General features: G+C 38.8%; 47 protein-coding genes, 2 tRNA genes, 2 rRNA genes and 1 riboswitch (1 of these 52 running past the window's edge). Of the genes, 5 read left to right on the top strand and 46 right to left on the bottom strand.

Annotated elements, in window-relative coordinates; all coding sequences use genetic code 11:
• The 3 genes from AEA09_RS00250 to AEA09_RS00240 all read right to left on the bottom strand — a co-directional run.
• Nucleotides 1–1,074 carry the 5' portion of an MFS transporter gene (locus AEA09_RS00250; protein ID WP_053581943.1) on the bottom strand. It extends 207 nt beyond the left edge of the window, so the window shows 1,074 of its 1,281 coding nt (coding positions 1–1,074); its start codon is at nt 1,072–1,074; its stop codon lies beyond the left edge, outside the window.
• A gap of 362 nt (nt 1,075–1,436) precedes the next feature.
• Complete coding sequence (locus tag AEA09_RS00245) at nt 1,437–2,237, bottom strand: SDR family NAD(P)-dependent oxidoreductase (protein ID WP_053581942.1); 801 nt, start codon at nt 2,235–2,237, stop codon at nt 1,437–1,439.
• A 396-nt stretch (nt 2,238–2,633) separates the two neighbouring features.
• Nucleotides 2,634–3,602 carry a tRNA dihydrouridine synthase gene (locus tag AEA09_RS00240; RefSeq protein WP_053582276.1) on the bottom strand — a complete coding sequence of 323 codons (969 nt, stop codon included), beginning with the start codon at nt 3,600–3,602 and terminating at the stop codon, nt 2,634–2,636.
• 379 nt (nt 3,603–3,981) lie between these two features.
• Between AEA09_RS00240 and AEA09_RS19755 the strand changes: the two genes are divergently transcribed.
• Nucleotides 3,982–4,146 carry a hypothetical protein gene (locus tag AEA09_RS19755; protein WP_156312010.1) on the top strand — a complete coding sequence of 55 codons (165 nt, stop codon included), beginning with the start codon at nt 3,982–3,984 and terminating at the stop codon, nt 4,144–4,146.
• 83 nt (nt 4,147–4,229) lie between these two features.
• On the opposite strand, the gene AEA09_RS00235 is transcribed toward AEA09_RS19755, so the two are convergent.
• From AEA09_RS00235 to AEA09_RS00210, 6 genes are all read right to left on the bottom strand, one after another.
• Entirely contained in the window at nt 4,230–6,572 is a 2,343-nt protein-coding gene (locus tag AEA09_RS00235) for an ABC transporter permease (RefSeq protein WP_245622749.1), read from the bottom strand.
• Between the two features lie 10 nt (nt 6,573–6,582).
• Nucleotides 6,583–7,344: an ABC transporter ATP-binding protein gene (locus AEA09_RS00230; RefSeq protein ID WP_053581941.1), complete on the bottom strand. Its 762-nt coding sequence runs from the start codon at nt 7,342–7,344 to the stop codon at nt 6,583–6,585.
• Between the two features lie 127 nt (nt 7,345–7,471).
• Nucleotides 7,472–8,740, bottom strand: a complete 1,269-nt coding sequence (locus tag AEA09_RS00225; RefSeq protein WP_053581940.1) for a HAMP domain-containing sensor histidine kinase — start codon at nt 8,738–8,740, stop codon at nt 7,472–7,474.
• Nucleotides 8,737–9,426, bottom strand: a complete 690-nt coding sequence (locus AEA09_RS00220; protein WP_053581939.1) for a response regulator transcription factor — start codon at nt 9,424–9,426, stop codon at nt 8,737–8,739. The genes AEA09_RS00225 and AEA09_RS00220 overlap by 4 nt, the downstream gene beginning before the upstream one ends.
• A 443-nt stretch (nt 9,427–9,869) precedes the next feature.
• Nucleotides 9,870–10,724 (bottom strand): hypothetical protein, encoded by an 855-nt coding sequence (locus tag AEA09_RS00215; protein WP_053581938.1) that lies wholly within the window; start codon nt 10,722–10,724, stop codon nt 9,870–9,872.
• A 774-nt stretch (nt 10,725–11,498) separates the two neighbouring features.
• Nucleotides 11,499–12,008, bottom strand: a complete 510-nt coding sequence (locus tag AEA09_RS00210) for a YfiT family bacillithiol transferase (protein ID WP_053581937.1) — start codon at nt 12,006–12,008, stop codon at nt 11,499–11,501.
• Between the two features lie 347 nt (nt 12,009–12,355).
• Between AEA09_RS00210 and AEA09_RS00200 the strand changes: the two genes are divergently transcribed.
• Nucleotides 12,356–13,521, top strand: a protein-coding gene (locus tag AEA09_RS00200) for an IS3 family transposase (RefSeq protein ID WP_156312008.1) whose coding sequence is annotated in 2 segments (ribosomal slippage) — nt 12,356–12,632 and nt 12,632–13,521 — 1,167 coding nt in all. Because the reading frame shifts where the segments join, the coding sequence is not laid out codon by codon here.
• A 158-nt stretch (nt 13,522–13,679) separates the two neighbouring features.
• Here the strand turns inward: AEA09_RS00200 and AEA09_RS00195 are convergent.
• From AEA09_RS00195 to AEA09_RS00175, 4 genes are all read right to left on the bottom strand, one after another.
• Nucleotides 13,680–14,123, bottom strand: coding sequence for a DUF5412 family protein (locus tag AEA09_RS00195; protein ID WP_162212714.1), 444 nt, complete (start codon nt 14,121–14,123; stop codon nt 13,680–13,682).
• Nucleotides 14,124–14,650: 527 nt separating this feature from the next.
• The gene (locus AEA09_RS00190; protein WP_053581933.1) at nt 14,651–16,111 is read right to left on the bottom strand and encodes an IS1182 family transposase; all 1,461 of its coding nucleotides are present in this window, start codon (nt 16,109–16,111) and stop codon (nt 14,651–14,653) included.
• A gap of 545 nt (nt 16,112–16,656) precedes the next feature.
• Nucleotides 16,657–16,902 carry a hypothetical protein gene (locus AEA09_RS00180; RefSeq protein WP_053581931.1) on the bottom strand — a complete coding sequence of 82 codons (246 nt, stop codon included), beginning with the start codon at nt 16,900–16,902 and terminating at the stop codon, nt 16,657–16,659.
• Between the two features lie 141 nt (nt 16,903–17,043).
• The gene (locus AEA09_RS00175) at nt 17,044–17,817 is read right to left on the bottom strand and encodes a Cof-type HAD-IIB family hydrolase (RefSeq protein WP_053581930.1); all 774 of its coding nucleotides are present in this window, start codon (nt 17,815–17,817) and stop codon (nt 17,044–17,046) included.
• An 855-nt stretch (nt 17,818–18,672) separates the two neighbouring features.
• On the opposite strand from AEA09_RS00175, the gene AEA09_RS00170 reads away from it, so the two are divergent.
• Nucleotides 18,673–19,968 (top strand): Na+/H+ antiporter NhaC family protein, encoded by a 1,296-nt coding sequence (locus AEA09_RS00170; protein WP_053581929.1) that lies wholly within the window; start codon nt 18,673–18,675, stop codon nt 19,966–19,968.
• Nucleotides 19,969–20,107: 139 nt separating this feature from the next.
• On the opposite strand, the gene rlmD is transcribed toward AEA09_RS00170, so the two are convergent.
• A complete protein-coding gene (rlmD, locus tag AEA09_RS00165; RefSeq protein WP_053581928.1) occupies nt 20,108–21,472 on the bottom strand; it encodes a 23S rRNA (uracil(1939)-C(5))-methyltransferase RlmD in 1,365 nt (454 codons plus the stop codon).
• Between the two features lie 47 nt (nt 21,473–21,519).
• Between rlmD and AEA09_RS19750 the strand changes: the two genes are divergently transcribed.
• Nucleotides 21,520–21,657, top strand: a complete 138-nt coding sequence (locus AEA09_RS19750; RefSeq protein WP_156312006.1) for a hypothetical protein — start codon at nt 21,520–21,522, stop codon at nt 21,655–21,657.
• Nucleotides 21,658–21,668: 11 nt separating this feature from the next.
• Here the strand turns inward: AEA09_RS19750 and cydS are convergent, their stop codons facing one another.
• The 15 genes from cydS to AEA09_RS00095 all read right to left on the bottom strand — a co-directional run bounded on the left by cydS (nt 21,669) and on the right by AEA09_RS00095 (nt 39,277).
• Nucleotides 21,669–21,791, bottom strand: a complete 123-nt coding sequence (cydS, locus tag AEA09_RS20400; RefSeq protein ID WP_281176677.1) for a cytochrome bd oxidase small subunit CydS family protein — start codon at nt 21,789–21,791, stop codon at nt 21,669–21,671.
• Between the two features lie 12 nt (nt 21,792–21,803).
• Nucleotides 21,804–22,829 carry a cytochrome d ubiquinol oxidase subunit II gene (locus tag AEA09_RS00160; protein ID WP_053581927.1) on the bottom strand — a complete coding sequence of 342 codons (1,026 nt, stop codon included), beginning with the start codon at nt 22,827–22,829 and terminating at the stop codon, nt 21,804–21,806.
• Nucleotides 22,826–24,172: a cytochrome ubiquinol oxidase subunit I gene (locus tag AEA09_RS00155; protein ID WP_053581926.1), complete on the bottom strand. Its 1,347-nt coding sequence runs from the start codon at nt 24,170–24,172 to the stop codon at nt 22,826–22,828. Before AEA09_RS00155 ends, AEA09_RS00160 begins: the two co-directional genes overlap by 4 nt.
• A 267-nt stretch (nt 24,173–24,439) precedes the next feature.
• Nucleotides 24,440–25,372: a diacylglycerol kinase gene (locus AEA09_RS00150; RefSeq protein ID WP_053581925.1), complete on the bottom strand. Its 933-nt coding sequence runs from the start codon at nt 25,370–25,372 to the stop codon at nt 24,440–24,442.
• Nucleotides 25,373–25,441: 69 nt separating this feature from the next.
• Nucleotides 25,442–26,002 carry a thioredoxin family protein gene (locus AEA09_RS00145; protein ID WP_053581924.1) on the bottom strand — a complete coding sequence of 187 codons (561 nt, stop codon included), beginning with the start codon at nt 26,000–26,002 and terminating at the stop codon, nt 25,442–25,444.
• Nucleotides 26,003–26,196: 194 nt separating this feature from the next.
• On the bottom strand, nt 26,197–27,624 hold the full coding sequence (gene gatB, locus AEA09_RS00140) for an Asp-tRNA(Asn)/Glu-tRNA(Gln) amidotransferase subunit GatB (protein ID WP_053581923.1): 1,428 nt from the start codon (nt 27,622–27,624) through the stop codon (nt 26,197–26,199).
• Between the two features lies 1 nt (nt 27,625).
• Nucleotides 27,626–29,089, bottom strand: coding sequence for an Asp-tRNA(Asn)/Glu-tRNA(Gln) amidotransferase subunit GatA (gene gatA / locus AEA09_RS00135; protein ID WP_053581922.1), 1,464 nt, complete (start codon nt 29,087–29,089; stop codon nt 27,626–27,628).
• A 24-nt stretch (nt 29,090–29,113) separates the two neighbouring features.
• Nucleotides 29,114–29,401, bottom strand: a complete 288-nt coding sequence (gene gatC, locus AEA09_RS00130) for an Asp-tRNA(Asn)/Glu-tRNA(Gln) amidotransferase subunit GatC (protein ID WP_053581921.1) — start codon at nt 29,399–29,401, stop codon at nt 29,114–29,116.
• A gap of 256 nt (nt 29,402–29,657) precedes the next feature.
• The gene (locus AEA09_RS00125; protein ID WP_053581920.1) at nt 29,658–30,794 is read right to left on the bottom strand and encodes a CamS family sex pheromone protein; all 1,137 of its coding nucleotides are present in this window, start codon (nt 30,792–30,794) and stop codon (nt 29,658–29,660) included.
• Between the two features lie 22 nt (nt 30,795–30,816).
• Entirely contained in the window at nt 30,817–32,817 is a 2,001-nt protein-coding gene (ligA, locus tag AEA09_RS00120; protein WP_053581919.1) for an NAD-dependent DNA ligase LigA, read from the bottom strand.
• Between the two features lie 14 nt (nt 32,818–32,831).
• Nucleotides 32,832–35,081, bottom strand: a complete 2,250-nt coding sequence (gene pcrA / locus AEA09_RS00115; protein WP_053581918.1) for a DNA helicase PcrA — start codon at nt 35,079–35,081, stop codon at nt 32,832–32,834.
• 134 nt (nt 35,082–35,215) lie between these two features.
• On the bottom strand, nt 35,216–35,905 hold the full coding sequence (gene pcrB / locus AEA09_RS00110; RefSeq protein WP_053581917.1) for a heptaprenylglyceryl phosphate synthase: 690 nt from the start codon (nt 35,903–35,905) through the stop codon (nt 35,216–35,218).
• A gap of 133 nt (nt 35,906–36,038) precedes the next feature.
• Complete coding sequence (locus AEA09_RS00105; protein WP_053581916.1) at nt 36,039–36,356, bottom strand: YerC/YecD family TrpR-related protein; 318 nt, start codon at nt 36,354–36,356, stop codon at nt 36,039–36,041.
• A 15-nt stretch (nt 36,357–36,371) separates the two neighbouring features.
• The gene (locus AEA09_RS00100) at nt 36,372–37,415 is read right to left on the bottom strand and encodes a DUF3048 domain-containing protein (RefSeq protein WP_082332512.1); all 1,044 of its coding nucleotides are present in this window, start codon (nt 37,413–37,415) and stop codon (nt 36,372–36,374) included.
• 140 nt (nt 37,416–37,555) lie between these two features.
• Nucleotides 37,556–39,277: an adenine deaminase C-terminal domain-containing protein gene (locus AEA09_RS00095; protein WP_082332511.1), complete on the bottom strand. Its 1,722-nt coding sequence runs from the start codon at nt 39,275–39,277 to the stop codon at nt 37,556–37,558.
• Between the two features lie 191 nt (nt 39,278–39,468).
• Here AEA09_RS00095 and AEA09_RS00090 point away from each other — a divergent pair, with 191 nt between their 5' ends.
• Nucleotides 39,469–39,942 carry a DUF2892 domain-containing protein gene (locus AEA09_RS00090; RefSeq protein WP_053581914.1) on the top strand — a complete coding sequence of 158 codons (474 nt, stop codon included), beginning with the start codon at nt 39,469–39,471 and terminating at the stop codon, nt 39,940–39,942.
• A gap of 112 nt (nt 39,943–40,054) precedes the next feature.
• On the opposite strand, the gene purD is transcribed toward AEA09_RS00090, so the two are convergent.
• The 17 genes from purD to AEA09_RS00005 all read right to left on the bottom strand — a co-directional run bounded on the left by purD (nt 40,055) and on the right by AEA09_RS00005 (nt 57,547).
• Complete coding sequence (purD, locus tag AEA09_RS00085) at nt 40,055–41,311, bottom strand: phosphoribosylamine--glycine ligase (protein ID WP_053581913.1); 1,257 nt, start codon at nt 41,309–41,311, stop codon at nt 40,055–40,057.
• Nucleotides 41,312–41,402: 91 nt separating this feature from the next.
• Nucleotides 41,403–42,929 carry a bifunctional phosphoribosylaminoimidazolecarboxamide formyltransferase/IMP cyclohydrolase gene (purH, locus tag AEA09_RS00080; RefSeq protein ID WP_053581912.1) on the bottom strand — a complete coding sequence of 509 codons (1,527 nt, stop codon included), beginning with the start codon at nt 42,927–42,929 and terminating at the stop codon, nt 41,403–41,405.
• A gap of 87 nt (nt 42,930–43,016) precedes the next feature.
• Entirely contained in the window at nt 43,017–43,586 is a 570-nt protein-coding gene (gene purN, locus AEA09_RS00075; RefSeq protein ID WP_053581911.1) for a phosphoribosylglycinamide formyltransferase, read from the bottom strand.
• Entirely contained in the window at nt 43,586–44,641 is a 1,056-nt protein-coding gene (purM, locus tag AEA09_RS00070) for a phosphoribosylformylglycinamidine cyclo-ligase (protein ID WP_053581910.1), read from the bottom strand. The genes purN and purM overlap by 1 nt, the downstream gene beginning before the upstream one ends.
• A gap of 29 nt (nt 44,642–44,670) precedes the next feature.
• Nucleotides 44,671–46,095 carry an amidophosphoribosyltransferase gene (gene purF, locus AEA09_RS00065; RefSeq protein ID WP_053581909.1) on the bottom strand — a complete coding sequence of 475 codons (1,425 nt, stop codon included), beginning with the start codon at nt 46,093–46,095 and terminating at the stop codon, nt 44,671–44,673.
• Nucleotides 46,071–48,305 carry a phosphoribosylformylglycinamidine synthase subunit PurL gene (gene purL / locus AEA09_RS00060; RefSeq protein WP_053581908.1) on the bottom strand — a complete coding sequence of 745 codons (2,235 nt, stop codon included), beginning with the start codon at nt 48,303–48,305 and terminating at the stop codon, nt 46,071–46,073. Before purL ends, purF begins: the two co-directional genes overlap by 25 nt.
• Complete coding sequence (gene purQ / locus AEA09_RS00055) at nt 48,292–48,975, bottom strand: phosphoribosylformylglycinamidine synthase subunit PurQ (protein WP_053581907.1); 684 nt, start codon at nt 48,973–48,975, stop codon at nt 48,292–48,294. Before purQ ends, purL begins: the two co-directional genes overlap by 14 nt.
• A 2-nt stretch (nt 48,976–48,977) precedes the next feature.
• Nucleotides 48,978–49,226 carry a phosphoribosylformylglycinamidine synthase subunit PurS gene (gene purS / locus AEA09_RS00050; RefSeq protein WP_053581906.1) on the bottom strand — a complete coding sequence of 83 codons (249 nt, stop codon included), beginning with the start codon at nt 49,224–49,226 and terminating at the stop codon, nt 48,978–48,980.
• A gap of 2 nt (nt 49,227–49,228) precedes the next feature.
• Entirely contained in the window at nt 49,229–49,939 is a 711-nt protein-coding gene (gene purC / locus AEA09_RS00045; RefSeq protein ID WP_053581905.1) for a phosphoribosylaminoimidazolesuccinocarboxamide synthase, read from the bottom strand.
• 69 nt (nt 49,940–50,008) lie between these two features.
• Nucleotides 50,009–51,304 carry an adenylosuccinate lyase gene (gene purB, locus AEA09_RS00040; protein ID WP_053581904.1) on the bottom strand — a complete coding sequence of 432 codons (1,296 nt, stop codon included), beginning with the start codon at nt 51,302–51,304 and terminating at the stop codon, nt 50,009–50,011.
• 13 nt (nt 51,305–51,317) lie between these two features.
• Nucleotides 51,318–52,442, bottom strand: coding sequence for a 5-(carboxyamino)imidazole ribonucleotide synthase (gene purK, locus AEA09_RS00035; RefSeq protein WP_053581903.1), 1,125 nt, complete (start codon nt 52,440–52,442; stop codon nt 51,318–51,320).
• Nucleotides 52,439–52,927, bottom strand: a complete 489-nt coding sequence (gene purE, locus AEA09_RS00030) for a 5-(carboxyamino)imidazole ribonucleotide mutase (protein WP_053581902.1) — start codon at nt 52,925–52,927, stop codon at nt 52,439–52,441. The genes purK and purE overlap by 4 nt, the downstream gene beginning before the upstream one ends.
• 211 nt (nt 52,928–53,138) lie before the next feature.
• A riboswitch (purine riboswitch) is annotated at nt 53,139–53,237 on the bottom strand.
• Between the two features lie 93 nt (nt 53,238–53,330).
• Nucleotides 53,331–53,525, bottom strand: coding sequence for an NETI motif-containing protein (locus AEA09_RS00025; RefSeq protein ID WP_053581901.1), 195 nt, complete (start codon nt 53,523–53,525; stop codon nt 53,331–53,333).
• A gap of 352 nt (nt 53,526–53,877) precedes the next feature.
• Nucleotides 53,878–53,993, bottom strand: a 5S ribosomal RNA gene (rrf, locus tag AEA09_RS00020).
• Between the two features lie 71 nt (nt 53,994–54,064).
• Nucleotides 54,065–56,995, bottom strand: a 23S ribosomal RNA gene (locus AEA09_RS00015).
• Nucleotides 56,996–57,382: 387 nt separating this feature from the next.
• Nucleotides 57,383–57,458: transfer RNA gene (locus AEA09_RS00010), tRNA-Ala, on the bottom strand.
• Between the two features lie 12 nt (nt 57,459–57,470).
• A tRNA-Ile gene (locus tag AEA09_RS00005) sits at nt 57,471–57,547 on the bottom strand.
• Nucleotides 57,548–57,671: the final 124 nt, after the last annotated feature.

Raw genomic sequence — 57,671 nt, 5'->3', positions numbered from 1 at the left:
CCCCGTATTCGCAAACCCAGAAACAATGCCAGATTCTTTTATAGGGAAAGATTGACGTACAGCTGCAAAGGTTAATGCACTTGCCCCATATCCAAAGCCAATGATAAAGAAAAGAATAATTAACATGAAAAATGACGGGTGTCCATTAAATAAAAGGAAAGAAAACCAACCGAATAAAACAGTGATATGAACGACAATATATGGTCTTTTTATTGTATCTAATCGGCTTGAAATCCAACTAGCTAGAGGGGCTCCAATAAGTGCCCCGATAAGACCGATCATAATCATTTGACTTGCATCTGAGCGTGTCATCTCGTACATATTCATCCCATATGGTACTGCCCAAGAACTGATAAACCCTACATAACCGCCAACTACGCCAAAATGACAAAAGAATAATGACCATGCTTGCCGACTTGAAAAAATCCTTCGTAGTAAAACTAATACTTTTTCACGTTGTACTTCTTCTGTTCCAGCTACCGGTTCATCCACAAAGATTCGTTTTGCTTTTTTTACTAGTACAAAATAAAGGAATAAGCCACAGAAACATAATAGTAGTCCCGCTGAGAAAAATGCTGACCTCCAACCAAGTAAATGTATCCATGCGGAGAAAGGGACTGTCGCCAATAAGAAACCTAGACTTCCTGTCATGCCCGCCAGGCCAATTAATCGAACAAATTCCTTTTTATGAAACCATTGAGCCAAAATTAACACCATATTCACCCATATGGTTGCATCCCCTATGCCAGTGAGTATTCTAGCAAAAAACAGAATCAATTCATGTGTACTAAGACTATAAATGATTGTACCTAAACCTGTAAGTGTGGCACCGATAATTAGAAAAAAGTTTGGTCCATACCGATCAGCCAATATCCCCATCGGAATTTGCAAACTCGTGTATACAAAGAATTGTATACTGGTTAATAAACCAATCGTTGATGCTGTTACATGAAAATCCCTCATCAATTGGTCTGTAATCAATCCTGGAGCAGTCCGCTGGCTCGCCATTAACAAATAAGTAAACAATACAGAAACAAATACAACCCATCTGTATCTGCTATTTTGTTTTTCCAATGATTTCTACTCCTATTAGCTTTTATCTATATATATGAATTTCAGGTGACTGTGTAAACCTGTTATTAAGAATTGTTTTATGATTTGAATTGGCTAACTCAATTTTTAATCAAGATAGTGCAAGTGTTGCACATTTACCAAAAACTTTAGCATAAAAAGGACTGAGGGAAAATAAAAAGCTAAAGATGCATTTCTTTTAGGTGCACATGCTTATCGATATGAATAGCAACCTAAAGATAGTGAGGCAGTAAGAGGTATTGAAGATACAAACGGCACAGGTACTTTTAACAATTATTTAAATAACACCAGATACAGGACAATTCAGAATTGTTCTGTACCTGGTACTTTTTTAAATAAGCGATTTAGTTTTGACGATCGCGTACATATTTCATGATTGCACCAGCACCTGCACGAACAAGTACCCCACCATCACAGTTAATTTCTTGCCCTGTAATATATTTACCTTCATCGGATACAAGGAATGATACTAAAGCAGCGATATCCTCTGGTCCACCAATAGATGGTAATAAGTTTCCTTCTTCCATTAATTCCATTAATTCTTTAGAGAACTTTCTTTTAGTTGCAGGTGTTAGAATAAGCCCTGGCAAAATAGAGTTACAACGAATGTTATCTTTTCCGTGTTGAGTAGCAACAGAACGTGTTAGAGACATTAAACCAGCTTTAGAAGCAGAATAAGCAGTACGTTCATAGTCTCCTACTTTACCATTTGCTGAAGCTGTATTAATAATGGTACCTCCACCAATTTTTATCATCTCGGGGATTGCATATTTACAACCTAACATCGGACCGCGTAAATTGATGCCCATAACCCGATCCCACATCTCCACATCCATATCAGGAATTTCCTTGTCATTAATTGGTCCCCATGCTGCATTATTATGAAGGATATCCAATCTGCCATAAGTTTTTACAGCTGCTTCAATCATATCTTTTACTTCAGCTTCTACAGAAACATCTACTTTTACAGCAATTGCTTGTCCGCCGTCTTTGGTGATGTCTTCCACAACTTGTTGTGCAGCCTCGTAGTTTACATCAGCTACAACAACGGAAGCGCCATCTTCTACCAAACGCAGTACGGTTCCTAATCCAATACCAGAAGCTCCTCCAGTAATAACTGCCACTTTTCCATCTAACCTCTTCATAAACAAGCTCCTTTTATTTCCCTTATAATAAGGTTTTTCTTGTTGCCAAATTATAGTAACATAATAATTAAAATTATTAAAGTTCTCAAAAAAGAATAATAATTAATACACTTTAATCTAAAAAATAAAATTTTCGTCACGATTGAATTGTATTAAAAAATCTAAAGCAACTTAAGAATCAAAAAAACCCCTTCTTTTTACTGTATCGGGCTCCCTCAAAGTCTTTGGCGTTACAAATTAAAAGTGGATAAAAGATTTAGAGATAGGGATATCCCCTTTTCTCTAATCCTTTATCCACATGGTATGCACAACTTTATTTGATGTAGCAGAGTTACTATTCAATTGCTCATAAAACTAAAGATACTTATTGCAGTTATTTCACTCTATCATCCAGCATCAATCAACATTGTTTGCTTCAAAAGTATCAAGTAATATACGTACTTCATCTGTTGATTTCGTGTTCATCAATTGATTTCTTAATTCACCAGCTCCACGGAATCCTTTAACATAAATTTTGAAAAAGCGATGAAGCCCTGTGATTGAACGTGGTAGTGCTTCCGCATATTGATCTTGAAGATCAAGCTGCAGTCTTAAAAGATCAAGGTACTCTTTACTGCTATGCTCTTTTGGCTCTTTTTCAAAAGCAAAAGGATTTTTAAAAATACCTCGCCCGATCATAACGCCATCAATACCATATTCTTTCGCAAGCTCTAGACCAGTCTGACGATCAGGAATGTCGCCATTGATTGTTAATAGCGTATTTGGGGCTATTTCATCACGTAATTTTTTTATGTCTGGGATCAGCTCCCAATGCGCATCTACTTGGCTCATTTCCTTTCTTGTACGTAAATGAATAGAAAGATTCGCAATATCCTGTTTTAAAATATGTGTTAGCCACTCTTTCCACTCATCGACGTCCTTATAGCCAAGTCGAGTTTTCACACTGACAGGTAGTCCGCCCACTTTAGCTGCTTGAATAAGCTCTGCCGAAACTTCAGGACGTAGGATAAGGCCGCTACCTTTCCCTCTCGTTGCTACATTCGGTACAGGGCAGCCCATATTAATATCGATGCCTTTAAATCCTAGCTCTGCCATGCCAATACTCATTTGACGGAAATATTCGGGATTATCCCCCCAAATATGTGCCACTATTGGCTGTTCATCTTCTGTAAAAATTAAACGGCCACGCACACTTTTCATGCCCTCTGGATGACAATAGCTATCCGAGTTTGTAAACTCTGTGAAAAATACATCCGGTCGACCGGCTTCACTTACTACGTGACGAAAAACAACATCTGTCACATCTTCCATTGGTGCAAGTACAAAAAATGGTCGTGGTAAATCACGCCAAAAATTATCTATCATTTTCAAATTCAAATCCTCTCATTATGGGATACATTGTCAAACTCTCATCCCAAAATTAAAAGCAAAAAAGCTCCTATTTCTTTAACACTTAAGCCATGTTTAATAATTATTAGATTAAGTCCACTAGTACCTAATAGGGTTAGGAATATCTGTGGACATTCCATAAATGTCTGCGAGCTAAATGTATTAAATCATTTTTAAAGTATACCCTAGCTTTATTAATTTATCTTCAAACAATGTCCGCTTCAACGATATTTTCACTCTTGTTAATGACGTTGTTATTGAATGATATTTTTCGCTAAGGAAGGGTAATATAAAAAGTTACGATTTCATTTTATAATTTTGATCAATTTTCTCCAACAATAGTATCTTCATTTATATGGGAAATGTAAAAGCAAAAGCAGATTATTTAGAAGTACATTATCGTACTTCTAAACCATCTGCTTTTTCATTTAACTGTTTAATTATACTAACTCCAACCATGCACCGCTTCACAATGTATGGTGTGTATGTGGCAACACAAGAGTTGTTGGTGGTTTTATAGGAAATTAGAATAGATTCATTCTTTGTTAGACAGAAAATATCCTATTTTTAATACTAAAACTATGCGTGATTTTCTGATTCTCATTATTCTGTAATTAAACCGTAAGCAGATATTTTCTTAATTTTTAAAGATACAAGCATTGAAACAATATAAGATAAAATAAGAATCCCTACACAAACCATTGTAATAATCGGTAAATGAATGGTAAATTCCAAACGTTTAACGCCTGCACTTGAAAGTAAAATAGAAAGCATAGGATTAGTGAAGAATATCCCCAACAAACTACCGATACCAACACCTGTGATGATTATAGGTAGCAAACTGATAGATATTTGATTCATCAGTTGAATTGTTGAATAACCAATTGCTTTCATAACCCCAAACTCTTTCTTACGCTTTGTAATTATTGTTTGAATGACTAGATATAAAATCAATACAACAACTAAGACAGTAATTGTCAAAATGATTACCATAACAGCAAATACTGCATCTGTATACATACTTGTTTGGCTTTCTATCTGTTTATCGAAATCTAATGTATCAGCTATATAATTTCCGTACTGTTTTTGGACATTTTGAATAAAATCCTTATTCGATATTCCATCTAAATAAACAAAAAGTGTAGTACCTTTATAGTTTGGTTGTAATCGCTGAATACCGTCCATTGTTAATGATGCTGTCTGTCCTAAATTACCAACTGTTTGACTAAGACCCGTTATTACATAACTGTCTGTTTCAGCTCCATATTTTACTTTAACCGTATCACCAATTTCTTTATTAATTTGATTAGACACAACCCAAGATATAGAAATTTCATTTTCATATTTAGGCTGACGACCTTCGTAGACAACATTATTTTTTAACCGATTAAAATTTTCCGTAACACTCGTAAATACAGAATGATCATCAATTTTTATTGAAATAAAATCAACTATATTTACATTCCTTACTTGGTCCATTTGTTGAATATGATTTAAAAGCTCACTTGTATTTGTTTCTGTATCTGGCTTAGCATATATCATCACATTCGCCGGTTCTTCGCCAAATAAGTTAACAAATGCGGTCTTGTCAAAAGCAATATTGTAATACAGCACTACAGAAAAAACTGTAGCAAAAGTTAATGACATAATAATTAAAAGTATCATGATATTTTGTTTCACATTTGCCAACATTGACTTAATCGCAAGTGAAAAATGAAGACCACCTTTTGCTTTTTCCAAAGGTAGATAGTTTTTTCTAAAACTGTGTGTCTGAATACCTCCACGAAGTGCTGCAACAGGTAAAATTTTTCGCACTCGAAAGGCTGATAGTAATGTTACGATTACAACACAAATCGTCACAAAGAAAATACTGATTAAATTAATAATCAAATCAAAGCTATTAATCCATACTAATCCAGATAATGTTGAAATAATATTTCCGATTAGAGGCATAAGAGCATATGACAATGCAATTCCTACTACACTAGCACTAAGCGTAATTAAGAAATACTGGAGCATAATTGATGAAAGAATTTGCCTACTTGTATAACCAATGGATTTCAACACTCCCATATTTGCCATATCATCTTCAATATTATTCGAAACACGAAACTTGATGACAATTAATGAGACAATCACAATAATTGCCGAAAAAGCTATTAATATTGTAGCTATAATTTTAATAACTAATGAATCTACATTTTTAAGCAGTTCAATATCTAAACCCCAGATATAAGAAGTCGATTCCACTGTTTGAGGTTTCTTTAAATTTTGAAAAAAATCATTGTTTAACTTCGGAGATTGTTTTTTATCTTCCATTACTACAGATATCATCATACCTTTTGATTGATTGTCTAGTTCGTCTGCTAGTGATTGATAGTCAGTATCTGGTAACATGAATTTCATCACGCCGCCGTTAGTTGTACCCATCATCGTTGTTTCTAAAAAACCAGCAATTCGATAGTCATAATCTCGATCTTGATAGGTGATGGTAAAGTCATCACCTAATTTATAACCCCCATTTGTTTTAAAAATGTAAGGCACATAAATATCATTGATACTCGTGGTTGTCAGCTTTTCAATTAAATTCAACGGTCCAATAGTACGTTTTGTATCCGCATTATAAATAACAAAATTAATCTTCAATTCACCATTACCGAAAGGCACTTTAGCACTGTGCATATTGATAATCTCTTCTGTTTCAGTTTCTTTTATACCAGAATAGTTTGCTAAATATTCATTATGAGCTGGATGATAACTTGCTTGATCCATTTGAAATGTTACATGAGGATCTTTTAATTGTTCAGTTTTCTGGTCAAAAAATGCATTTAGCTGCGTATTGACCATTAACCCCATATTAAGAAGTAGCGCAGCAACCAAAATAAATACAAATAAAGACACGGTAGCAGATTTACTTTTTCTAATATTCGCCATAGCTAGGTTCATGATTTTCACCCTACCACCCCATTTCAGCTAGGAAATGTTGGAGTTTCTCGTGCCGTTCGAGATTGTTTTGTTCACTGTATCCACCTAACTGCAAATCACCACAAATGACACCATCTCGTAAATATAAAATTCGATTCCCACGTAATGCGGTTTTCATATCATGCGTGACCATGACAAGACTTTGTCCGTTTTGATTTACATTTGTTAAAACATCTAATACACTCTCACTAGATGCAGAGTTTAATGCACCGGTTGGTTCATCTGCAAAAACTATTCTCGGATTGTTAATCAATGCACGAACAATCCCAACTCGTTGCGCCTCACCACCCGAAAGTTGTGTCGGAAATTTAGACCATGCGTTATCATTGATTCCTACTTGCATTAATAATTCTTTCGCTTTTTGTACGAGTTCACTCTTTTTCTTATTTACTAAAAGACCACTTGCCAGTACATTATCAAGTACGCTCATATTGTCTAGTAAATATATTTGTTGAAATACAAAACCACAGTTGTTTCTTCTAAATACCGCAAGTTGATCGTTGTTTAATTGAGATAAACTTTTTCCAGCAAAATCGATTTCACCTAATGTTGGTTTATCCATCCCACTCATTGCGTAAAGTAAAGTGGATTTCCCGGATCCTGAACTACCCATTATGATAGTAAAATCGCCTTCGAATAAACTGATATCTAAATTTTTTAAAACATGCTGTTGAATTCCACCGCTCGAAAAAGTTTTACACAACTTCTCCGTTTTAATAATGATCTTTGTCATAATTTAATTTGCACTCTCCCCTAATTGATTTTCAACTCAAAGAAAAAAGACCGTAATGATGATTACAGTCTTAGCATACAAAATGAATTCTTATTAAGTCTTTGTGTAATTCTTAATTATTCCTTAATTAGGAAGCGAGTTTTATTTTCAAGACTACCGTAAAACCATCATCTCGATTGAAACAGTTAATTTGGCCTTGCATATTTTCCATGAAGTACTTCGATATAAAGAGACCTAGTCCTGATCCATTCTTGCCTTCGACATTTTTGCCCCGATAATATTTATTAAACAGTAGTGGCAATTCTTCTTCGCTAATTCCCGGTCCAAAATCTTGAATATATAGCTCTAGATAATCCTGAATAATTTGAGGTTTAATCGAGATTTTTGTTCCTGCATACTTATATGAATTACTTATAATATTATCGATTACCTGCTGCATTCGGACGGGATCGGTTAAAATTATACAAGGTGGAATAGAATCATAAACGATTTGATGATCGTAATTTACATTTTCAATCATTCCAACAAGTACTTCACTCGATTCTTCAGTTACTGTTAATTTTAACTGTTGAAGTTCTTCTAAAGTAGCGTGAAACATATCCGTAACAAGTAAGTTAACTTGCTCTGCTTTCGAATTGATAGTATTTACGTGTTTAATCATCTTTTCATCTTTTATTTGCATAAGCATTAACTCACTTACAGCTTTTATCGATGCAATAGGCGTCTTAATATCATGACTTAATGTAGCCACAAGCTCTTTCTTACTACGGTTGGATTCATACTCTCTTTCACGAGCAGCATAGAGTTCCTCACGTAACAAATCAAAACTTTCCGTGAATGCGCCAAAATAATTGCTCTTACCCATATTTAAAGGGATATCTAGATTACCTCTAGCGACATGTGCTGCGAAATGTTGAAGTTGCTGAAAAGGTTTCAATAACGTTCTATAAATATAGAAAAAATAAATACTACTAACAATCATTAATAAACCAACTATTAAAATGAAGGATGTAACCAGTTCCTTTTTCATTTTTCGCACTATTTCTTGTTCGTTATTATGGATAATAATCTTCCCTACAACTTCATCATTTTGCATCACATCTACAATCGACGCTCTATTTTTGATGGCATCATATGTATTGTTAAATTGAATACCAGGGGATTGATATATTACGTTTTCTACGTTATCTATAATCGTAAGTGGGGGGTTAAAACCGCTGTTGCTAAGTGTTTCTTTATTAATATGTCCCCAATTTCTTTCGACAGTTTTAACTACTTCATTAATGGCTACAATATTCACTTCTGAAATATTTTTATGGTTAATCATGATTATGGGGAAAGTAATTCCTGTAGTAAAGATAACCAAAAAGATGATAATTAACAGTTTTATTCTCATTTCTTGGTATCCTCTAACACATACCCCGTTCCCCAAACCGTTTTTATAAATTGCGGGTCCTTTGGATTCTCTTCAATTTTCTCGCGTAAATGGCGAATATGTACATTTAGGGTTCCATCCCCTACAAAGGTATCTCCCCATACATTTTGAAACAATTCATTTTTTGTGATGATACGATTTTTATTTTTCGCCAAATACGAGAGAAGTTTATATTCCATCGTTTTTAGCTGAATATCAATACCCTTAACTCGAACACGATGAAGTTGTGTATCAATTTGGATTTGACCAAACTCTAAAACCTCTTGTTGGTTGCTAGAACCACTGCCATATCTTTTAAGTACCGCTTTTACTTTTGCTAGTAAAATACTTAGTGTATATGGCTTTTGAATGTAATCGTCTCCACCGATGTTAAGCGCAATTAGAACGTCGTCATCACTAGAGCGAGCACTTATAAATAGAATGGGAATCTGCGTAGTTTTACGCAATCTTTTACATAAATCAAACCCTGATTCACTACCGAGATTGATGTCTAGAAGAATCAATGATGGTTCATGTTCCTTCAAAAAAAGCTCGCACTCCTCTGCACTTGTAACAAATGCTGTTTTGACTTCGAACATATTAAAATATTCACAAGTTGTTTCAGCTAAAGCAATCTCATCATCAACAATTAAACAATCTAATTTCATCGTAACTCTCCTAGAAAAAGACTTTCCTACTTGTTTAACAGGATATCTACAGTATACATTAAGTTCAAAAAGTATATATAAATTTATGGATTTACTTACATATTTAACAAAATAGTATTTATAAAATGTTATAAAAGCGCTATTCAACCCGTTTTAATGGATTTTTTAGTTTTGTAGAATTTCAACAGTAAGAGAGGGCGAAAGCTGTATAACGAAACAAGACAAACTACCCTGGACAAGAAACTTGGGACACGGAGGCGTTAGAAAAATGAAAGTCCCTAATACAAAAAGAACGAATCCTTTTAATAAGAATTCGTTCTTGATAAATGATTATATTAATTCCACACGTTTATTAGCAGACAGAGCCAGGTACTGTCCGCCATTAGTAATAGATAGGAAAATATGTCAGTCTCCTGTCATTCTTATTATCATTGGGCTAACGTCTAAATACGCAATAATGCGCCATTAGGCTTTGGTAAATCTTGAACTGTTATCTGATTCATTTTACAAAAATGTTTAAAAAATTGTTGTGCCAGCTCGCGTTCCTCTGGGTTACTTTTCAACGAAACTATATCAAGTAAAATTTGAGCCATCCATAAATTATCAAAGTAACGGTATTTACCTGTATTCCATGTCATTTTGTCGGGAGATTTTTCATTTACATAATATTCCCACAAAAGTAACTGCTCCGATTCCTGTTCTGTAAGTTGGAGTCTGTATTTTGAATGAGCAGGAATATTTCCATCTTCACAAAGCTTACCGATAAAATCTTCATTCACCATATAGACACCTAAGATACGTCTGTCTTTTTCAGGCATGCCGGAATCTATTGCTGTTAACAGGACAGCGCTATTTTGGTGCAAGCGGGTTGGTTTGTTTGGCTTCCCTTTGTTATTACCACTTTTTATTGCGCCTGAAAAAACCTTCCACTCTGAAAAAGAACTACTCTGTTCTTCTGCGTCACACTTAAAAACCATTTGTGATTCTGGATGAAGTTTATGATGTTTCATAAGTTTTTCGTGTTCTAAGCGAAGTTCCAGGTTTTTTCGTTGTAGTTTTTTTTCCTCTTCCTTCTTCGATTCTTCCTCTTTTCGTTCCATTTCCTTTTTTTGAATTATTTTTTCAAGTGAACTAGCATCACTTTTATCATGTAGTTTTAGGTGCTTTCCAAATACATCAGGGAAAACAAACATTTTATTTTCCGATGCGAAATTTATTTCTATACTAGAATCATTTTGTTTAACTATACTACCCATTCCAAAACGCTTGTGTGTAACTTTCTTATTGATTAGATTCATTATTCTAGTCCTCCTTATGGAATAAATACTCGGTTACAATTAGAAAATAAATTAATAATTTTATTCAACTAACTTCCTTTAAAGCTCACATAACTGTTTTAATTTTTTTCTTCGGCTTTAAAAAGGATATTAAAAAAACGTATCCAAATTCTATCTGCAAAAAAGGACAGCTGAATTCGAAATACGAGTTCAAAAAAACAATTGTAAGACTATTGTAACATTTTTTTAATAAATTCACAAATTTATTATTGACAACATATTTTATCATGAGGTAGAATGAAGAATTATTCTTTAAATAACCTTGAAATAGCTATGAAATAAAGGCCTCCAAAAAGTCGCAAAACTTCTGGAAAGCCCATATAAATAACCACTTGATTACCGGTGATAAGCATAGGATGGCTTCATGATATAAAATCAATACAAGCAATTCCTTTCCTAGAAAAGAAACAGATGGATTAATCCGTGTACTAATCATATATGCTGAACATGAGATATTTTCCAATTAAATTCCATATAAAAAGACCCCAATTTCGCAAAGGTTATTTGCAAGAAAATCAGGGTCGGGATTAAAAATGTCTACTTTTTTATGTTATATAGTATAACTTTTAAATTCTCGGAATCGTTTACCAATTACGTGTGTACCAGGTAAATTATGAAAACTCCAACCACGCGACCGCCTCACAATGTGGTGAGGGTGGTGTATGTGAAATAAAGATGTAATAGAGTCACCTTACATAAAATAAATCGCTGCTAGTTTTATATAATAAAGTTTAATCATTTTGATAATGCAAATTTTATATGAGCTAAATGATGCTCTTCGTGCCAAGCTAATTTTGCAACTTTTGTTGAAACTGTTATTTTGCCGTTTGTTTGGTGAGTAAATGCTCGATCTAATTGCTCTTCAGTTAAATTTTGTCCTAAAGATACGATACGCTCATTTATGCCTTCTAACATTTTAATAGAACTTTCTACAGGAAGCTCTGTATCGGGTTGAACAGCCCACTTTTCTTCATCAAAAGCTGGAACTATTGGATTATCATCTGTTAAAGCCAGCTTCAAACGTTGATACATATTCAACTGAGAATCTGCAATGTGATGTACAAGTTGACGAACTGTCCATGCACCTTCACGGTAAGTTTTGTTTAATTCCTCATCACTTAAAAAATCAACAGTTTCTCTTAGTCGAATTGTGTATGTTTCAATTTGCTTTAACCATTCTTGAACATTTTCAAATGTTACTTTTTCAGGAACTTGTAATTTTCCAATTGGGAATCTTACATCCATTTTCAAACCCCTTTTCCCCATTCTTTATTTACCATTTTCAGGTATTAACACTTAATATAGCAATCGGCTCAGTTGTTGTAAACTTTCAACGTAAAAACTATAAATACAGAATTAGTTTTTACTGATTTTGTAGTATTCCCTCCACATTTATTCACATATAAAGACAAGATTTTTGTTGTGGACTTTTCCTAATAATGAAATTCGACCTTGTAATTCTTTACAAATTTCAACCAAAAAGAGCGAACCTCTTTATTTGAAATTTGGACTAACCTAAATTATTGAGACAATATAAAACACCTTCGGAGTGGTACACTTGTAAAAAGTACTTACATCGGAGGTGTTTTTGCATGGGCAAGAACGTATATTCAAGCGAAGTTAAATGGGCTGTTGTTAAAGATAAACTAAGTGGTGAATTGACAACTAATGAAATTATGGAGAAACACGGAATCAAAAACAAATCACAGGTCGAAACTTGGATGAAATGGTATCGCGCGAATGAAATTTATCTATTTGATCAGCCGATTGGTAAACAATACACTTTCGGTCACGGTCCCGAGTTAGCCAGTGAAGACGATAAACGGGAACGACAATTATCACATTTGAAGATGGAGAACGAAATTCTAAAAAAGTACATGGAAATCGAAAGGGAGTTAAAAAAGAAATAGTTCTACAGATTGTAGAGAAACTTAGAAAGAAGTACACGATTACAGCTATCCTATCCGCGTTAGGAGTACCACGGGCGAACTATTATAGATGGTATCTTCACGGCATAAATAAGTCGCTTTCAGTAGTAGAGGAATCTATTATAGAACTGTGCAAAAGCACTAAGTATCGGAATGGTCATAGAAAAATAAAGGCAATGTTGAAGCAGGAACATAATATAAAATTGAATCGCAATACAGTACAGAACCTCATGCAAAAGCATAACTTACAGTGCCGTATCAAGCCAAAACGGAAGTGGAAATCCCAAGGTGAAAGCATCATAATTGCCCCTAATCTTCTTAAACGAGATTTCACGGCTAGTGAACCGAACAAGAAGTGGGTGACAGACATTACATATATTCAGTATGGCAGTACTACAAAATATCTTTCGACCATTATGGATCTATTCAATAATGAAATTGTCGCTTATAAATTATACGATCATCAACAGACACTACTCGTAATCGACACGTTAAAGGAGGCACTGTCTGTCCGTAACCACCCCGAAGGTGTGATTGTGCATTCAGATCAAGGGAGTGTTTACACGTCATATGCGTATCAGGCCTACATTAAGGAAAACGACCTTGTCAGCAGCATGTCACGTAGAGGAAACTGTTGGGACAATGCGGTGATTGAATCTTTTCATTCGAACTTAAAGTCTGAGGAATTTCAATATGTTAAATTTAATTCATTACGTAATCAAGACGTAATTGAGCGGGTAATTACCTATTTAAATTATTATAATGAAGAACGTATCCAAGAAAAATTAGGCTACCTAACACCCGTAAAATATGGTGTAACGGCAGCCTAAAAAGGTGTTTTATATGTGTCTCATATCGTTAGGTCAGTTTAATTCGCTCTTTTTTATTTCTACACTAACTCCAACCACGCAACCGATTCGAAATGTGTCGAGTGTCTAAGCAGCTCAATGATCTTCAATTAATGCCACTGTTAGTTCAATAAGGGATATTAGTATTGATAGCAAGTCTCATAGTCGTCTTTCATTAACAAACTTTTACAAGCCAAACCATTTTCGTGATAAATCTCTTTACCAATTTCTAATTCGATACTTCTATTTGAATTTGGATAATTAGGTTCGTCATTTAGAATGTACAGGACATCCTCATCCAGCCATTCCATAGAAAAATTACTTTTTGCATCACTATAATAAACAGTTTGGACTTTATTCTTCTCAATATTGTTTGTGATTTCAACCCATACATTAACACCTCCTGCTGCACCACCAAATGGTTCGTAATAAGCATTAGCAACATACTTTTCTGTAGGTGATGTTACAGGTCCAGGTCCATTTTGGATGAATTCTCTATCAATCTCTCTAAATGTAAAAAAGTACATTTCATATATATAGATTGAAGATACTAAAACAACCCCAGATAACGTAGCAATCAGCATTTTTTTAGGAAAAGGATTCTTTTTAATGAAAGAAATTATTATGTTAGCACATAAAATTAAGAATAATATAATGGTAATAAAAGAAATTAAGAAACCAAATAAAATTAAAATAATAATCCCCCTTTCTTAAATTCAATCTCAATCATTTCAAATAATGAAAATATCCGCAATATTCTTCTTCAAGTAAACTGCACTGTTAGTTTACTAATCCGTTAACATTCTAACTTGATGACGCTGAAGTTAAAAACCACACAGCTAATAAAATCAACATAATTAAACGTTTCTTAATTTACATCCCCCTATCATATCCTTCTTTTGCTATGCTGTAATGTTAGTTTAATACTACCCAAATTAATTTCATTTGGATAATTATCACCATTTACAATTACGATACTTAAAAAAGCCACCCATTACTGAGGAGGGCACTGAAAAACTTACGTTTTTAAATTTGTAGGTTCATTTAAGATAAAAATAGGCGACTTCTTGTTCATCTTGGAACAGGAAGTCGCCTATTTCTTTCGGTTATTTTACTCTTTTTCTTTCAATAACGTGAGTATCCGTTTCAAATTGACGGCGAATATAGTTGTGGCTCCTTGCATTTCCATCCCAAATAGACCCGCAGATGATGCTACATCATACCCGTGTCCGTTCTTTAACTCACTGTTTTTGGCTTCAATTTTATAACGTGAACGCGCCAGTTCTTTAAAATCATCTGTGTTCTGAAAGACTTCCTGTTCTGCGTGTTCCATCGATTTTATGGTCACCGAATAGGTCTTATTTTTAGCACCTTCTTTATAACAACCTTCGCGCAAAGGACATACTTTACATTTTTCTATGTCAAAATAATAGGTTTGACGTTGGTTCTTTCCGACGTTCTTTTTATTCGTACGTGCTGTGCGAATTGCCATATGTCCTGCTTTACACACATACATACCAGCATCTTTATTAAACTCAAATTCTTCTTCTTTCGTACGTCCACCTTGTGTAATCTGCGGATTTAGTTTTGATACAAGTTGAAATTCCTCTGTTTTAGCTAATTGGAGATTGTCTTTCTCTGAATAAGCTGCATCACCGATCACTGTGTCAATTTCTATGCCTGTTGTTTTACTTTTTTCTATTAATTCTTTTAAGTATTTCCCATCACTTTTCTCACCCGTTGTCACGACAGCGGCAGTAATGATGCGTTCATCGCTCATAGCAATATGCGTTTTAAATCCAAAGAAAGAAGAGTCCATTGATTTATGACCAATACGTGCGTCTGGGTCTGCGGAATAGCTAAGTTGTACTTCAAAATCTTCGACCACTTCTTTTAAAACATTTAATTTTTCTTTGACAGCAGGGACACACGCTATTTTTGGTTGTGCTTCCACGATTTCTACGACTTGACGGCAATAATCGAGTTCATCATTTACTTCGTTAGAAGTGGTTTTGGGCGGGAATTTTTCTTTCATTGTTTCATCAAATTGATAGACAGCTTTACGGACGTTTTTTGATTTCTCCTGTAAAAATTCCTTTGGTGATTTTTGATTGTAACGTGCTTTTGTATGTGTGGCATCAACAATAATCGTTTTACTCGAAATGATGTTTTTCTCTAACGCAATCTCAACCGTTTTTCCAATCAACAAATCTAATAAACCCACATCTTGAAGACGGAGTCGGCGAAATTTCGTTAATGAACTTGAATGAATGACATCTTCTTCAGGCGCCATATCTAAAAAGTATTTGAAGGACATATCGTATTTCGAGCGTTCAACCAGATCTTCATCGGATACATCATAAATCGCTTTTAATAATAAATATTTGAACATACGAATAGGAGGCACAGCATTACGACCATTATCGAGACAATATTTAGTTTTCAACTCATCTAAAATAAATGAGAAATCGACAAGTTCATTGATTTGGCGAAGCATATTATTTTTGGGTACGACGATATCATAGATCGCCATAAAAGGGCTAAGTTTCAGCGTTTCTTGGTTTGAAATCATTTTAAATACCACCTACATACATTGATAACCTTAGTATAAAACAAAAAGCAGTGGAAAGTTCGATGCAAACGAGCTTTCCACTGCTTAAATTAAATTTTGGACTTTTTCAGTGCCCTCTTACTGAGTAGTCTTGTTTTGTATCCTAAAAGTAAGAAACACTAGTCTTTTTGAAAGTCGGAATTTAATCGTTAGAAAACACCGTTCTTCCTCTTATATATTCCAAAGAGAATAAAACCCCACATGGCGATAATCAACAAATCAAATAGTTTAAGTCCTATTGCTTCGAAACCAAACATTAAATGCAACACGAAACTCATTATCATTAATATGATTACGACCCCAAGTAGTATCTGATCTCTTTTACTCATCTCATCACCTTCCCATATACTAAAAATAATAGTTACAAAATTGTTCCCTTAGTAAATTAAATAATACCACGTACTAATTTCGACACATAAAAAACCACCCATCATGGAGTGGTCTTATTTTGTGCTTATTCAACTAAAGCGCCTGTTGGTTGAGTAACGAAAAACATTACACAATTTTTATGAACAACGCATAACTGCATGGTCAACATCTTTATTCTTTATTAAAACATTTTTATCATCGTCGACTTGATACGTAATTTCTTCAGTATTTAAACATATGGACAGAGATTCTCTCAATTTATCATTCATATTTTCGTGGTGTGCAAATATAACAAATTTATCTTGTTCGGGATTTTGTTGATTACACGCTGTAACTACGCTTAGTAACATTGTACATACAATAATAGGTCTAAAAGTTTTCAATTTTCTTCCCTCCCAAACATCATATACTAGAAAAAGATTATTTATGCAATTGTTTTACTTATCTTCTTCAACTATCCTGCGCCGTTAGCTCAATAAGGAAAAAGCGATTTTTAAGATGGTTTCGAAACTAAGGATTACAGTCTAAATTATCTCAAACTTTTTCAATGCATATTCAATGCCGTTTTCACTGGATTTTTTGGTAACAAAATCAGCAACATTTTTCAGTGTTTCTTTTGCATTTCCCATCGCTATACCGAATCCTACTAATTCCAACATATCAATATCATTTTCTCCATCTCCAAAAGCAATAGCATCCGATTTATCAATCCCAAAAAATTCTAAAGTTTTAAGGATGGCTAATGACTTTGATACATCCTCCTTCAAAACGTTCAACACATAAGGATGCCATCTTTTAAATGTTAGATGCGGGAATTTATGAATGTACTTGTCAACCGTTTCATCATTTGCAAACAAACACAATAAAAAAACCTCTTGATTATGTAATAAATGATAAATTTCAGGATAATCATTCAGAGACAATGTTTCCTTTAAGGCTTTTAAAATTTCAGTTTCAATTACACCATTCATACTAAATTCTTCAGTATAAAATGACAATCCGTTATTCTGTAATTTGGCAAATGCCATAACTTCTTGAATTATACTTTTATCCATTGGTACTTTATGAATAACTTCTTGGTTATGTTTCACGTATCCTCCATTCGCTGTTATGAATGTTTCAATACCCAACTCCTGTAATTCCTTGCACATTGATAACGGCCTTCCTGTTGCTGCTACTACCTTAATTCCTTTCCTTTTCAATTTTTTTATAGCTTCAATAGTACTGTATGGAATGTTGCCATCTTCATGATGTGTAATAGTCCCATCAACATCAAAAAAAACAATTTTATAACCCATAAAAATCTCCCTATTAAGTTCTTTAATAATAACTGCTTATCTAATATTCGATTTCCTAACAAGAAATCCTTCTTCAACTAACCTGCTTACATTAGTTCAATAACCTCAAAATAATATCTTTAATCTTTTTTAGAACAACAAAAAAAAGAACGAATTCCACCATCGGAAATTCGTTCTTTTTCATTATACTAACTCTAACCACGCAACCGCTTCGCAATGTGTCGAGTGTATGTGGCAACACAATGGTGCTACTGGATTTACTATTCAGATCTGACTCCAGTTAGATCACGCGCTTTCGCATTGCTTATCATGGCATGGGTTTTTAGAAACTATAAAGTAGTCTCTTCAGAGGGTAGCTAGAGATGTTTGAGAAATTGTAACCTTTATATCATTGTTTTCTTTAATAACTCGAGGTACTCTAATCTCCATTCTCTCATTTTTTAAAACGAAGTGTTTATGCCCGCTCCCATATCGGGTGCCCTTTTTTATTATTTGAAAGCCCTTGATACCAAAGGGATTAGAATTGTGAATTTAACTCATACAATTGTCAGACTCTATTTTAGTCCAAAAGAACTGTGTTTTTATATTATTCGGAAATAACAAACAAATTGACTTAACACGAATTTTCTTATATTCTAAGGATTATTTCATAAAATGAAAAAGTTCTTATCATGATTATTGTGGGATAGCCATAATAATCGCTTCGCAATAAAGTAGTAGATGTCATGCTCAGCCCTACAAAAATTTTCTATATAAATAAAATGCACTTTAGCATATGTGGTGCCTCTTCTTATTGGTTTTAGAAGAGGCTCTTATTTGTATGTTAACTGATGCGCACTCTTAAAGGAGGAAGAAATGCAAAAAGGAAATCCATGGGCATTAATTCCCATTGTTGTATTTTTAATTTTGTTTATCGGCTCAGGAATTGTATTAAATAATTTTTATGCATTTCCTGTATTGGTTGCCATTTCGATTGCAAGCACTGTTGCTCTTTTCATGAACCGCAAAGAAACGATCACAAAAAAGATTGAAACCTTTACGACCGGCGCCGGGAATTCGAACGTCATGTTAATGGTGATCATTTTCTTACTTGCCGGTGCATTTTCGGAAACCGCAAAAGGAATGGGCGCTATTGAAGCAACGGTAAACTTTGCACTCTCCATTTTGCCACAAAACTTATTAGTTATTGGCTTATTCATAATTGCCTGTTTTATATCTTTAGCAATGGGCACTTCAGTTGGAACGATTGTTGCCCTCGCTCCAATAGGTTTAGCGATTGGGGAGCAAACAGGACTTTCAATACCGCTATTAATGGCAACTGTTATAGGTGGTGCTATGTTTGGAGATAATTTATCATTTATTTCGGATACAACTATAGCATCGGTCCGCTCACAAGGCGCAGAAATGAAAGACAAATTTAAAGTTAACTTTTTCATTGTGTTACCAGCAGCAATTGTCACATGTGTTATTTTAGCCTTTTTGACGCTGAATTCCACAGCTCAAGTGACACATGCAAGCTTTGATTGGTACAAATTGATTCCTTATTTATTCGTCATTGTTTTTGCTTTGATTGGAGTAAATGTCTTTACAGTATTAGCAAGTGGGATCATCCTCGCTGGAACTATTGGCTTAATTGATGGTAGTTATGAGGTGATGACATTTATCGGCGCAATTGGTGACGGTATGAGCAATATGTTTGAAATGGCGTTTTTAGCGATGTTAATTGCCGGTATGGTCGAGATCATTAAGCATAATGGCGGCATTGATTTTATCGTACATATCGCAACGCGTAAAATTAAGTCGCAAAAAGATGCCCAATTTGCAATAGCAGGTTTAGTTGGTTTAACCGATCTTTCAACCGCCAATAATACGATTGCAATTATGATTGCTGGGCCAATAGCAAAAAAAATTGCCGATCAATACGATATTGAGCCACGTAAATCAGCAAGCATCATCGATATTTTTTCATGTGTCGTTCAGGGTATAATTCCGTACGGTGCACAATTTTTAGCAGCTGCCAGTATCGCCGGCATTTCCCCTATTTTAATCATGCAATATTCGTATTACTCCATTTTAGTAGGTGTCTGCGGAGTCATTGCCATCTTCATCGGTTATCCGAAAACTAAAAATAAACCTATTCAAAAATCGTAAATGTACTATTCGCATTTACGATTTTTAGCATTACTTGCACCGGGTGCAAAAAAATTCTTATAATAAACTTCAATTCAAAAAGCTGTGCCGAAATTCCCAATGAAAACTGGATTTTCGGCACAGCTTTTTTTTCATTACATCAAACTAACTCCAACCACGCGACAGCCTCACAATGTGTTGAGTGCGGGAACATATCAACTGGCTGAATTTCCTGCGTTTTATAGCCGCCATCCTCTAGAATACGAAGATCTCGGGCAAGTGTACCTGGGTTACATGATACGTAAACAACGCGTTTTGGTCGTTGTTCTAATATCGTTGTCAGTAATGCCTCGTCACAACCTTTTCGTGGTGGGTCGACTACAAGTACATCCGCTTCTTTGCCTTCTTTGTACCAACGTGGAATGACTTCTTCTGCTGGTCCAGCCTCAAAATACGTATTCGTAAAGCCGTTTAGCTCGGCGTTTCGTTTTGCATCTTCAATTGCTTGCGGCACAATTTCCACGCCCATGACAGCTTTTGCTTTTTGCGCTAAGAACAATGAAATTGTGCCGATACCACAATAGGCATCAATGACGCGTTCATCCCCTTGTAAATCTGCGTAATCTAACGCTTGCTGATACAGTACTTCTGTTTGGATTGGGTTCACTTGGTAGAATGAACGAGCAGAAATTTCAAATCGTATATCGCCAATAGTGTCGATAATGACGTCCTTGCCCCAAAGGTTCAATGTTTCCTCACCAAAGATGACGTTTGTTTTATCGCAATTGATATTTTGCATGATTGAAGTAACATTCGGCACTAGCTTTTGAATTGTCGCAACAGCCTCTTCTGCCTTAGGGAACTTTTTCTTTTTCGTTACGAGTACGACCATGACTTCACCAGTTGCACGTGCTTTACGTACAACTACATGACGTAGCATCCCCTCATGTGTGTCTTCGTTGTATGGACTAATGCCGATTGTTGCTAATTCTTTTTTCAATTCAGCAAGAATGACGTCTGCTTCACCTGTTTGAATCAGGCAGCGTTCCATATCCACAATGGTATGAGATTTCGTTTTGTAGAAGCCGGCAATCTCTTGTCCTGCTTCATCTGTTGAAAATGGAATCTGAGCTTTGTTTCGGTACTGCCAAGGCTCTTCCATCCCTTTTACCGGTAATACAGGCGCATCGATTTTGCCGATACGTTGCATAACGTTGCGCACCATGTTCTCTTTCCATTTTAGCTGTCCTTCGTAAGACAGGTGTTGTAGTTGGCAACCACCGCATTGAGAAAAATATTCACAAGGTGCCTCTACACGGTCTGGTGATGGCTTAATGATTTCTATCATTTTGGCAAAGCCGTAGTTTTTTAATGTTTTTAAAACATGCACTTCTGCTGTCTCATCAGGAAGTGCGCCTTGAATAAATAACGGGTAGCCATCGATCTTTGCAACGCCATTGCCGTCATGCGTTAAATCTTCTATATAAACTGTTAATCGATCATTCTTTTTTACAGGTGCTGACATACGTAAATCCTCCATTTCAATTCTTCTATTGTAGCATGTGACAGCAGATGAAAAAAGAACAAGGCTGGATTTTCACAAAAATGGCTAGAGATCACACACAAAAGAAACATGTAGCATACGACGATATGAAAAGTAATGCAATTGTGCAAAACCTTTATTCTATCGTGCATCCAACCTTGTCATAAAAAAAGAGCCGCTATTCGCGACTCTTTCCCTCGTTTTTTGTTGCATGCTGATCTTTTGGCGCCCACCAGAAGGCAAAGGCAATGCCTATAATCACCACAATGAACGGTGCATAAAACATGATGAAATTATCCATTCCTACTACCTCCTATGCATGATTGTCTTCTTTACCTGTTACATAATTTTTATTGAACAAGAATAGTTTCAACAGTAAATATAAAGACGGGATTAATAGACATAATCCAAGAATAAATACGACGATTAACGCAATCGCCATTTGTTTACTTGTGAAACTATCGTAAATTGTTAAATATGGATATAGTAAATACGGATACTGTGCGAGACCATAGGCATAGAATGCGAAGCCAAATTGAGCTATTAATAGCACTACTGCCAAACCGTAATTTTTTTTCATCCATAGTAACACCATCGTAAGGACGAATAAGACTGCAGAAATACCAAATATCCACCATAACTTGACCATATTGGCATAGCTCTCTGGATTAATACCTTTCATTTCGTACATAATGCCGAGCGCGCTAATCATTAATGGTAATCCCCAAATGAGTGCATATTTTCGCATTAGATTTGTCGCTTCCTCATCATTTGCCTTATGTGCATACCAAGTCAGGAATACGGCTGAAATAAATAACACTGCTGCAATACTTAACACGACAATGCTCCATGCATATGGGCTCGTATACAACGCCCAATAATCGAGTACTGGTTGCCCATTCACCATGTCCACAAAACCACCACCCGCAATGGCGAATACAACAGAAAATGAAGCTGGAATTAATAATCCTGAAACTCCGTAAGTTAGTGTATAGCCCACATGCCCTCTTGAACCATATGATTCAAACGCATAATATGAACCGCGGATCGCAAGTAATACAAGTGAGATACTAACCGGCACTAGCAAAATTGTGCCATAGTAGAATGCTGTTTGTGGGAAGAATCCTACAATCCCTACGAAGAAGAATACTAAAAAGACGTTCGTTACTTCCCAAACTGGCGATAAATAACGTTGAATAATGTTCGTCAAAATATGATTTTTTCCTACAAGTACACTGTAAGCATTAAAGAATCCTGCCCCAAAATCAATCGATGCAACAATCACATAACCAAATAAGAAAATCCACAACACTGAAATCCCTAAAACTTCTAATGTCATACGATGTCACCGCCCTTTTCAGATTGGCGATCTTGTATTTCACGTTCAATTGGATTCTTCTTAAACATACGAGTCAGTACGACCACACTGCCAATTCCAAGTACAGTATAGACACCTGCAAATAATAACAGCATTAAATCGACATGATCGCTTGTTGTTGCTCCTTCTGGGGTGCGCATTAAGCCATATAGTATCCACGGCTGACGCCCAACCTCTGCAAGCCACCAACCAGCTTCAATGGCGATAATAGATAGTGGTCCACCTGCGACGATAATCCATTTATACCAGAGTGCATGGATAAACTGCCAGCCACGCGCTTTACCAACGACATAAAGCAATGAGACGAGTACCATGAACATCCCAATAAATACCATGATATTAAATAAATAGTGAATATAGAGTGGCGGTCGATCTTCTTCTGCAAATTGGTCTAACCCAATCACTTCTGCATTCGGATTATTATGCGCTAAAATACTTAGTGCATAAGGAATTCGAATCTCATATTTCACTTCACCATCTTGCATAATGCCAAACAATATAAGTGATGCTTTGTCTTCTGTTTCAAAATGCCATTCAGCAGCTGCTAATTTTTCAGGCTGATATTCCGCTAAATATTTTCCAGAGAAATCACCGATCACTGCCGCGGCAATGGAGAAGATCAATCCAATTTTCATTAATAACAGTAAGGCTTTTTTATGATATACATGGTCGGATCCTTTTAACATACGATATCCAGCAATTGCAGCCAACACAAACGCCGATGTCATATAGGCGGTTACGAGGACATGTGCTACTTTTGTCGGCATCGCAGGGTTAAACATTGCTAAAAATGGCTGAATGTTTACAAGCTCGCCATCTACAATATCAAAACCTTGCGGCGCATTCATAAACGCATTCACGATCGTGATAAATACCGCAGACATCGAAGCTCCTATTGCTACTGGGATGAGTAGAAGCATATGTTTTTTCTGACTGTCAAATCGATCCCATGTGTATAAATATATTCCTAAGAAGATTGCTTCAAAAAAGAATGCAAATGTTTCCATGAAAAGTGGTAATGCAATCGTTTGGCCGGCAAGCTGCATAAAGTTTGGCCACAGCAACGATAATTGCAAACCAATGGCTGTTCCTGTTACGACCCCAACAGCAACCGTAATGACGAATCCACGAGCCCATCGTCTTGCCAATAAAATGTAGTGCTCATCATTGTTTTTGTATCCTGTCCACTGTGCAATCATAATCATCAGTGGTACACCAACACCAATCGTTGCATAGATGATATGGAACGATAGGGTTAATTCAGTTAGTGCCCTACTCCAGAAGACCGCTGACTCATTGACCATTATTTTCCCCTCCTAACCTCCAAATATTTTGCCGAGTATGGAAAGTAGCATAATAATTGCAACTCCAAAGCTTAACCACATGAGCTTTTTTTCTTGCGTTTTATACAAATGCACCACTTCCTTTCCTTTCTATACCTATATTTTCCACTATTGCCACGAAAAAAACCTTTATAATGAGCCGAAAATTCGGCCTATTATAAAGGTTTCAATATTTGTTCAATTAATATACGTACATTTGTCAAACTTTTTTCTTATTTAAGGTCATAATTACTTATTTTGCAGATATTCCACGCGATCTTCTTCACGAATGTCGTTTATCGGTACGAAAATTTCAATATGGCGTTTTAAATTTTCAAACGTTGCCGGTGCATCGCCACCATATTCGCCATCTAAATTCAAATGCACTTCATCCCTAGACGTTACTTTTACATAACGAGCTTTTTTATAAATTACACGCTCATCATTTAAATGCTCGCCGCGCAATGCCATAGCTGCAAGCTGTACAAATTCTGGTAAGCTTACTTTTTTCAAAACAAGTAGAGTAAACAATCCATCGTTAATGCTTGCATCCGGAGCTAGTTTTTCAAAGCCACCAACAGAATTCGTCAAGCCACATAAAAACATCATTGTGTCGCCATCAAATACTTCATCATCGTATTCAATACGCATATGTGTCGCTTTAATCGATGGAATCATTTCAACTGCTTTGACATAGTACGCTAGTTGACCTAGCATCGTTTTCATCTTGCTCGGCACTTCATAAGTTAACTCTGTAATACGGCCACCTGCAGCGATATTGATGAAATAGCGCACACCATTTAATATTCCCACATCTACCGGTAATGTATCCCCTTTAATAATGATTTCGAGCGCTTCATCAATATTTCTTGGAATATGCACCGCACGTGCAAAGTCATTCGTCGTTCCCATTGGAATTAAACCGATTTTAGGGCGTTTTTCAAACTGACTCACACCTGAAACAACTTCGTTTAATGTACCATCTCCACCAACTGCTATGACAATATCAAATCCTCGTTCTACTGCAATTTTCGCTGCATTTGTTGCATCGCCTTCACAAGTTGTTGCATGACAAGATGTTTCATAGCCTGCTACCTCTAGTTTTTCCAACACTTCAGGCAAATGCTTTTTAAATGCTTCACGCCCAGATGTAGGGTTATAAATGATTCTTGCTCTTTTCATAACATACCTTCCTGCTTCATAAGATTCTATTCCCTAAACGCTGTTTTGCGTGGGAATGTTGCTTAACTTTTATCGCAATGCTGCTGTTACATGTTTTTTGAAATCTTCGTAGACAAATGTCCAAAATTGTTTGTTCGAAATATTTTCTTCACGAATTTCACCATACATAACTTTTTGAGCATCTTCAAATGTTGGATCTTCTTTGTCCGGCAAGCTAGCGCGTTTGTTTACAACGTTTTCTTGCAATTCAGGCGCACGAGGTCCCCACTTGCCTATAACTTGTCCTGCATTATCTAATAATACATAAATAGGAATGGCACGACCACCATTTGTTAAATAACGATCAATTAAATCCGTGTCTGCATCACGTAATACTGCACGCATATCCAAATCAGCCGCCTCTGCTACACGTCGTATAATCGGATTATTTAACATGGCATCACCGCACCAGTCTTCTGTAATCGTTAAAATCTTAGGTTGTTTTCCCTTTAATAAATCGATAAACCCATCATTAGTCGGTACTTCAAAACCCTCATAAATACGGAAACTATCCTCTTTTAGCATAGACATATTGTCCATATATTGTTGAATTGAAATCGCTTCATTGAAATATGCTTGTTCAGTTTTCATTTCACTTCATTCCCCCTAGAAATCATATAGTGTATCTATTCTATATTTTGCTATGAATACGCAATTTAGACAACTATTTAATGCTGTATCTCCGTATATTTGTTAGTATGCCCATTTCGTTGTCATCTATTTTTTGCATATGAAAAGCCAAGAAAGCAATTTTGCTCTCTTGGCTTGTTTCAATTAATAAGAAATTAGCGTTTCGCAATCTCTTGTTGTAATAATTTATTGACCATTGGTGGGTTCGCTTGACCTTTAGTTGCTTTCATAATTTGACCAACTAGGAAGCCAATAGCGCGATCTTTACCATTTTTGAAGTCTTCAATAGATTGTGGATTGTTGTCTAAAATTTCAGTAACGATTGCTAATAATGCGCCTTCGTCAGAAATTTGTACTAACCCTTTTGCTTTGACGATTTCATCAGCAGAACCACCATTTTCAACTAATTCAGCAAATACTTTTTTACCGATTTTAGATGAGATTGTGTCGTTTGCGATTAATTTCACCATACCTGCAAGGTTTTCTGGTGTTAGCGCAGTATCTTTAAGCTCTTTTTGTTCAGCATTTAAGTAAGCAGAAACATCACCCATTAACCAGTTTGCAGATAGTTTTGCATCAGCACCAGCTGCTACCATACCTTCAAAGAAGTCAGAGATTTCTTTAGAAAGAACAAGTACGCCTGCGTCATAAGCTGTTAAGCCTAACTCTTCCACATAACGTTTTTTACGAGCATCTGGAAGCTCAGGAATTTCTGCACGTACACGCTCAAGCCATTCGTCGTCAATTGAAAGACGCACTAAGTCTGGCTCTGGGAAGTAACGGTAATCATCTGTTCCTTCTTTAACACGCATAAGAACTGTTTTGCCTGTTTTTTCATCGAATCGACGTGATTCTTGCTCAATTTCGCCGCCTGAAAGTAATACGTCTGCTTGACGTAATTCTTCATGCTCTAAGCCGCGACGTACGAAGTTGAATGAATTTAGGTTTTTAAGCTCTGTTCTTGTACCGAACTGTTCTTGGCCGTATGGACGGATTGAAATGTTGGCATCACAACGTAAAGAACCCTCTTCCATTTTACAGTCAGAAACATCTGTATATTGGATGATTGATTTTATTTTTTCAAGATACGCATATGCTTCGTTTGGCGTGCGGATATCTGGCTCAGAAACGATTTCTACAAGTGGTGTACCTTGACGGTTAAAGTCAACTAATGAATGGTCACCAGCGTGTGAAAGTTTACCAGCATCTTCTTCCATATGAAGTCGTGTAATACCAATACGTTTTGTGTAACCGTCTACTTCAATATCTACCCAGCCATTTTTACCGATTGGCTTATCAAATTGTGAAATTTGGTATGCTTTCGGATTATCCGGATAGAAGTAGTTTTTACGGTCGAATTTAGTTTCTTGTTCGATTTCCATGTTAAGTGCAAGGGCAGCACGCATCGCAAAATCTACTACGTTTTTATTTAATACAGGAAGGACACCAGGGTAGCCTAGGTCGATTACTGTTGTATTTGTATTTGGCTCGGCACCGAAATGAGCAGGTGCTGAAGAGAAGATTTTCGAGTTTGTTTTTAACTCAACGTGTACTTCTAAACCAATAACTGTTTCAAAGTTCATGTTATTTTCCCTCCCAAATTTGAGGAACTTGTTTATGGAATTCAGTCGCTTGCTCAAAAGCATGCGCTGTGCGGTAAATTGTCTCTTCATCGAAGTGTTTACCGATAATTTGTAAACCTAATGGCAAACCATTTTCAAAACCGCATGGAATTGAAATTGCTGGTACACCCGCTAAGTTCATAGGAATTGTTAAAATATCATTAGCGTACATTGTCATTGGATCATTTACATTTTCACCGATTTGGAAAGCTGGTGTTGGTGTAGTTGGACCGATGATTACGTCATAGTCTTCGAAAACTTTGTCGTAGTCTGCTTTGATGAGCGTACGTGCTTGTTGGGCCTTTTTGTAGTAAGCATCGTAAGTACCAGCACTTAAAGAATAAGTACCAAGCATGATACGACGTTTTACTTCATCACCGAAACCTTGTGCACGAGTTTCTTTGTAAAGGTCTAGTAAGTTATCTACGTTTTCAGCGCGGAAGCCGTAACGGATACCGTCGAAACGAGAAAGGTTAGAAGACGCTTCAGAAGAAGAAAGAATATAGTAAGCTGCAAGTGCGTATTTAGAGTGAGGAAGAGAAACTTCTTCTACTGTTGCACCTAAAGATTTTAGTACTTCTAATGCATCTAGCACTGATTGTTTTGCTGCTTCGCCAACACCTTCACCAAGGAATTCCTTAGGTACAGCGATACGTAAGCCTTTAATATCACCAGTCAAAGCTGCTGCAAAGTTTGGTACTTCTACGTTTGCTGAAGTTGAATCGTTAGCGTCTAAACCTGAGATTGCTTCAAGTAAAAGTGCGTTATCTTCTACATTACGTGTAATTGGTCCGATTTGGTCTAAAGAAGACGCAAATGCTACTAGGCCAAAACGAGATACACGACCATATGTAGGTTTCATCCCTACAACACCGCAATATGCTGCTGGTTGACGGATTGAACCACCTGTGTCAGAACCAAGTGAGAATGGAACTTCACCAGCTGCTACTGCTGCTGCAGATGCACCTGAAGAACCACCTGGTACGTGATTTAAGTTCCATGGATTTTTCGTTGTTTTATAGTATGAGTTTTCGTTTGAAGAACCCATTGCAAATTCATCCATGTTTAATTTACCGATTGTCACCATACCCGCTGCGCGTAGTTTGTGTACAACCGTTGCATCATAAATCGGCATGAAACCTTCAAGGATTTTAGAAGCACAAGTTGTTTCTAAGCCTTCTGTTACGATATTATCTTTAACCCCGATAGGAAGACCGAAAAGTGGTCCACGTTCGTTGAATGGTACTTGATCCATTTCAGCTGCTTGTGCAGTTGCTTTTTCTTCGTTTAAAGCAAGGAATGCTTGTACATCGCCGTCAAGCTTTGCAACGCGTTCGTATGCTTCTTTTGTTAAGTCAGCGATCGTTAAGTTACCTGCTTGTATGTCAGCTTGTAGCTCTTTTGCTGAACGTTCGAATAACGTCATGAGGAATCCTCCTATATTTTAGTATTACATGATAGCTGGTACTTTTACTTGACCATCTTCTTGTTCTTTTACGTTTAACATCATTACTTCACGGTCTAAACCTTTGTGTGCTACGTCTTCACGCATAACGTTAACAAGTGGTAACACGTGTGTAGTTGGTTCAACGTTTGTCGTATCAAGCTCGTTTAATTGTTCTGCGAAGTCTGTGATTTTACCAAGTTGCTCAGCAAATTTTTCTGCCTCTTCCTCCGTAATTGCAAGACGTGCTAAATTCGCAACGTGCTTCACTTCTTCTTTTGTTAATTTCGCCATTATTTACACCTCCGAATAGGACCATAATTTTTAAATTTATCAATAAAAAAAGCGCTAGATAAAGTTAACCATGCCAACAATCATAACATTTTTCACTTTAAAAATCACAACTTTCACCAAAAATACAGAAACTTTCGCTACTATGACAGAGTGTTATCTATGAATAGACACGGTTCATTATGTGAACCGAATTTACATACTAAAAATATACTTTCTAGCATAAAAATATAGCCAGCTTGTAGCTGACTATATTTCATCATTCATAAATATGCACATAAGGATCTTTCTCATTCGCTTGTTTCACAATCAAAGCCTCTGGACCATTTATTGACGTAATGCTTACTTCGACATTTATATTATCGAATTGCTTAATGAGTGCACCTGTCAAATATTGGGTGAAACCGATAACTTCAGTAGTACCGAAAAATTGAATAGGTACTTCAATCGTTAGCTTTTGGATTTTTTTATTTTGGTAGAAGCCTGTACCAATGACACTTGTGTAGTTTGAGAAGTATTTATCAACATCTTGTTTAAAGTTTTTGAAGTTGTTGCTCACATCACGATAGACGTCCTGTGAATCGTCTGTTGGAAACAATACATACTCTTCATCGATTGCTTCCCAATCGCCTACATCATTTTGTCCCGCTTCCGCTACACCATAGGAGAAATACGTACCTGGGATTATTTTATTGCGTGCTTGTTGCTTAAATAACCCAACGACAATTGGTACATCCTTTAGCTCATCGCGTGTACGCAGACGAGTTATGATTTCTGCCGCCATTTTTTTCCCTTGCTCAACTAATTTTGCTTCGTCAATTGGCTCGTCATAATACTCACCGTATTTCTCTTTTTGGTAGTAATAAATAGAGTTCATCGCAAGACCGATTGAAATTCCGCCTAACTTCACTTTATTATCATTTGTTTTTGTTAAATAATTTTGCTCGACAATATGCGCTAAATAAACAGGTGCAGTCGTCGCACGCTCTTCAGCTGTCATTGTATCAGTTGTTGGAGGGTTTAAGCCTTCCTCTTCTTGAGAGCTACGCGCAAGCCAATCTTTCACTGTACTTTCAGCTAAATACTGACCTTCTTGAAAGTAGTAATTCTCTGTGTCAAACTCATTTTGAGAAAGACGCATTAATCCAGTTTCTGCTTCCTTAATGTCATACTTTGTGTAAATATTTGAAACAATTAATCCCCGACTAGCGCTTTCCTTATATGGGATTAACGTTTTATAAAAAGATTCATCAATCGATATATTTGGAATAATCGTTGTTTCTGCTTTTTCCTGCTGTTCTTCCTGTTCAAGCTCTGCATCTTCCTTAGCAGCAGGTACGCAACCTACTAACATTGCAGCCGCCACTATTGCCGGAATGAGTCGAAATGACTTCATTATTAAATACCCCTTTACTGTTTTACTGTGAAAGTTGTTCAATTAGGCGATTTTCGTCCCAAACCTCTATACCAAGTTGCTCCGCCTTTGTCAGTTTAGAACCCGCATCCTCACCAGCAATAACAAGGTCTGTTTTTTTGCTGACACTTCCTGTAACAATGCCACCTAACTCTTCTATTTTCGCTTTTGCTTCGTTACGTGTCAATTGCTCAAGTTTTCCAGTAAGGACAATTGTTTTACCTGCAAACGGATTTTCACCCACTGCCACTTCGACCTTTTTGCCTTTATACGTCATATTGACACCCACTTCAGCCAGGCGAGCAATCACTGCACATGCATCTTCATTTGCAAAATACTCGACAAGCGATGAAGCCATTTTATCGCCAATTTCATGAATTGCAACTAGCTGTTCTTCGGTTGCAGCCATGACTGCTTCCATCGTTTCAAATTCCTCTGAGACAATTTTTGCGGCCTTTTCACCAACATGACGAATGCCTAGTCCAATCAATAATCGTTCCATTGAATTGTCCTTTGATGCTTGAATCGCATTTACTAAATTTGTCGCTGATTTTTCACCCATGCGCTCTAATTCAATAAGCTGCTCAACCGTTAATAGATATAAATCAGAAACGTCATGGATTAGATTAGCTCGTAGTAACTGTTCAACAACCTTTTCTCCAAGACCATCAATATTCATCGCATTACGAGAGACAAAATATTTAATACTTTCTGCAATTTGTGCAAAGCATGCCGGATTCACACAACGTAGCGCCACTTCTCCTTCGATGCGGATTAGTTCGCTATCACATACCGGACAATTTGCAGGCATCTCGTAAGGCACAGAATCCTCAGGGCGTTGCTCTATTAACACACCTACAACCTGCGGAATAATATCTCCTGCTTTTCGGATAATGACAGTATCACCTATTCGAATATCTTTCTCACGAATTAAATCCTCATTATGGAGAGAAGCACGTTGCACAGTCGTTCCTGCTACCTGTACGGGTGCTAGTATCGCTGTTGGAGTCACCACACCAGTACGTCCTACTGTTAAATCAATATCTAATAATGTTGTCACAACTTCCTCTGCAGGGAACTTATACGCAATGGCCCAACGAGGACTTTTCGCAGTATATCCAAGCTCATCTTGCTGTGCAAAGCGGTCGACTTTAATAACAATCCCATCGATTTCATACGCTAAATCTGGACGTTTTTCTGTCCATTTTTCAATAAAGCCTAATACCTCTTCAATCGACGTACAATGCTGACGCTCTTTATTTGAAGGGAAGCCTAGCTCTTCTAAATAATTAAGCATCTCGCTGTGCCCGTCAATGCCGTACGCTTCACCGTCTCCACCTATAGCATAAATGAATGTTGACAGCTGACGACTTGCAGCAATTTTAGGGTCTAACTGACGTAATGATCCTGCAGCAGCATTACGTGGATTAGCAAATAGTTCTTCACCATTTTCGGCACGTTTCGCATTGAGCTTGTCAAAAGATTTTTTCGGCATATATGCCTCGCCGCGAACTTCAATTGTTAACGGCTCCTTCAAACGAAGCGGCACCGCGCGAATCGTTTTTAAATTAGCGGTAATTTCCTCGCCAACTTGACCATCCCCACGCGTTGCACCCTGTACAAAAACACCATTCTCATATTTCAATGAAATTGCTAAACCATCAATCTTCAGTTCACAAACATAAGAAAAATCGTTCCCTATTGCTTGGCGAATTTTACGGTCAAATTCACGCAAGTCTCCTTCGTTAAAGGCATTCGAAAGACTGAGCATTGGATAATCATGTGTTACTTTTTTAAAGCCATCAACGACTGCACCACCAACCCGTTGCGTCGGTGAATCAGGGTAAATAAGAGAAGGATTCGCTTCCTCTAATGCTATCAATTCATGCAGTAATTGATCATAAACGCTATCTGCTACAATTGGCTTATCAAGTACATAGTACGCATGTCCGTACTCATGTAATAATTTATTCAGCTCCGCAATGCGTTGTTCAATCTCGTTCATTTAGTTTCCTCCGCTTACGCTTTTTCGATTGGTGCAAATTGTGCTAGTAATCGTTTAATACCAATTGGTTGTGGGAATGCAATATCTAGCTCTGTTCCATCACCCTCACCCTTTACACTAACGACCATGCCGGTGCCCCATTTTTTATGGACTGCTTTATCGCCAGCCTTCCAGCCAAACTGGTCGCCCCCTGTTGATTGTAGACGCGCTGACGCTGGCTTAGTTTGCTGTACCTCACCAAGTGACCGTTTTTTATAACCATTCGAACGATTGCTAGATGCAAACGGCACATCAAGATTACTACCACTTTTAGAAATTGATTCTGTAATATCCGCTGAAATCTCACGTAAAAAACGTGAAGCATTATTATAGCTCGTACGCCCAAAAATCGTACGTGAACCGGCACACGTTAAATATAATCGTTCTTCTGCGCGCGTCACGCCAACATACATTAAGCGCCGTTCTTCTTCCATCTCATCGTTATCATCAAGGGAACGCGAATGCGGGAAAATATTTTCCTCCATTCCGATAATAAATACAACAGGGAATTCTAAACCTTTAGCGGCATGCATCGTCATTAAAATAATACTTCCTTTAGACGTGTCCTCTTTGTCAAGCGCATCAATATCTGCCACCAGCGCAAGATCAGTTAAGAAGCTAATGAGTGTCTTATCCTCACTACGCTCTTCGAAAGCTTTTGTAACAGATAAAAACTCTTCAATATTTTCTAAGCGACTTTCTGCTTCAATTGTTTTTTCATTTTGCAGCATTGCACGATAGCCAGACTTCTCAATCACTTGCTCCACTAGCTCGGTTACTGATAAATATTCCTGCATTTCTGTGAAACCTTTGATCATCGCATAAAAATGCTCTGCGGATGCTGCCGCCTTCCCTGTTAGTCCCATAAAAAATAAATCATTCATCGCGTCGAAAATGGAGCGATCTTGATCAATTGCATAACGTGCCATCTTTTCAAAAGAAGTTGCCCCAATACTACGCTTTGGCTCATTGATAATACGCGCTAGCGATAAATCATCATCGTTATTAGCGATTAAACGTAAATAAGCCAGTAAATCCTTAATCTCTTTCCGATCATAGAACTTCGTACCACCGACGATTTGATAACTCATATTGGACTTAACGAGCACTTCCTCCATAACACGCGACTGCGCATTCGTTCGATAAAGAATAGCAAAATCGTCAAGTGTACGATTTTCTTTGTCGATTAACTGTTGAATGGTTTGCACGACAAACTGCGCTTCTTCTTGTTCATTGTACGCTTTGTACATCGCTATTTTTTCGCCTTCAGCATTATCCGTACGCAACTCTTTTGGATAGCGCGTCGTATTATTTTGAATGACGTCATTTGCCGCTTGCAGGATGCGTTTTGTTGAACGATAATTTTGCTCTAGCATGATAGCCTTTGCATTCGGATAATCCTTTTCAAACGATAAAATATTTCCAATGTCCGCTCCACGCCAGCGATAGATGGATTGGTCAGAATCCCCTACAACACAAATATTTTGGAATTTCTTCGCTAATAGTTTCACAAGTAAATACTGTGATTTGTTCGTATCTTGGTATTCATCGACATGAATATATTGAAACTTGTTTTGGTAGTATTCCAATACTTCTGGAACACGCTTAAATAAAGTAATCGTCGTCATGATTAAATCATCAAAATCAAGTGATTGATTGCGACGCAGGCGTTTTTCATAGCCTTTGTATACCGTAGCTACTGTTTTTTCATACGGATTATGTTCATTCATATTTGCGGCGAATTCATCTGCTGTAATACATTCATTTTTTGCTGAGCTAATGGCATTTAAAATTGCGCGAGGCTCAAAACGTTTTGAATCAATATTTTCTTCCTTTAAGACATTTTTTACAACTGACAACTGATCAGTTGAATCTAAAATTGAGAAGTTTTTTGACATGCCGATTTGATCGATATTACGGCGTAAAATACGCACACACATTGAGTGGAAAGTCGATACCCACATGCTATCACCTGTCCCATTCCCAAGGATAGCATCAATACGTTCACGCATTTCACGTGCTGCTTTATTCGTGAATGTAATGGCTAAAATTTTAGATGGATAAACTTCTTTTTCCACAACTAAATATGCAATACGATGCGTTAGCACGCGCGTTTTTCCCGATCCAGCGCCTGCCATAATAAGTAGCGGCCCTTCTGTCGTTTTCACCGCTTTTTCTTGCTCAGGATTCATTCCTACTAATAAATTTTTCGTTAACTGTTCCATTTCGCACCACCTATTAAAATCGCCTCAGCACATTTTCCGCTTTTACGCAGAAAAAATGCATTCTGAGAGTTTAACTTCATTTAGCAAGCGTACTAACGCCAGCTGAACGAAGATGTACAAACGTTTGTTCTTAATTATATCGTACTTTTTACAGCCTTAACAGTGGCAAGTGCAGCTTTTAAATCGTCGTAAATAATATTGCCGACAACCACCGTGTCTGCATACTTAGCCATCTCCTCTGCTTGTTTTGCAGACGTAATACCTCCACCGTAAAAGAGCTTTGTATGATTCAATTCATTTTTCACAGCACGTACAATTTCAATATCGCCATACATGCCGCTATATTCTACATAAAATACCGGGAGTTTAAAGAAATTTTCAGCCAAACGCGCATATGCAATAACGTCATCAACAGATAAATCAGTGTTTGCACCTGTTTCTTTAGCCACTTTACAATCAGGATTTAAAATACAATATCCTTCAGCTACAAGCTCTTCCCACACCATAATATCACCGTACTCTTTAATGGCCTCATGATGTAAGTTTTTAATCCATTTTGGGTCATCACTGTTTAATACTGTTGGAATAAAATAATAATCATATCCTGGTGTAACTGATTCAACCGTTGAAATTTCCAATGCGACAGGGACTGTAAAACGACGTACACGCACTAATAAATCGAGCACATTATCAAGGGTAATACCATCTGTGCCACCGACTAGGATGACATCCGTGCCTGATTCACAAATTTTTTCTAATGCCTCATCAGAAATTTCTTTTGCTGGGTCTAGCTTGAACACATGTCTCCACTCTAAATACTCCATCCATATACCACCTATCTAGCTTTTCTATTTATATATATTCATCTATAAGTATAGCCGAAGCAACACGACAAAAAAATGAAAAGACTGAGCAGAAGTTCTACCCAGTCTCTCTATTGACACATTTATGAAGCTACTATTTCGGTGCTTGGAATGGTTTTTCTTCCGGATACAGACGACCTAGCATTTCATCATATGTATCATTCCCATAATCAAAACAACGGCGTACACGGGAAATGGTTGCAGTACTTGCGCCCGTTTCTTTTTTAATGGATTCATATGTTTTCTTCAAACGTAATAAATGCGCAACTTCAAAACGTTGTGCCAGCGATTGAATCTCACTAATCGTACATAAGTCATCAAAGAACTTATAGCATTCTTCAATATCTTTAAGTTCTAACACTGCTTTAAATAATTGCTCCGTTTGATGACCCCGAATTTTTTCGATTTGCATGTAGCTTTCCTCCCTTTAAGGTTGTGTTTTCACTATTGCTTGTAACCCCGGTGAGGCTGGTACGAAATGAACCCAAGACTTCCCTGGCATTAGCTTTACTAGCTCTCCAGACTCTTCAACAGCCATTGGAATTCCATCGACATTTGCCCATTTGACTTCTCTTAAATAGCCATTCTGAAATACGTAAGCATTTCCACCAGATGTTAGATCAATATCTTGGCGACCTACATCATCAATTGTTTGATGCTTCATTTCGAAAAATAATACATTCGCAAATGTTAATGCTTCACCTGTCAGCATATCTTGTGTGGTTACGCCACCCGATTGTCGTTCATAAAGATTGTTTTGATGATCGTACACATACGTATTATGGAAGGACTTATTATTCCCATAGTAAACGTCAACTTGACTAGTTTCAATGCCTATCTTACCATGTTCACCTTGTTCATAAAAAGCCTGAACTACTTTTTCACTGTAATTCATTGAAGCGCCTACTTTTTCCGCTCCTTTTAATATGTTTTCTGAAGAAATATAAGAATTATGTGGTGCCACACGATCCTTCGAGCGTTTAAATAAAGTACCGTCATAATTCATTCCATTAATATTATCGACTACGTTGTTGGTAAGCATCGATTTCGCCTCAGGGCTATAACCATGTGCAATGTAAAATGCATCATATGCTTTGGCAATATCGACGAAATAATTACGTGCACTTCGCACTGGCCCTACTGTTTCAGGTAATGCACTTTGATAGACTGCTAAAAAGCGAGTTACATTACCTTCAGCAAGCATTTCATAGATAACATCCGCTTCAGCTAGGCCAGACTGTGGGCGTGCTTGAGGATGATTATTCACTGTCACGATAATCGGACGCTGCGTTACTTCTTCTTCAACGACTTCTCCTGTCAGCGGTGCTAAATGTACCTCTTCTTCAACAGTTTCCTCAACAGCCTGTTCTTCTTCTTTCGGTGTTACATCCTCTTCTTTTTCCTTTGAACATCCCCCGATGAACAAAGCGCTAAATGCTAATGCCATAAATATTTTATTTGATTTCAACACAGACAATTTCCTCCCTCAAATCAATTACGTTCAAATTATGTATAATGATTAATTACGCCACAGCGTAATTGTAGTTGCCATTTTATAGATTGCATTCATCCCACTATTTATGAAATCTGGGGGATGAATGCTGAATCATGTTAAAGCATAACCGCTGGCAATAATAACTTATTTTTCATAACATCAAAAATGCCCTTTTGGGTAATACGTATATAAGGCAAGTGAGTCGATTGTAAAAATGCTAGCGAGTAAATAGCGTCTCCAAGATGATAGCCTCGGTCTGTTAAAGCTCGTTTTAAAGCAATCTCTTTCTCTATTAATTCTTCAACATTACCATCATATAACAACCCACCAATCGTAAGTGGCAGGGTAGCTACAACTTCACCTTTTTCAATGAGTACAATTCCACCTCGCATTGCTTTCATTTCTTCAAATGCCTTCTCCATGTCGTCTATATTTTTACCGATGAGTAAAATATCACCTGTATACGAATAAGAAGATGCGAGTCCTTGAACATCTGTAGCAAAGCCTTTAATCATCGTATTAACATGCCATTTACCTTTTCGATCGATGAGCATTAAATAGCATTCATCATGATTTGAAAGTTGTCTTTCCTTTGAAATCGTTGAGTTGTACGGCTTTGTAATGACATCATTCACCATTTCAATTCCAAATGGCATTGAAAACTGGAAATTTTCTGCTGAAAGGCTAAAATCCAAATTAAATTCCGGAATCGCCGAGTAATCAACCTTCCTTAGCCTTAGTACACGCTCTCCATTACGCTTTAACCAAACGCCTTTCGATAGCACGCTTTCCGGAACAGGATGCCACTCATCTTGTAAAATATTTAGCGAAGCAAAGCGCCCAGTTGCGATAAAGCCATGTAAATTCGACATATTATAATAGCGCGCTACATTATATGAGGCCATTTGGTACGCATCAATTGCTGGTACGCCAGCATCTAATGCCACCTGAATACATTTATCCATGACACCATCTTGATGGAACATGGGAGTAGAGCCATCTGTTGTCATCATTAAATGATCGAAAATAGGAAGTTCTTTTTCCACAATCCCCTTTAATAGATCGGGTAAATCTGGACGAATCGATGAATGTCGAAGCGTTACCGCAAATCCTTGCACTATTCTTCGTTCCACTTCCTCTACTGTCATTGCTTCATGGTCGCCGTCTGCACCGAGTAACTTCATGCGTGCTAATGTACGTTCTGATGCCCCTGGAAAGTGCCCTTCAATCTTCTTACCCATGCACTTTGCCATCTGCATACGGTATAGCATTTGGTCATCGCCATGTAATAAACGTGGCCAACCCGTTAATTCACCACCAAGTACAACATCATCACGCTCTAACCATTCTAAAATCGATGTATTCGAGAAAATTTCCTCCTCTTGCTCCATCTCCGTCTGCGAATCAAATCGCGTCCACCAATAAAACGAAAAAGGTAACTTTTTCAAATCATCTAATATTGAAAACGCTTTCTTATTTTTTAAAGATAAAGCAAAGCTTAAATTATCTGCTATAAATGTTGTTGTTCCAAACTGGCCACAAAAATCTGCAAATGACTGCGGGTGATAAAGCTGAGACGGATGAACATGCGGCTCAATATAACCTGGCACAATTGTTTTTCCAGTGCAATCTACTACTTCAGTTCCTTCTATTAAAGGAGGCATTTTGTCGCCTGCATAGACAATGCGATCACCCAAAATCCAAATATTACCTTCAATCCACTGTTTTAACATGCTGTGCAAATAACGTGCATTTTTTAAAACAATATCCGGTGCTTGCTTTCCATCTATTACGGCTAACTGTTGACGAAGTTCTGTAATTTTCCATACCGGGTTCATCAAAAACGCTCCTTCCTATATTACGTAAAATTTCATTGTGTAAATCACTCTAAATAACACATACTACTATCGCATAAGCGCGTTATATTTTTTGCTTTTGCAGTTATCTTGCTTCAATCGTAACACAGCACTTTCGTAAAGCAAAGTGTACTCTTATCATTTTTCACTAAAACTAAAGGAGGTAATTTAGAATGCAACAGTCCAATTTAAGTGATAGAAATGCTTTTTGTCGTTTTATGGTCGGCACAAGTATGACCGCGTTTGGAATCGCCAAAGTTTCACGAAATTCTGACTGTCTATCAGGAAAATTAATGATTACTCTTGGTGCCATGAAAATGGCAGAAGGTATTTTCAAATATTGCCCTACAAAGGCAATGCTTAATACCAATATGCAAAGTGCCATGACGACTACTATGCAAAGTATGTTCAGTGGTCAAAATTCTATAACACCCGAGAACATCAGCAAATTAATGCAAGATTTCTCATCTGCTTTTTCAAGTAGTAACACTGATACTAAATCAGGGTCTACACAAACAAGCGACACCGACGCCGAAACAAATAAGCAAAATTCCTCGGACACTAAAAAGAATAATAACACTGAAACAAATAAGCAAAACTCCTCAGACACTAAAAATTCTACAAATAACTCACAGAATCCTTCTTAGCAAAAAAGCATGTCTCATAAGTATTCGAGACATGCCTTTTTTTGAAGCGAAGTTAAAGCGTTGGCTACAAAAAACATTAGAACTGGCTTCAATTAATGCAGTTACGTATAAATTATTTAAATGTTCGCCAGCCGATATCTTTACGGAAGAAGAAGTTTGTCCATTCTTCAGTCGCAATACCTGCATACACTTTTTCTTGCGCTTCTTTTAATGTTGCTGCTTTTGCACCCACTAATAGCACACGCCCGCCGTTACCGACAAACTTATCGTCTACTAATTTTGTCCCTGCATGGAACACATCGTGCGAAGTAGAAAGCGCAGCTAGATTTGGTAATGCATTGCCCTTTTCAACATCTCCAGGATATCCTGCAGCTGCAATAACTACACCCAGCATTGCTTCATCTGACCATTGTAAATCGAATGGTTTTTCATCCATTAAGGCTGTCATGAATGCACCAAAATCAGATGCCATACGCGGTAACACCACTTGTGTTTCAGGATCACCGAAACGTGCGTTGAACTCAATTACTTTCGGACCGTTTTTCGTTAAAATTAAGCCTGCATATAAAATCCCAGTGAACGACACGCCTTCTTGTTCCATTGCGGCTACTGTTGGCTCAACAATTTCTTTGTAAGATTGGTCTACAACGTCCTGTGAAATTTGTGGAACTGGCGAATAGGCGCCCATACCACCAGTGTTGGGACCTAGATCGCCGTCATATGCACGTTTGTGGTCCTGTGCAATCACCATCGGATAAATTTGACCTTTATGAACAAACGACATAAATGAGAATTCTTCGCCGTCTAAGAATTCTTCCACAACAACGCGAGATGATGATTCTCCGAAGCGTTGATTTCCAATCATATCTTGCACGGCTTCAATCGCTTCTTCTTCCGTCATCGCCACGATAACACCCTTACCAGCTGCTAATCCGTCCGCTTTAATAACAATTGGTGCACCTTGCTCTTTAATATATGCTACTGCTTGATCAGCTTCTGTAAATGTTTCGTGTGCAGCAGTTGGGATATTGTATTTATTCATAATTTCTTTTGCGTATGATTTACTACCTTCAATTTGAGCTGCTGCTTTCGTCGGACCAAATGCACGTAAGCCACGCTCTGTGAAGAAGTCTATGATACCAGCTGCAAGTGGTTGCTCTGGGCCAACGAAGGTTAAAACTACTGCGTTTTCTTTTGCAAATTGTGCAAGTCCTGCAAAATCCATTGCATCAATTGCTACTACTTCCGCGTCACCACGCATCCCGTCATTACCTGGTGCTACGAATACTTTTTCTACGGATGGAGAAATGCTAAATTGTTTGGCAATTGCATGCTCACGACCACCGCTTCCAATTACTAATACGTTCATGTGGAAAAACCCTCCCTTTGTAAGTAAAACCGAGATGTACCACCATCTCGGTTAAAGTGTCTGTATATTAATTGATTGATGAATTTTTTAATTAATGTTTGAAATGACGTACGCCAGTAAATACCATCGCGATGCCGTATTCATTTGCTTTATCGATCGAATCTTGGTCTTTAATAGAGCCACCTGGTTGGATAATTGCTGTAATACCAGCTGCTGCAGCTGCCTCGACAGTATCGCCCATTGGGAAGAACGCATCAGAGGCAAGTGCTGCACCCTTTGCTTTTTCACCCGCTTGTTCAAACGCAATTTTCGCTGCGCCGACACGATTCATTTGACCAGCACCAACTCCTAATGTCATTTGTGCGTCTGTTACAACTATTGCATTCGATTTCACATGTTTCACAACTGACCAGCCAAGTTGTAATGCTTCCCACTCTTGTTCAGTTGGTTCACGGTCTGTTACTACTTTAATATCCGCATCTACAAAGCAGTGGCGGTCTGGCTCTTGTACTAGTAAACCACCTTCAACAGAAACAACATTGAATTTATCTTGTTTTTCTTGCGCAAATGGAATTGTTAATAAGCGAATATTTTTCTTTTGCGTTAAAATATCAAGCGCTTCTTGTGAGAATGATGGCGCAATAATAATTTCTAAGAAAATATGGCTTAGTTTTTCAGCAGTTGCTACGTCTACTTCCATGTTAAGTGCGATAATACCGCCGAAAATTGATGTTGGATCTGCTGCATATGCTTTATCAAATGCCTCTTCTAATGTTGCGCCAGTACCAACACCGCAAGGATTCATATGTTTCACTGCTACTGCAGCTGCCATTTCGAATTCCTTTACGATTTGAAGTGCTGCATTACCATCTTGGATGTTATTGTATGATAATTCTTTCCCATGTAATTGTGTAGCATAAGCTAACGAGAAATCAGAACCAAGATGTTTTTGATAAAACGCTGCTTTTTGGTGAGGATTTTCACCATAGCGAAGGTTTTGTTTTAACTCATAAGTTAGTGTTAAGCTTTCAGGAAACTCTTCTTCTGTTAGGTAATTAGAGATGTATGAATCATAAGCCGCTGTATGACGGAATACTTTTGCAGCTAATTTTTTTCGTGTTTCAATAGTTGTCTTACCGTCAGTCTTTAACTCCTCTAATACATGAGCATAGTCATTCGAATCAACAATGACTGTAACGTATTGGTGGTTTTTCGCTGCTGAACGTAGCATTGTTGGTCCACCGATATCGATATTTTCGATTGCATCGTCCCATGTAACATTAGGCTTTGAAATTGTTTCAACGAATGGGTAAAGGTTTACACACACGATTTCGATTGGCTCGATGCCATGCTCGTTCATTTGAGCTTGGTGGCTCGCATCGTCAAACTTCCCTAATAATCCACCGTGAATCATTGGGTTTAATGTTTTCACTCGGCCATCTAAAATTTCTGGGAACTTTGTTACTTCATCAACAGCTGTTACTGCTACATTGTTGTCTTGTAGCATTTTTTTCGTACCGCCAGTTGATAAAATTTCATAACCTAATGCGACTAATTCCTTCGCAAATTCTAAAATACCTGCTTTATCTGAAACACTAATTAATGCACGTTTTGTCACAACAAAATCCTCCTAATTTGTCTCTTTCGAATGTATGATTGAGCGGGTTTAGGTCATTGTAGAGCGAACTACCCACTTCAATCTTAGTTATTTAAATAATTGCTGCAATGCCGTTGTATACAACGAATGTTCTTCTTTATGAATCGCCGTTTCTGTCGCTACGCGATCACCAACAACAACTGGTACAGCAGCCTGTGCGATAATTGGACCCGTATCCATACCTTCATCGACAAAGTGAACTGTTACTCCAGTTACTTTGACACCGTGGTCCATTGCTTGTCCGATGGCATCTTTACCTGGAAAAGAAGGTAATAATGAAGGATGGATATTGACGATACGCTGCGGATAAGCCGCTAACAACACTTCGCCAATTAAGCGCATGTAGCCAGCTAGAACTACCCACTCGACGCCACATTCGCGTAACGCTTCAATAATAGCAGTCTCGTAATCTACTTTCGACGCAAACTCTTTCGGACTTAACGCTAATACTGGTATATCAAAGCTTTCAGCACGTGTTACGACAAATGCGCCAGGCTTGTCTGTGACAACAAGCGCGACTTTCGCATTTAACTCTCCATGTTCTATTGCTTCTTGAATCGCTTGAAAATTACTGCCGCTGCCTGAAGCAAACACGGCAATTTTGGTTGGTGCAGTCATTACACTAAGCTCCCATCATGTGAGCCGTTAAATACAACACCTTCACCTTTCACAACGCGGCCGATTTTGAACGCTTTTTCACCGTTTGTTTCAGCTGTAGCAATAACTTTATCCGCTTCTTCTGCTGGTACAGCTATTACGAATCCAATACCCATGTTAAAGACATTATAAAGATCCTTATCTTCTAATTGCCCTTTTTCTTTTAAGAATTCAAAAATACGAAGTACTGGCCAAGAACCTAGATCAATTTCAGTTGCCAATCCCTCAGGCATCATACGAGGTAGATTTTCATAGAAACCGCCACCTGTTACGTGTGCACAGCCATGAACGTCCGCTGCTTTTAATGCTGCAAGAACTGGTTTTGCATATAATTTAGTTGGTACTAGAAGTGCTTCACCAATTGGACCTAAATCCTCGAAGCCTTCTACAACTGCATCTACTGCATAATCGTTGTCAGCGAAGACAATTTTACGTACTAATGAATAGCCGTTTGAATGCACGCCACTTGAAGCAAGACCAACAAGCACGTCACCTTCTACAATTTTTTCACCTGTCACGATTGCAGATTTTTCACAAGCACCTACTGCAAAGCCTGCTAAATCGTACTCATCTTCCTCGTAAAGACCTGGCATTTCAGCTGTTTCTCCACCAATTAGGGCTGCTCCAGATTGTACACAACCATCTGCTACACCTTTAACGATTTGCTCGATTTTTTCAGGTACTGCTTTACCTAGTGCTACGTAATCTAAAAAGTAAAGTGGCTCTGCGCCTTGTGCGACAATATCATTGACACACATAGCAACACAGTCAACACCGATTGTATCGTGCTTGTCCACCATAAATGCTAATTTCAGTTTTGTCCCAACACCATCAGTCCCTGAAATAAGAACAGGTTCTTTTAGATTTAGTTCTGACAAGTCAAACATACCACCAAAGCCACCGAACGTACCCATCACACCTAGACGGTTTGTACGCTCAACGTGAGACTTCATTCGTTTAACGGCTTCATAGCCTGCTTCAATATTTACACCTGCTTGTTCATATGCTTTTGACATGCAAGACTTCCTCCTTTAATGAAATACGCTTAGCGTAACAGTTCTTTTTCGTGCGGTAAGATTGTATCTGGGAAAATTTCAGTTGGATACTTACTTGTGAAACATGCTAAGCAAAGTCCACGATTTTCATCATCGTATGGACGTGCGATTGTCTCGACCGTACCCTCTACAGAAAGGAATGTCAGCGAATCAGCACCGATTGCCTCACGAATTTCATCGACACTATGACTAGAAGCAATTAGCTCTTCATGTGTAGATGTGTCAATGCCGTAATAACAAGGATCTGTCATTGGTGGTGACGAAATCACAACATGTACTTCTGCTGCGCCCGCCTCTTTTAGCATGTTCACGATACGGCGAGAAGTAGTCCCACGTACGATTGAATCATCGACCATAATAACGCGCTTATCTTTTACAACTTGGACAACTGGAGAAAGCTTCATTTTTACGCCGCGCTCACGTAATTCCTGCGTCGGCTGAATAAATGTACGACCTACATAACGGTTTTTAATTAACCCTAACTCGTAAGGAATTCCGCTTTCCTCTGCAAATCCAATAGCTGCAGAAATACTTGAATCAGGAACCCCTGTTACAACATCAGCTTCAATATGTGCACATTCACGAGCTAGCTGTTTCCCCATACGTTTACGTGCCATATGTACATTAATGCCATCGATATCTGAATCGGGACGCGCTAAGTACACATACTCCATCGCACACATCGCACGATTTTGCATAGGCGCAAAACGATCAGACTTTATGCCTTCATCGTTAATAATTAATAACTCACCTGGTTCAACAGAACGAACAAACTCTGCACCAATCAAATCAAATGCACAAGTTTCTGAAGCAACAACCCAACCATCCCCTAACTTACCTAGAGATAGCGGACGTAAACCATGTGGATCACGTGCCACAAGCATTTCATCCTTCGTCATAATTAAGAACGAGTAAGCGCCTTTCAATAATGACAAGGCATTTTTCACCTTCGCACGAAATGGTGAATGTGAACTTTTCTTAATTAAATGCGCAAGCACCTCTGTATCAGAGCTAGAGTGGAAAATACTGCCCTGACGCTCTAGATATTGTTTTAAATGATTAGCATTGACTAAGTTACCGTTGTGAGCAATAGAAAGGCTACCAGTTGATGAGTGGAATAAAAGCGGTTGCACGTTTTCGATACCACCACCGCCAGCTGTTGTATAGCGTACGTGCGCAATTGCCGCATTGCCGCTTACTGCTTTTAGTTTATCCTCATTAAATACATCATTTACTAGACCCTCTCCTTTTACCGCACGAAGGTGCTGGCCGTCAGATACGACGATACCAGCTCCTTCTTGTCCTCGGTGTTGAAGAGCGTGTAGCCCGTAATAACTAAGGTGTGCTGAACTTGGGTTACCCCAAATACCAAACACCCCACATTCTTCGTTTAAGCCTCTGAGTTCAGCAAGCATGGGATTGCTCCTTTCCAATTAGAACGGAATTCCTCCACTGTACCTTCTACAAGCACACCGTTATCACCGCTGATTTTAACAAGCGCATCGTTTGTTACGACACCGATTTTTTGTGCATCTTTTACAGTCTCTAAAAATGCTGATGCATTTTCTTCTTTAACTGTTACAACAAAACGAGATTGTGTTTCACTGAATAAAGCAGTTACAGCCGATCCGGCAAGTGATACATCAACGCCTAAACCGTTTGCACCAAATGTTTTTTCAGCAAGCGCCACTGAAAGTCCACCTTCTGCTACGTCATGGGCAGAAGCTACAAGTCCAGCTTTAATAGCTGTTAATAAATCATTTTGACGAGCCGCTTCAACAGTTAAGTCAATAGCAGGTGCTTTACCAGAAATCACACCATCGTTTAGTAATTTTTGAAGCTCTGAACCACCAAACTCAGTTTTTGTTTCACCGATTACGAATACAATATCGCCAGCCGCTTTCACATCTTGAGTTGTTACGTGTGCTAAGTCTTCAATAAGACCTACCATACCGATTGTTGGTGTTGGGTAAACTGCTACACCCGAACGCTCATTATAAAGGGATACGTTACCACCAATAACAGGTGCGTTTAATGCTGTACAAGCTGCAGAAATACCGTCAGCTGATTTTTCGATTTGCCAGAAGATTTCTGGTTTCTCTGGGTTACCGAAGTTTAAGCAGTCTGTAATGGCAAGTGGTGTACCACCAGTTGCTACGATGTTACGAGCCGCTTCTGCTACTGCAATTGCACCGCCCACTTCTGGGTCAAGGTAGATGTAGCGAGAGTTACAGTCAGTTGTCATCGCAAGACCTTTATTTGTACCACGTACACGAATAACTGCCGCATCAGAACCCGGTGCAACAACTGTTGACGTACGTACTTGGTAATCGTATTGATCGTAAACCCATTCTTTAGAAGCAATAGTTGGTGCTTTTAAAAGTGCGTTTAATGTTTCTTTATAATCTGTTACAACTGGTTCAGCATTTTCGATAGCTTGGAACTCAGCATAGTAAGCAGGCTCAGCAGATGGCTTATAGTAAACTGGTGCATCTTCTGCAAGTGCATCAGCTGGTACATTCGCCACCACTTCGCCGTTGTGTACTAGGCGTAGCATTTTATCGTCAGTTACAACACCGATTGCTACTGCATCTAAATCATATTTATCGAAAATCACTTTTATTTCATCTTCGCGACCTTTTTTCACAACTAATAACATACGCTCTTGAGATTCAGAAAGCATCATTTCATAAGCTGTCATGCCTGTTTCACGTTGAGGCACTAGGTCTAAGTTCATTTCCACACCAGAGCCAGCTTTTGAAGCCATTTCCGCTGAAGATGACGTAAGACCAGCAGCACCCATATCTTGAATACCTACTAATGCATCTGATTTCACAACTTCTAAGCATGCTTCAAGTAAAAGTTTCTCCATAAATGGATCCCCTACTTGCACTGCTGGGCGTTTGTCTTCTGAGTCTTCTGTTAACTCTTCAGAGGCAAATGTCGCACCGTGGATACCATCGCGACCTGTTTTAGCGCCTACGTACATTACTGTATTACCAACACCAGCAGCGATACCTCGTTGAATATCCTTATGATCAATTAACCCAACGCACATTGCGTTAACCAGTGGATTTCCTTCGTAACAAGGGTCGAATTGAATTTCGCCACCTACAGTTGGAATACCGATACAGTTACCGTAGCCAGCGATACCAGCCACTACTTCTTCAAATAAGTATTTACCGCGTGCTGATTTTAACTCACCGAAACGTAGCGAGTTCAGCATTGCGATTGGACGTGCCCCCATTGAGAATACGTCACGGATGATCCCACCAACTCCTGTTGCCGCACCTTGGTAAGGCTCGATTGCCGATGGATGATTATGTGATTCCATTTTGAAAACAACGGCTTGTTCATCACCAATGTCGACAATCCCTGCACCTTCACCAGGACCTTGTAATACTCGAGGGCCTTTGGTTGGGAATTTACTTAACACTGGTTTTGAGTTTTTGTAAGAGCAATGCTCCGACCACATTACCGAGAAAAGACCTGTCTCTGTCCAATTTGGTAGACGACCTAAAATTCCTTCTACCATTGCGAATTCTTCGTCTGACATACCCATTTCAGCGTATAGCTTTTTCTCTTTAATTTGCTCTGCTGTTGGCTCAAACTTAGTTATTGACATGATTTTCCCTCCACTGCTTTACAATTGATTTAAATACAGCTAGTCCGTCTGCTCCACCAACAAGAGTATCTACTGCACGCTCTGGGTGTGGCATCATACCTAGTACATTTCCGCGCTCGTTAACAATCCCTGCGATATCTTCTAAAGAACCATTTGGATTTTCTCCTGAGTATGTGAATACGATTTGATTATTATCTTTTAGCTTTTGTAATGTTTCCTCGTCACAATAGTAGTTACCCTCACCATGTGCGATCGGAATATCAATTACTTGACCTTGCTCATATTGATTTGTGAATAATGTATTGTTGTTTTCTACTTTTAGTTGTACTGTACGGCACATGAATTTTAAGTTTTTGTTACGAAGTAAGGCACCTGGTAGTAATCCTGCTTCCGTTAAGATTTGGAATCCGTTACATACACCTAGCACTGGCTTACCAGCATCAGCTGCTTTTTTTACTTCAGCCATAATGTTTGATTGATTCGCCATTGCACCACAGCGAAGGTAATCTCCATAAGAGAAGCCTCCTGGTACTAGAATCCCATCAAAACTACTTAAATCTGTTTGAGAATGCCAGACATAATCTACTTCTTCACCTAGTTCATCTTTAATGGCGTGATACATATCGATGTCACAGTTTGACCCAGGGAATACGAGGACTGCGAATTTCATGATTAGTTAGCCTCCTCGACTTCATAGCGGTAATCTTCAATCACAACGTTCGTTAATACTTTTTCGCACATTTCTTTTACAAGTGTATCGATGTCGCGAGCTGAGTCAGCGATCGTTAATTCTAAATATTTTCCGATACGTAAATCTTCAACTTCACCGTATCCCATTTTTGTTAATGAACCTTTTACTGCTGAACCTTGTGGGTCTAAGATACTCTCACGTAATGTTACGTAAATTTTAACTTTTTTCATTTTTATTTGCCTCCGAGTCTAGTAAGGATAATAGTATATACTTCAGTTAAATTGCCAAGGTCACGACGAAAGACGTCCTTATCTAACTTTTGCTTTGTTTTCGCATCCCATAGTCTGCATGTGTCTGGTGAAATTTCATCAGCCAGTAATACCGATCCATCCGTGTCACGCCCAAACTCTAATTTAAAATCTATTAAAGTTACGTCCACATCTTCGAAGATTGGTAGCAGTACTTTGTTGACAGCAAGTGCGCCGTCATAGATTGCTGTTACTTCATCAGGTGTTGCAAGGTCTAGTACATCAATATGCTCCGTCGTAATGAACGGATCACCTAACTCGTCGTCTTTATAATAAAATTCAACGATCGGGCGTTTTAAAGGTGTGCCTTCTTCAAAGCCAAGGCGTTTCGCTAAGCTACCAGCCGCTATGTTACGTACTACGACTTCAATTGGAATAATGTCGACCTTTTTCACAAGTTGTTCAGTATCTGACAATTGTTTTAAGAAATGTGACGCAATTCCGTTTGCTTGTAATTTTTCGAAAATTAAAGAGGTAATGCGGTTATTTAACACGCCTTTTCCAACAATCTCTTCTTTTTTCTCACCGTTAAATGCTGTTGCACTATCCTTGTACGCAACAAGAAGCACATTTGGCTCCTCCGTTGCATACAGTTTTTTTGCCTTACCTTCATACAAAAGTTGATCTTTAATCATTTCGTCATTCCCCCTATTTTCAAATACGCCGGAATCATTAACTTTACTCAATCAACCGACAGAATAAAGTTAATTTAGTCCAAGACGTTCAAAAATCATGTCTACATGCTGTAAGTGGTAGTTGTAGTCAAAGCAATCATCTAGCTCTTCCTTTGTTAAGAATGATGTGATTTTTTCACTCGCATCAACTAATGTACGGAATTGCACTTGCTCGTCCCATGCCTGCATCGCAAGTGGCTGTACTGTGTCATACGCTTCTTCACGCACTAAACCTTTATCGATTAGTGCAAGTAAAATGCGTTGAGAGTATATTAGCCCAAAGGTGCGACCCATATTACGTTTCATGTTTTCAGGGAATACTGTTAAGTTTTTAACGATATTACCGAAGCGATTTAACATATAATTTAATGTAATCGTCGCATCTGGTAAAATCACACGCTCTGCAGATGAATGTGAAATATCACGCTCATGCCATAACGCAACGTTTTCATACGCTGTTACCATATAACCACGCATTAAACGTGACAGACCAACCATATTTTCAGAGCCGATTGGATTACGCTTATGTGGCATTGCTGATGAACCTTTTTGTCCTTTTGCAAAGGCTTCTTCTACTTCTCTTGTTTCTGACTTTTGCAAACCGCGAATCTCAGTTGCGAACTTTTCAATTGACGTTGCTACTAAAGCTAAGGCACCTAAATACTGTGCATGGCGATCACGCTGTAGCGTTTGTGTTGAAATAGGCGACGCTGCAAGTCCAAGTTTATCGCATACATATTGTTCTACACGTGGATCAATATTTGCATACGTCCCAACAGCACCAGACATCTTTCCAGTTTCAATTACTTGAGCAGCTGCATCGAAACGTTCTAAGTTACGTTTCATTTCTTCGTACCATAAACCTAGTTTCAAGCCGAAAGTCGTTGGCTCTGCATGGACACCATGTGTACGTCCCATCATCACCGTATATTTATGTTCTTTCGCTTTCGCAGCAATAATATCAATGAAGTTCACAATGTCTTTACGTAAAATATCATTTGCTTGTTTAATCAAATAAGAAAGGGCCGTATCGACAACGTCCGTTGATGTTAAGCCATAATGCACCCATTTACGTTCCTCACCCAGTGTTTCAGATACGGCACGTGTAAAGGCTACAACGTCATGTCGAGTTTCTTTTTCAATTTCTAAAATACGATCCACATCAAAAGATGCATTTGCACGAATTTTTGCGACATCTTCTTTTGGAATATCGCCGATTTCTGCCCAAGCTTCACACGCTAAGATTTCTACTTCTAACCATGCTTGGTATTTGTTCTGTTCCGTCCAAATTGCTCCCATTTCGGGTCTGGTGTAGCGTTCAATCATCGCGTATCTCCTTCTATTCTGACCAAATGCCAGAATGTTCGATTTCTTGTAAAGTTTGTTCCAAATCTTTTGTCATAATCGTTACATGCCCCATTTTACGGTTTACCTTAGCTTCAGCTTTGCCGTAAAGATGTAAAGACCAATCAGGATATTTTGCAATTAAATTACTAAGTGGCATTACATGCTGTCCTAGAACATTCACCATAATAGATGGTGCCCATAGCTGCGGCTTTCGTAAAGGCCAACCACAAACAGCTCGAATATGTTGATGGAATTGCGATACGTTACATGCTTCAATTGAATAGTGGCCTGAATTATGTGGTCTTGGCGCTAACTCATTAATGACAATGTCGCCATTTTCTAAGACGAACATTTCCACTGCTAGTGTACCCACAAGATCCAAATAATCTGCAATTTTCATTGCTTCACTTTCAACAGCCTGAGCTGTCTCTTCTGTAATACGTGCAGGTACAATTGTTTCATGCAAAATATGATGCACATGAATATTTTCACCTACTGGTTGGCAATAGGATTCACCGTCACCATTACGTTGTACAATAACGGAAACTTCCTTCACGAAAGGTACAAAACCTTCTGCAATACATTGTGAATGTGTGAAAAGCTCTTCCGCCAACGTAAGGTCAGCCGCTGATTTTAATAGTTGTTGCCCTTTACCATCATAGCCACCTCTTGCTGTTTTCACGATGCACGGATAACCGATTGTTTCAATATTTTCTACTAATTTCTCATATGTACTTGCCACAACATAAGGTGCAACAGGACAGCCAGCTTCTACAATTGCTGCTTTCTCCGTCACACGATCTTGTGTAATACGCACTAATTCAGCACCTTGTGGTACATACGCCATCTCCGTTAATCGTTTTAGGCCTTCATAATCAATATTTTCAAACTCGTACGTAATAACATCACTTACTTCTGCTAGCTCTTCTAAAGCCGCCTCATCATTGTATGGCGCTAGAATGCGAATGTCTGCTACTTGTCCACATGGTGAATCCATTGTAGGCTCTAGCACAGCAATTTTAAAACCAGCTTCTTTTGCTGCAAGTGCCATCATACGTCCAAGTTGCCCACCACCGATAATGCCGATTGTTTGTCCAGGATATATAATCTTCCTCACACTAGGTCACCCGTGCTTTCTAATACTTGCTGCTTTGTCATCTCGCGTCTAGCATCTAGTATGTTAGCAAGCTCTGCATCTGTTATCGACAAAATTTGCGCCGCAAGCAAGCCTGCATTTGTCGCTCCAGCTTTACCAATCGCAACCGTTGCTACAGGCACGCCACCTGGCATCTGTACAATCGACAATAATGAATCAAGACCATTCAGTGCACGAGACTGCACTGGTACTCCAATAACCGGCAACGTCGTTTTCGCTGCCACCATACCTGGTAAATGCGCGGCACCACCAGCCCCTGCAATAATCACTTGAATGCCGCGTCCTCGCGCTGCTTCTGCATATTCGAACATTAAGTCAGGTGTTCGATGTGCAGATACTACCTTTTTCTCGTACGGTACTTGTAATTCATCTAAAATATCACATGCATGTTTCATTGTTTCCCAGTCACTTGAACTACCCATAATAACACCGATTTTCGGATTCATGAATTGTCGCTCCTTTTAAACGATAGAAAAATGATCGATTGTTGTGCTAGCTACTATTATTCAATAGCCACTGCATTTTTTACTTTTTTACACAAAAAAACCCTCAAATAAACTACTCTCTACAGTACACGTGAAAGCAGCTTACTTAAGGACCATTGATGAAAAGAATATGCAGATTTACTCATCTGTAAACACACCTTCCCGAAACATGCCAAAAGTTGCTTTCCCGCATAGTCCAGCATTTACGGTGCCGGGTAGAGACACTAGAGCCGATCCTCTAGCATATATGTGGGATTTAATTGTATTTCCTAATCACATTTTATCAATTGTATTCACTATCGTCAATGTAAAAATGCGAACGTTTTAAATTAGTAAAAAGACATTGTTCGGTTTTCAGTCATATCTATTCAAATTCTTGACATAACATCGCTTTAAATTGTATTTTTTGACGTAAATACGTCGGTTCTCCATTTACTATTTGAAAGACAGGTTCTTCTTTTCTCCCCATAGCTATATAACCATCCTTTTGCATTCGTGCCAAACATTCTTCTATAGTTTCATTTTCTTCTACTTCATACCAAATTTGCTTTTTTCCCAAATTGCCCTTCCTTTCACTACTCTTATCTTTTTAGACTTCCTCACTTAAACCCAATTATACATTGTTATCCTTAATAAGGAAGGCAAGATTTTATAACAATTATTTTTACTATAAACTATCATTAGAGGATAACTTAGTCGAAGATATAACTGAAGAAAACACTGAGGAAGAGATTCATAACTAACTCTTTTGGCAAAGGTACTATTAATAACTAGATAAGTTGAACTTAAGAATCCTTCATACTGTTATCTATACAATTTATACTATTTTTATGTGAAACCTACATAACATGTGGTTAGATAATATCTCAATACAGAAAAAAACAGCCAACATATAGTTGACTGTTTCATGTGCCTAGCGACGTCCTACTCTCACAGGGGGAAGCCCCCAACTACCATCGGCGCTAAAGAGCTTAACTTCCGTGTTCGGTATGGGAACGGGTGTGACCTCTTTGCCATCATCACTAGACCTTATTTAATTGAAAGAATTATTCTTACAAAACTGGATAAACGTTTCATTGATATACAAACTATTTTGTTTTGGTTAAGTCCTCGATCGATTAGTATTCGTCAGCTACATGTGTCGCCACACTTCCACCTCGAACCTATCTACCTCATCGTCTTTGAGGGATCTTACTTACTTGCGTAATGGGAAATCTCATCTTGAGGGGGGCTTCATGCTTAGATGCTTTCAGCACTTATCCCGTCCACACATAGCTACCCAGCGATGCCTTTGGCAAGACAACTGGTACACCAGCGGTGTGTCCATCCCGGTCCTCTCGTACTAAGGACAGCTCCTCTCAAATTTCCTACGCCCACGACGGATAGGGACCGAACTGTCTCACGACGTTCTGAACCCAGCTCGCGTACCGCTTTCATGGGCGAACAGCCCAACCCTTGGGACCGACTACAGCCCCAGGCTGCGATGAGCCGACATCGAGGTGCCAAACCTCCCCGTCGATGTGGACTCTTGGGGGAGATAAGCCTGTTATCCCCGGGGTAGCTTTTATCCGTTGAGCGATGGCCCTTCCATGCGGAACCACCGGATCACTAAGCCCGTCTTTCGACCCTGCTCGACTTGTAGGTCTCGCAGTCAAGCTCCCTTATGCCTTTACACTCTACGAATGATTTCCAACCATTCTGAGGGAACCTTTGGGCGCCTCCGTTACTCTTTAGGAGGCGACCGCCCCAGTCAAACTGTCCGCCTGACACTGTCTCCTGCCCCGCTAAGGGGCATGGGTTAGAATTTCAATACAACCAGGGTAGTATCCCACCGACGCCTCCTTCGAAGCTGGCGCTCCGAGATCTCTGGCTCCTACCTATCCTGTACAAGTTGTACCAAAATTCAATATCAGGCTACAGTAAAGCTCCACGGGGTCTTTCCGTCCTGTCGCGGGTAACCTGCATCTTCACAGGTACTATAATTTCACCGAGTCTCTCGTTGAGACAGTGCCCAGATCGTTACGCCTTTCGTGCGGGGCGGAACTTACCCGACAAGGAATTTCGCTACCTTAGGACCGTTATAGTTACGGCCGCCGTTTACTGGGGCTTCAATTCGCAGCTTCGCTTGCGCTAACCACTCCTCTTAACCTTCCAGCACCGGGCAGGCGTCAGCCCCTATACGTCACCTTACGGTTTTGCAGAGACCTGTGTTTTTGCTAAACAGTCGCCTGGGCCTATTCACTGCGGCTCTCTCACGCTTGCACGCTACCAGAGCACCCCTTCTCCCGAAGTTACGGGGTCATTTTGCCGCGTTCCTTAACGAGAGTTCTCTCGCACACCTTAGGATTCTCTCCTCGACTACCTGAGTCGGTTTGCGGTACGGGCACCTCTCACCTCGATAGAGGCTTTTCTTGGCAGTGTGAAATCAGGAACTTCGTCCATACGGACTCGTCATCACAGCTCAATGTTAAAGAATGCGGATTTGCCTACATTCACACCTTACTGCTTGAACACGCGCAACCAACGGCGTGCTTACCCTATCCTACTGCGTCCCCCCATTTCTCAAACGGTGAGGAGGTGGTACAGGAATATCAACCTGTTGTCCATCGCCTACGCCTATCGGCCTCGGCTTAGGTCCCGACTAACCCTGAGCGGACGAGCCTTCCTCAGGAAACCTTAGTCATACGGTGGACGGGATTCTCACCCGTCTTTCGCTACTCATACCGGCATTCTCACTTCTAAGCGCTCCACCAGTCCTTCCGGTCTGACTTCAACGCCCTTAGAACGCTCTCCTACCACTCACATCATAGATGTGAATCCACAGCTTCGGTGAATCGTTTAGCCCCGATACATTTTCGGCGCAGCGTCACTCGACCAGTGAGCTATTACGCACTCTTTAAATGATGGCTGCTTCTAAGCCAACATCCTGGTTGTCTGTGCAACGCCACATCCTTTTCCACTTAACGATTACTTTGGGACCTTAGCTGGGGGTCTGGGCTGTTTCCCTTTTGACTACGGATCTTATCACTCGCAGTCTGACTCCCGTGTATAAATATCTGGCATTCGGAGTTTGTCTGAATTCGGTAAACCGGGATGGCCCCCTAGTCCAAACAGTGCTCTACCTCCAGTATTCTCAATCACGAGGCTAGCCCTAAAGCTATTTCGGAGAGAACCAGCTATCTCCAGGTTCGATTGGAATTTCTCCGCTACCCACACCTCATCCCCGCACTTTTCAACGTACGTGGGTTCGGGCCTCCAGTAAGTGTTACCTCACCTTCACCCTGGACATGGGTAGATCACCTGGTTTCGGGTCTACGACCACGTACTAATTCGCCCTATTCAGACTCGCTTTCGCTGCGGCTCCGTCTTCTCAACTTAACCTCGCACGTAATCGTAACTCGCCGGTTCATTTCTACAAAAGGCACGCTATCACCCATTAACGGGCTCTAACTACTTGTAGGCACATGGTTTCAGGATCTATTTCACTCCCCTTCCGGGGTGCTTTTCACCTTTCCCTCACGGTACTGGTTCACTATCGGTCACTAGGTAGTATTTAGCCTTGGGAGATGGTCCTCCCAGATTCCGCCGGAATTTCACGTGTTCCGCCGTACTCCGGATACACTCAGGAGGGAATGAACTTTCGACTACAGGGCTTTTACCTGCTACGGCGGACCTTTCCAAGTCGCTTCGTCTAACTCATTCTTTTGTAACTCCGTATAGAGTGTCCTACAACCCCAAGAGGCAAGCCTCTTGGTTTGGGCTCTTCCCGTTTCGCTCGCCGCTACTCAGGGAATCGATTTTTCTTTCTGTTCCTCCAGGTACTTAGATGTTTCAGTTCCCTGGGTCTGCCTCTATGACGCTATGTATTCACGTCAAAGTACTGTTCTATTAAAAACAGTGGGTTCCCCCATTCGGAAATCTCCGGATCAAAGCTCACTTACGGCTCCCCGAAGCATATCGGTGTTAGTGCCGTCCTTCTTCGGCTCCTAGTGCCAAGGCATCCGCCATGCTATAGAGTGTCCTACAACCCCAAGAGGCAAGCCTCTTGGTTTGGGCTCTTCCCGTTTCGCTCGCCGCTACTCAGGGAATCGATTTTTCTTTCTGTTCCTCCAGGTACTTAGATGTTTCAGTTCCCTGGGTCTGCCTCTATGACGCTATGTATTCACGTCACAGTACTGTTCTATTAAAAACAGTGGGTTCCCCCCTTCGGAAATCTCCGGTTCAAAGCTCACTTACCGCTCCCCGAAGCATACCGGTGTTAGTGCCGTGCTTCTTCGGCTCCTAGGGCCAAGGCATCCGCCATGCGCCCTTAATAACTTAACCTACGTTATTAAGCCTAAAAACTTAATTAAAAAAATAAATGTGTTTGTTACTATATCAATGTCGTTTTATCCAGTTTTCAAAGAACAATAAAATTGGTGGAGCCTAGCGGGATCGAACCGCTGACCTCCTGCGTGCAAGGCAGGCGCTCTCCCAGCTGAGCTAAGGCCCCAAGAGGTATTTATGGTGGGCCTAAATGGACTCGAACCATCGACCTCACGCTTATCAGGCGTGCGCTCTAACCAGCTGAGCTATAGGCCCTCTTGGAAGTTTTATAAAGTTATTATAAACCTTCAAAACTGAACGCAAAACGCAATCTTACAAACCCATGGTTTGTATTCCGAATATATCCTTAGAAAGGAGGTGATCCAGCCGCACCTTCCGA

This window comes from Lysinibacillus contaminans, assembly GCF_001278945.1.
Classification (GTDB): Bacteria; Bacillota; Bacilli; order Bacillales_A; family Planococcaceae; genus Lysinibacillus; species Lysinibacillus contaminans.
The sequence above is the reverse complement of the archived record's forward strand: the minus strand, read 5'-3'. Positions and strand labels throughout refer to the sequence as shown.

Coding starts and splice junctions, on each gene's coding strand:
- purL (WP_053581908.1), bottom strand. CDS start 48,305: ATGTCAATAACTAAGTTTGAGCCAACAGCAGAGCAAATTAAAGAGAAA.
- AEA09_RS00125 (WP_053581920.1), bottom strand. CDS start 30,794: ATGAAGTCATTTCGACTCATTCCGGCAATAGTGGCGGCTGCAATGTTA.
- purD (WP_053581913.1), bottom strand. CDS start 41,311: ATGAACGTATTAGTAATTGGAAGCGGTGGTCGTGAGCATGCAATTGCC.
- pcrB (WP_053581917.1), bottom strand. CDS start 35,905: ATGGAGTATTTAGAGTGGAGACATGTGTTCAAGCTAGACCCAGCAAAA.
- AEA09_RS00160 (WP_053581927.1), bottom strand. CDS start 22,829: ATGACATTAGAAGTTTTAGGGATTTCAGTGTTGTGGATTTTCTTATTT.
- AEA09_RS00210 (WP_053581937.1), bottom strand. CDS start 12,008: ATGGATGTAAGATTCCCAATTGGAAAATTACAAGTTCCTGAAAAAGTA.
- gatB (WP_053581923.1), bottom strand. CDS start 27,624: ATGAACTTTGAAACAGTTATTGGTTTAGAAGTACACGTTGAGTTAAAA.
- cydS (WP_281176677.1), bottom strand. CDS start 21,791: ATGGATAATTTCATCATGTTTTATGCACCGTTCATTGTGGTGATTATA.
- AEA09_RS00105 (WP_053581916.1), bottom strand. CDS start 36,356: ATGCAAATCGAAAAAATTCGGGGTCATCAAACGGAGCAATTATTTAAA.
- purQ (WP_053581907.1), bottom strand. CDS start 48,975: ATGAAATTCGCAGTCCTCGTATTCCCTGGGTCAAACTGTGACATCGAT.
- AEA09_RS00240 (WP_053582276.1), bottom strand. CDS start 3,602: ATGATAGATAATTTTTGGCGTGATTTACCACGACCATTTTTTGTACTT.
- gatC (WP_053581921.1), bottom strand. CDS start 29,401: ATGGCGAAATTAACAAAAGAAGAAGTGAAGCACGTTGCGAATTTAGCA.
- purM (WP_053581910.1), bottom strand. CDS start 44,641: ATGTCAAAAGCATATGAACAAGCAGGTGTAAATATTGAAGCAGGCTAT.
- AEA09_RS00170 (WP_053581929.1), top strand. CDS start 18,673: ATGCAAAAAGGAAATCCATGGGCATTAATTCCCATTGTTGTATTTTTA.
- AEA09_RS00245 (WP_053581942.1), bottom strand. CDS start 2,237: ATGAAGAGGTTAGATGGAAAAGTGGCAGTTATTACTGGAGGAGCTTCT.
- purN (WP_053581911.1), bottom strand. CDS start 43,586: ATGACTGCACCAACCAAAATTGCCGTGTTTGCTTCAGGCAGCGGCAGT.
- AEA09_RS00175 (WP_053581930.1), bottom strand. CDS start 17,817: ATGGGTTATAAAATTGTTTTTTTTGATGTTGATGGGACTATTACACAT.
- AEA09_RS00090 (WP_053581914.1), top strand. CDS start 39,469: ATGCAACAGTCCAATTTAAGTGATAGAAATGCTTTTTGTCGTTTTATG.
- AEA09_RS00215 (WP_053581938.1), bottom strand. CDS start 10,724: ATGAATCTAATCAATAAGAAAGTTACACACAAGCGTTTTGGAATGGGT.
- AEA09_RS00225 (WP_053581940.1), bottom strand. CDS start 8,740: ATGAGAATAAAACTGTTAATTATCATCTTTTTGGTTATCTTTACTACA.
- purC (WP_053581905.1), bottom strand. CDS start 49,939: ATGATTAAAGATCAACTTTTGTATGAAGGTAAGGCAAAAAAACTGTAT.
- AEA09_RS00195 (WP_162212714.1), bottom strand. CDS start 14,123: ATGCTGATTGCTACGTTATCTGGGGTTGTTTTAGTATCTTCAATCTAT.
- AEA09_RS00230 (WP_053581941.1), bottom strand. CDS start 7,344: ATGACAAAGATCATTATTAAAACGGAGAAGTTGTGTAAAACTTTTTCG.
- AEA09_RS19750 (WP_156312006.1), top strand. CDS start 21,520: ATGAAAAAAGAACAAGGCTGGATTTTCACAAAAATGGCTAGAGATCAC.
- AEA09_RS00235 (WP_245622749.1), bottom strand. CDS start 6,572: ATGAACCTAGCTATGGCGAATATTAGAAAAAGTAAATCTGCTACCGTG.
- AEA09_RS00095 (WP_082332511.1), bottom strand. CDS start 39,277: ATGAACCCGGTATGGAAAATTACAGAACTTCGTCAACAGTTAGCCGTA.
- gatA (WP_053581922.1), bottom strand. CDS start 29,089: ATGACGTTATTCGAACGTTCAGCAAAAGAGCTACAAGCTGACATACAA.
- AEA09_RS00155 (WP_053581926.1), bottom strand. CDS start 24,172: ATGGTCAATGAGTCAGCGGTCTTCTGGAGTAGGGCACTAACTGAATTA.
- purE (WP_053581902.1), bottom strand. CDS start 52,927: ATGAATCCGAAAATCGGTGTTATTATGGGTAGTTCAAGTGACTGGGAA.
- purB (WP_053581904.1), bottom strand. CDS start 51,304: ATGATTGAACGCTACACCAGACCCGAAATGGGAGCAATTTGGACGGAA.
- AEA09_RS19755 (WP_156312010.1), top strand. CDS start 3,982: ATGGGAAATGTAAAAGCAAAAGCAGATTATTTAGAAGTACATTATCGT.
- pcrA (WP_053581918.1), bottom strand. CDS start 35,081: ATGGAACAGTTAACGAAAAATTTATTAGTAGGAATGAATCCTGAGCAA.
- AEA09_RS00145 (WP_053581924.1), bottom strand. CDS start 26,002: ATGAAAACTGAACAAGCATATTTCAATGAAGCGATTTCAATTCAACAA.
- rlmD (WP_053581928.1), bottom strand. CDS start 21,472: ATGTCAGCACCTGTAAAAAAGAATGATCGATTAACAGTTTATATAGAA.
- purS (WP_053581906.1), bottom strand. CDS start 49,226: ATGAAAAAAGTTAAAATTTACGTAACATTACGTGAGAGTATCTTAGAC.
- AEA09_RS00150 (WP_053581925.1), bottom strand. CDS start 25,372: ATGAAAAGAGCAAGAATCATTTATAACCCTACATCTGGGCGTGAAGCA.
- AEA09_RS00220 (WP_053581939.1), bottom strand. CDS start 9,426: ATGAAATTAGATTGTTTAATTGTTGATGATGAGATTGCTTTAGCTGAA.
- ligA (WP_053581919.1), bottom strand. CDS start 32,817: ATGAACGAGATTGAACAACGCATTGCGGAGCTGAATAAATTATTACAT.
- purF (WP_053581909.1), bottom strand. CDS start 46,095: ATGCTTGCTGAACTCAGAGGCTTAAACGAAGAATGTGGGGTGTTTGGT.
- AEA09_RS00190 (WP_053581933.1), bottom strand. CDS start 16,111: ATGATTTCAAACCAAGAAACGCTGAAACTTAGCCCTTTTATGGCGATC.